The organism is Neorhizobium vignae (assembly GCF_000732195.1).
Lineage (GTDB): Bacteria > Pseudomonadota > Alphaproteobacteria > Rhizobiales > Rhizobiaceae > Neorhizobium > Neorhizobium vignae.
Genome location: NZ_JNNU01000013.1, coordinates 1 through 55,746 on the forward strand (window position 1 = coordinate 1; position 55,746 = coordinate 55,746).

At 61.2% G+C, this 55,746-nt stretch carries 58 protein-coding genes and 1 pseudogene (1 of these 59 only partly in view); 23 read left to right on the forward strand and 36 right to left on the reverse strand.

Annotated features, from left to right (window positions below; translation table 11 throughout):
* The 4 genes from GQ59_RS21290 to GQ59_RS21300 form a co-directional block, all read right to left on the reverse strand.
* The coding region (locus GQ59_RS21290) for a molecular chaperone Hsp20 (RefSeq protein WP_037084794.1) at positions 1-171 on the reverse strand (171 nt) is incomplete at its 3' end.
* A gap of 537 nt (positions 172-708) precedes the next feature.
* On the reverse strand, positions 709-1,128 hold the full coding sequence (locus GQ59_RS21295) for a carboxymuconolactone decarboxylase family protein (RefSeq protein ID WP_037084797.1): 420 nt from the start codon (positions 1,126-1,128) through the stop codon (positions 709-711).
* The gene (locus GQ59_RS31360; protein ID WP_084683246.1) at positions 1,058-1,492 is read right to left on the reverse strand and encodes a MerR family transcriptional regulator; all 435 of its coding nucleotides are present in this window, start codon (positions 1,490-1,492) and stop codon (positions 1,058-1,060) included. The genes GQ59_RS21295 and GQ59_RS31360 overlap by 71 nt, the downstream gene beginning before the upstream one ends.
* Before the next feature lie 316 nt (positions 1,493-1,808).
* Entirely contained in the window at positions 1,809-2,708 is a 900-nt protein-coding gene (locus GQ59_RS21300) for a LysR family transcriptional regulator (RefSeq protein WP_037084798.1), read from the reverse strand.
* Positions 2,709-2,861: 153 nt separating this feature from the next.
* Here GQ59_RS21300 and argH point away from each other — a divergent pair, with 153 nt between their 5' ends.
* The 6 genes from argH to GQ59_RS21330 all read left to right on the forward strand — a co-directional run bounded on the left by argH (position 2,862) and on the right by GQ59_RS21330 (position 9,270).
* The gene (gene argH, locus GQ59_RS21305; RefSeq protein ID WP_037084800.1) at positions 2,862-4,322 is read left to right on the forward strand and encodes an argininosuccinate lyase; all 1,461 of its coding nucleotides are present in this window, start codon (positions 2,862-2,864) and stop codon (positions 4,320-4,322) included.
* Complete coding sequence (locus GQ59_RS21310; RefSeq protein WP_037084802.1) at positions 4,319-5,191, forward strand: amino acid ABC transporter permease; 873 nt, start codon at positions 4,319-4,321, stop codon at positions 5,189-5,191. The genes argH and GQ59_RS21310 overlap by 4 nt, the downstream gene beginning before the upstream one ends.
* 8 nt (positions 5,192-5,199) lie before the next feature.
* A complete protein-coding gene (locus GQ59_RS21315; RefSeq protein WP_037084804.1) occupies positions 5,200-5,970 on the forward strand; it encodes an amino acid ABC transporter ATP-binding protein in 771 nt (256 codons plus the stop codon).
* An 81-nt stretch (positions 5,971-6,051) separates the two neighbouring features.
* Positions 6,052-6,879: an ABC transporter substrate-binding protein gene (locus GQ59_RS21320; RefSeq protein WP_037084805.1), complete on the forward strand. Its 828-nt coding sequence runs from the start codon at positions 6,052-6,054 to the stop codon at positions 6,877-6,879.
* 103 nt (positions 6,880-6,982) lie between these two features.
* A complete protein-coding gene (locus GQ59_RS21325; RefSeq protein WP_037084807.1) occupies positions 6,983-8,374 on the forward strand; it encodes an MmgE/PrpD family protein in 1,392 nt (463 codons plus the stop codon).
* An 11-nt stretch (positions 8,375-8,385) separates the two neighbouring features.
* Entirely contained in the window at positions 8,386-9,270 is an 885-nt protein-coding gene (locus GQ59_RS21330; protein WP_037084809.1) for a polysaccharide deacetylase family protein, read from the forward strand.
* Positions 9,271-9,411: 141 nt separating this feature from the next.
* Here the strand turns inward: GQ59_RS21330 and GQ59_RS21335 are convergent, their stop codons facing one another.
* The 8 genes from GQ59_RS21335 to GQ59_RS21370 all read right to left on the reverse strand — a co-directional run bounded on the left by GQ59_RS21335 (position 9,412) and on the right by GQ59_RS21370 (position 19,239).
* The gene (locus tag GQ59_RS21335) at positions 9,412-10,872 is read right to left on the reverse strand and encodes a M20 family metallopeptidase (protein ID WP_037084811.1); all 1,461 of its coding nucleotides are present in this window, start codon (positions 10,870-10,872) and stop codon (positions 9,412-9,414) included.
* A 16-nt stretch (positions 10,873-10,888) separates the two neighbouring features.
* On the reverse strand, positions 10,889-12,136 hold the full coding sequence (locus GQ59_RS21340) for a M20/M25/M40 family metallo-hydrolase (RefSeq protein ID WP_037084812.1): 1,248 nt from the start codon (positions 12,134-12,136) through the stop codon (positions 10,889-10,891).
* A gap of 2 nt (positions 12,137-12,138) precedes the next feature.
* The gene (locus tag GQ59_RS21345) at positions 12,139-13,155 is read right to left on the reverse strand and encodes an ABC transporter ATP-binding protein (protein ID WP_037084813.1); all 1,017 of its coding nucleotides are present in this window, start codon (positions 13,153-13,155) and stop codon (positions 12,139-12,141) included.
* 8 nt (positions 13,156-13,163) lie between these two features.
* A complete protein-coding gene (locus GQ59_RS21350; protein ID WP_037085095.1) occupies positions 13,164-14,150 on the reverse strand; it encodes an ABC transporter ATP-binding protein in 987 nt (328 codons plus the stop codon).
* Between the two features lie 14 nt (positions 14,151-14,164).
* Positions 14,165-15,079, reverse strand: coding sequence for an ABC transporter permease (locus GQ59_RS21355; protein ID WP_037084814.1), 915 nt, complete (start codon positions 15,077-15,079; stop codon positions 14,165-14,167).
* On the reverse strand, positions 15,079-16,053 hold the full coding sequence (locus GQ59_RS21360; protein WP_037084815.1) for an ABC transporter permease: 975 nt from the start codon (positions 16,051-16,053) through the stop codon (positions 15,079-15,081). The genes GQ59_RS21355 and GQ59_RS21360 overlap by 1 nt, the downstream gene beginning before the upstream one ends.
* A gap of 64 nt (positions 16,054-16,117) precedes the next feature.
* Positions 16,118-17,698, reverse strand: a complete 1,581-nt coding sequence (locus tag GQ59_RS21365; protein WP_037084816.1) for an ABC transporter substrate-binding protein — start codon at positions 17,696-17,698, stop codon at positions 16,118-16,120.
* An 80-nt stretch (positions 17,699-17,778) separates the two neighbouring features.
* Positions 17,779-19,239 (reverse strand): MmgE/PrpD family protein, encoded by a 1,461-nt coding sequence (locus tag GQ59_RS21370; protein WP_152564413.1) that lies wholly within the window; start codon positions 19,237-19,239, stop codon positions 17,779-17,781.
* Between the two features lie 193 nt (positions 19,240-19,432).
* On the opposite strand from GQ59_RS21370, the gene GQ59_RS21375 reads away from it, so the two are divergent.
* The 9 genes from GQ59_RS21375 (at position 19,433) to GQ59_RS21415 (ending at position 29,303) form a co-directional block, all read left to right on the forward strand.
* Complete coding sequence (locus GQ59_RS21375) at positions 19,433-20,335, forward strand: LysR family transcriptional regulator (protein WP_037084818.1); 903 nt, start codon at positions 19,433-19,435, stop codon at positions 20,333-20,335.
* A gap of 285 nt (positions 20,336-20,620) precedes the next feature.
* Entirely contained in the window at positions 20,621-21,772 is a 1,152-nt protein-coding gene (locus tag GQ59_RS21380; protein WP_037084820.1) for a transporter substrate-binding domain-containing protein, read from the forward strand.
* Between the two features lie 12 nt (positions 21,773-21,784).
* The gene (locus GQ59_RS21385) at positions 21,785-22,393 is read left to right on the forward strand and encodes an ANTAR domain-containing response regulator (protein ID WP_037084822.1); all 609 of its coding nucleotides are present in this window, start codon (positions 21,785-21,787) and stop codon (positions 22,391-22,393) included.
* Positions 22,394-22,641: 248 nt separating this feature from the next.
* Positions 22,642-23,892 (forward strand): transporter substrate-binding domain-containing protein, encoded by a 1,251-nt coding sequence (locus GQ59_RS21390; RefSeq protein WP_037084823.1) that lies wholly within the window; start codon positions 22,642-22,644, stop codon positions 23,890-23,892.
* Between the two features lie 150 nt (positions 23,893-24,042).
* Positions 24,043-24,936, forward strand: coding sequence for an urea ABC transporter permease subunit UrtB (urtB, locus tag GQ59_RS21395; RefSeq protein ID WP_037084825.1), 894 nt, complete (start codon positions 24,043-24,045; stop codon positions 24,934-24,936).
* 1 nt (position 24,937) lies between these two features.
* Positions 24,938-26,077, forward strand: a complete 1,140-nt coding sequence (gene urtC, locus GQ59_RS21400; RefSeq protein WP_037084826.1) for an urea ABC transporter permease subunit UrtC — start codon at positions 24,938-24,940, stop codon at positions 26,075-26,077.
* A gap of 1 nt (position 26,078) precedes the next feature.
* A complete protein-coding gene (gene urtD / locus GQ59_RS21405) occupies positions 26,079-26,828 on the forward strand; it encodes an urea ABC transporter ATP-binding protein UrtD (protein WP_037084828.1) in 750 nt (249 codons plus the stop codon).
* Complete coding sequence (urtE, locus tag GQ59_RS21410) at positions 26,828-27,523, forward strand: urea ABC transporter ATP-binding subunit UrtE (RefSeq protein WP_037084830.1); 696 nt, start codon at positions 26,828-26,830, stop codon at positions 27,521-27,523. The genes urtD and urtE overlap by 1 nt, the downstream gene beginning before the upstream one ends.
* A gap of 28 nt (positions 27,524-27,551) precedes the next feature.
* On the forward strand, positions 27,552-29,303 hold the full coding sequence (locus tag GQ59_RS21415; RefSeq protein WP_051904114.1) for a nitrilase-related carbon-nitrogen hydrolase: 1,752 nt from the start codon (positions 27,552-27,554) through the stop codon (positions 29,301-29,303).
* A gap of 402 nt (positions 29,304-29,705) precedes the next feature.
* On the opposite strand, the gene ggt is transcribed toward GQ59_RS21415, so the two are convergent.
* Complete coding sequence (ggt, locus tag GQ59_RS21420; protein ID WP_037085101.1) at positions 29,706-31,298, reverse strand: gamma-glutamyltransferase; 1,593 nt, start codon at positions 31,296-31,298, stop codon at positions 29,706-29,708.
* A gap of 659 nt (positions 31,299-31,957) precedes the next feature.
* On the opposite strand from ggt, the gene GQ59_RS21425 reads away from it, so the two are divergent.
* Positions 31,958-32,458, forward strand: a complete 501-nt coding sequence (locus GQ59_RS21425) for a MarR family winged helix-turn-helix transcriptional regulator (RefSeq protein ID WP_051904115.1) — start codon at positions 31,958-31,960, stop codon at positions 32,456-32,458.
* Positions 32,459-32,546: 88 nt separating this feature from the next.
* Here the strand turns inward: GQ59_RS21425 and GQ59_RS21430 are convergent, their stop codons facing one another.
* On the reverse strand, positions 32,547-33,362 hold the full coding sequence (locus GQ59_RS21430) for an FAD binding domain-containing protein (protein ID WP_037084833.1): 816 nt from the start codon (positions 33,360-33,362) through the stop codon (positions 32,547-32,549).
* An 18-nt stretch (positions 33,363-33,380) separates the two neighbouring features.
* On the reverse strand, positions 33,381-33,872 hold the full coding sequence (locus GQ59_RS21435; RefSeq protein WP_037084835.1) for a (2Fe-2S)-binding protein: 492 nt from the start codon (positions 33,870-33,872) through the stop codon (positions 33,381-33,383).
* 534 nt (positions 33,873-34,406) lie between these two features.
* Here GQ59_RS21435 and GQ59_RS21440 point away from each other — a divergent pair.
* Positions 34,407-35,015 carry a UbiX family flavin prenyltransferase gene (locus tag GQ59_RS21440; RefSeq protein WP_490396646.1) on the forward strand — a complete coding sequence of 203 codons (609 nt, stop codon included), beginning with the start codon at positions 34,407-34,409 and terminating at the stop codon, positions 35,013-35,015.
* Positions 35,016-35,036: 21 nt separating this feature from the next.
* Here GQ59_RS21440 and GQ59_RS21445 read toward each other — a convergent pair whose 3' ends face one another.
* From GQ59_RS21445 to pcaD, 7 genes are all read right to left on the reverse strand, one after another.
* Positions 35,037-35,543 (reverse strand): TIGR02444 family protein, encoded by a 507-nt coding sequence (locus tag GQ59_RS21445; protein ID WP_037084837.1) that lies wholly within the window; start codon positions 35,541-35,543, stop codon positions 35,037-35,039.
* A gap of 250 nt (positions 35,544-35,793) precedes the next feature.
* Entirely contained in the window at positions 35,794-36,045 is a 252-nt protein-coding gene (locus GQ59_RS21450) for a type II toxin-antitoxin system Phd/YefM family antitoxin (protein WP_174459630.1), read from the reverse strand.
* Between the two features lie 75 nt (positions 36,046-36,120).
* Positions 36,121-37,191: a 3-carboxy-cis,cis-muconate cycloisomerase gene (locus GQ59_RS21455; protein ID WP_037084838.1), complete on the reverse strand. Its 1,071-nt coding sequence runs from the start codon at positions 37,189-37,191 to the stop codon at positions 36,121-36,123.
* Positions 37,192-37,224: 33 nt separating this feature from the next.
* Positions 37,225-37,842 (reverse strand): protocatechuate 3,4-dioxygenase subunit alpha, encoded by a 618-nt coding sequence (pcaG, locus tag GQ59_RS21460; protein ID WP_037084840.1) that lies wholly within the window; start codon positions 37,840-37,842, stop codon positions 37,225-37,227.
* 1 nt (position 37,843) lies between these two features.
* Positions 37,844-38,584 carry a protocatechuate 3,4-dioxygenase subunit beta gene (pcaH, locus tag GQ59_RS21465; RefSeq protein ID WP_037084842.1) on the reverse strand — a complete coding sequence of 247 codons (741 nt, stop codon included), beginning with the start codon at positions 38,582-38,584 and terminating at the stop codon, positions 37,844-37,846.
* Positions 38,581-38,997, reverse strand: coding sequence for a 4-carboxymuconolactone decarboxylase (gene pcaC / locus GQ59_RS21470; protein ID WP_037084844.1), 417 nt, complete (start codon positions 38,995-38,997; stop codon positions 38,581-38,583). Before pcaC ends, pcaH begins: the two co-directional genes overlap by 4 nt.
* 2 nt (positions 38,998-38,999) lie before the next feature.
* The gene (gene pcaD, locus GQ59_RS21475; protein ID WP_037084848.1) at positions 39,000-39,794 is read right to left on the reverse strand and encodes a 3-oxoadipate enol-lactonase; all 795 of its coding nucleotides are present in this window, start codon (positions 39,792-39,794) and stop codon (positions 39,000-39,002) included.
* Between the two features lie 93 nt (positions 39,795-39,887).
* On the opposite strand from pcaD, the gene pcaQ reads away from it, so the two are divergent.
* Positions 39,888-40,814, forward strand: a complete 927-nt coding sequence (pcaQ, locus tag GQ59_RS21480) for a pca operon transcription factor PcaQ (protein WP_037085108.1) — start codon at positions 39,888-39,890, stop codon at positions 40,812-40,814.
* Here the strand turns inward: pcaQ and GQ59_RS21485 are convergent.
* Together GQ59_RS21485 and GQ59_RS21490 are read right to left on the reverse strand one after the other, a co-directional pair.
* The gene (locus GQ59_RS21485; protein WP_051904116.1) at positions 40,798-41,235 is read right to left on the reverse strand and encodes a hypothetical protein; all 438 of its coding nucleotides are present in this window, start codon (positions 41,233-41,235) and stop codon (positions 40,798-40,800) included. The two genes, pcaQ and GQ59_RS21485, sit on opposite strands and share 17 nt — an antisense overlap.
* Before the next feature lie 96 nt (positions 41,236-41,331).
* The gene (locus GQ59_RS21490) at positions 41,332-41,664 is read right to left on the reverse strand and encodes a hypothetical protein (protein ID WP_037084849.1); all 333 of its coding nucleotides are present in this window, start codon (positions 41,662-41,664) and stop codon (positions 41,332-41,334) included.
* Positions 41,665-41,816: 152 nt separating this feature from the next.
* Here GQ59_RS21490 and GQ59_RS21495 point away from each other — a divergent pair, with 152 nt between their 5' ends.
* On the forward strand, positions 41,817-43,073 hold the full coding sequence (locus GQ59_RS21495; protein ID WP_037084851.1) for a glycerate kinase type-2 family protein: 1,257 nt from the start codon (positions 41,817-41,819) through the stop codon (positions 43,071-43,073).
* Between the two features lie 47 nt (positions 43,074-43,120).
* Here the strand turns inward: GQ59_RS21495 and GQ59_RS21500 are convergent, their stop codons facing one another.
* Both GQ59_RS21500 and GQ59_RS21505 read right to left on the reverse strand, forming a co-directional pair.
* Positions 43,121-44,026, reverse strand: a complete 906-nt coding sequence (locus GQ59_RS21500; protein ID WP_037084853.1) for a S1C family serine protease — start codon at positions 44,024-44,026, stop codon at positions 43,121-43,123.
* A gap of 189 nt (positions 44,027-44,215) precedes the next feature.
* Complete coding sequence (locus GQ59_RS21505) at positions 44,216-44,749, reverse strand: DUF992 domain-containing protein (RefSeq protein ID WP_037084855.1); 534 nt, start codon at positions 44,747-44,749, stop codon at positions 44,216-44,218.
* A 269-nt stretch (positions 44,750-45,018) separates the two neighbouring features.
* Here GQ59_RS21505 and GQ59_RS21510 point away from each other — a divergent pair, with 269 nt between their 5' ends.
* Positions 45,019-45,846, forward strand: coding sequence for a DUF1206 domain-containing protein (locus GQ59_RS21510; protein ID WP_037084859.1), 828 nt, complete (start codon positions 45,019-45,021; stop codon positions 45,844-45,846).
* Positions 45,847-45,865: 19 nt separating this feature from the next.
* Complete coding sequence (locus GQ59_RS21515) at positions 45,866-46,573, forward strand: phosphatase PAP2 family protein (RefSeq protein ID WP_037084864.1); 708 nt, start codon at positions 45,866-45,868, stop codon at positions 46,571-46,573.
* A gap of 35 nt (positions 46,574-46,608) precedes the next feature.
* On the opposite strand, the gene GQ59_RS21520 is transcribed toward GQ59_RS21515, so the two are convergent.
* The 3 genes from GQ59_RS21520 to GQ59_RS21530 form a co-directional block, all read right to left on the reverse strand.
* Positions 46,609-47,019 (reverse strand): TIGR02588 family protein, encoded by a 411-nt coding sequence (locus GQ59_RS21520; protein WP_037084867.1) that lies wholly within the window; start codon positions 47,017-47,019, stop codon positions 46,609-46,611.
* A 10-nt stretch (positions 47,020-47,029) separates the two neighbouring features.
* On the reverse strand, positions 47,030-47,926 hold the full coding sequence (locus GQ59_RS21525; protein WP_037084868.1) for a TIGR02587 family membrane protein: 897 nt from the start codon (positions 47,924-47,926) through the stop codon (positions 47,030-47,032).
* Positions 47,927-48,015: 89 nt separating this feature from the next.
* Positions 48,016-48,801, reverse strand: a complete 786-nt coding sequence (locus GQ59_RS21530) for a DUF1194 domain-containing protein (protein ID WP_037084872.1) — start codon at positions 48,799-48,801, stop codon at positions 48,016-48,018.
* 195 nt (positions 48,802-48,996) lie between these two features.
* Between GQ59_RS21530 and GQ59_RS21535 the strand changes: the two are divergent.
* Positions 48,997-49,394 (forward strand): annotated as a pseudogene (locus GQ59_RS21535) (GFA family protein).
* A 3-nt stretch (positions 49,395-49,397) separates the two neighbouring features.
* Here GQ59_RS21535 and GQ59_RS21540 read toward each other — a convergent pair.
* Positions 49,398-49,799 carry a GNAT family N-acetyltransferase gene (locus tag GQ59_RS21540; RefSeq protein ID WP_084683257.1) on the reverse strand — a complete coding sequence of 134 codons (402 nt, stop codon included), beginning with the start codon at positions 49,797-49,799 and terminating at the stop codon, positions 49,398-49,400.
* A 197-nt stretch (positions 49,800-49,996) separates the two neighbouring features.
* Between GQ59_RS21540 and GQ59_RS21545 the strand changes: the two genes are divergently transcribed.
* The gene (locus tag GQ59_RS21545; RefSeq protein ID WP_037084876.1) at positions 49,997-50,233 is read left to right on the forward strand and encodes a hypothetical protein; all 237 of its coding nucleotides are present in this window, start codon (positions 49,997-49,999) and stop codon (positions 50,231-50,233) included.
* Between the two features lie 42 nt (positions 50,234-50,275).
* Here the strand turns inward: GQ59_RS21545 and GQ59_RS31365 are convergent, their stop codons facing one another.
* The 6 genes from GQ59_RS31365 to GQ59_RS21575 all read right to left on the reverse strand — a co-directional run.
* Complete coding sequence (locus GQ59_RS31365; RefSeq protein ID WP_007771448.1) at positions 50,276-50,434, reverse strand: YqaE/Pmp3 family membrane protein; 159 nt, start codon at positions 50,432-50,434, stop codon at positions 50,276-50,278.
* Between the two features lie 67 nt (positions 50,435-50,501).
* Positions 50,502-51,704, reverse strand: a complete 1,203-nt coding sequence (locus GQ59_RS21555; protein ID WP_037084878.1) for an acyl-CoA dehydrogenase family protein — start codon at positions 51,702-51,704, stop codon at positions 50,502-50,504.
* A 10-nt stretch (positions 51,705-51,714) separates the two neighbouring features.
* Positions 51,715-52,872, reverse strand: a complete 1,158-nt coding sequence (locus tag GQ59_RS21560) for an acyl-CoA dehydrogenase family protein (protein WP_037084880.1) — start codon at positions 52,870-52,872, stop codon at positions 51,715-51,717.
* 100 nt (positions 52,873-52,972) lie between these two features.
* Positions 52,973-53,815: a p-hydroxycinnamoyl CoA hydratase/lyase gene (locus tag GQ59_RS21565; protein WP_037084882.1), complete on the reverse strand. Its 843-nt coding sequence runs from the start codon at positions 53,813-53,815 to the stop codon at positions 52,973-52,975.
* A gap of 27 nt (positions 53,816-53,842) precedes the next feature.
* Complete coding sequence (locus GQ59_RS21570) at positions 53,843-55,312, reverse strand: NAD-dependent succinate-semialdehyde dehydrogenase (protein WP_037084883.1); 1,470 nt, start codon at positions 55,310-55,312, stop codon at positions 53,843-53,845.
* Between the two features lie 24 nt (positions 55,313-55,336).
* Positions 55,337-55,746, reverse strand: partial view of an acetate--CoA ligase family protein gene (locus tag GQ59_RS21575; RefSeq protein ID WP_201772431.1) — the 3' end only. The gene runs 1,732 nt beyond the window's last position; only the last 410 of its 2,142 coding nucleotides appear in the window; the start codon falls outside the window, past its right edge; it ends in the stop codon at positions 55,337-55,339.

Consider the following 55,746-nt stretch of genomic DNA (forward strand, 5'->3'; position numbering starts at 1 on the left):
GCCTGCCACCGCAATCGAAATCCGGTAGCTGTCATCGCCGATCTTGACGATGTCATATGGCGGCCAGTCGCTGATCGAGCGGGCACGCTGGGCATTTTCCAGAAGGTTGAAGACCCGGTCGAAGCCGACGCTCGAGCGGAACAGTGGTGCATAGTCATAAGATGTTGCCATAGCCATATCCTCCTTAAAGCAACATGGGTACGGAAGCGCCGAAAGCGACGCCCCGGCAAGGCCAGCCCTGTCATCAGCGGCCGACGTCAGTCGATTTGGTTTTCGAGATTTTCGATTTCAAGAGCCGCCACGGGAAAAAATTTGCACTACTTTCCGGCTGTACCCAGTTGGTTGGTGATCTTCGACATTGCGTTGACGCCGTGAGTCCAGAGGTGGTGTTTTCAGATGGGTTGGTCATGGCTCTGTCCTTCGGATCGTTGCTACGCGCCTCATGCCTTTTTCTCCAAAGGCCTAGCCAGCCTCTATCAGATCATCGATGCCTTGCTCTGGAAGTGGTCGATCAGAAAACGCGCAGCGGGCCCTGGAGGCATCTCCGTTCGGTGGATGGCTGAAGACGACATGGCAACCTTTACAGTCTGGAAGATCAAGTTGCATGAGGCGACCTGATTCGATGTCATCTCGCACCATCGGTTCAGACATGTTCTCCCAGACTGACACGGCTCTAGCTGCCACTGGCGATGGACCGGAGGAGACTCCTCATGCCGCGCGCTCCTGCTCTGTCGCTGACCTGTGCGCAAACACCTCCTTGGCGGCGAACAGCGCGTTGAGCGCGGCCGGGAAGCCGGCATAGACCGCCATCTGCATGATGATCTCGGTGATCTCGTCTTGGCTCAGCCCGACATTCATGCCGGCCTCGATATGCACTTTCAATTGCGGGGCCGCGTTGCCCATGGCCGTCAGCGCCGCGATGGTGGCTATTTCGCGGGCGCGCAGGTCGAGGCCGGGGCGGCTGTAGATATCGCCGAATGGAAACTCGATCAGATAGGTGGCAAAGTCCGGCGCGATATCCGCAAGAGAGGCGACAACCTTCTCTCCGGCCTGTCCGTCAATGTTCGCGAGCGCGCGCCGCCCGCGTTCCAGCCGGCTTTCGTCGACGTTCTGGTGGTGTTGCGTCATAGTCTTTCATCCTCTGTTCCTGGCCGGCGTAACCGGCGATCTTGGTGTCGAGGACAAGAAGACAGGCTTGGAGTTCAGCTGCATGGGTGCGGACGCGCTCGCGATGCTGTTCCAGCATGTCGCGTCGCTCCATCTCCGTGCCAACGCCGCGCTCCCGCAAAGCTGCATACCGCAGCATGTCCCGGATCGGCATCCCAGTCGTTCGCAAACGGCCGAGAAATTCGATCCAGATCAGCATTGATGCGTCGTAGTCCCGTTGGCTCGATTGGTCCCTGTCCGCATAAGGAAGCAGCCCGATCCGCTCATAGTAACGGATGGTATGGGCCGACAGCCCCGAACGCTTAGCCAGTTCACCGATCTTCATGCGCACTCGTTCTTGTCACGACGCAGAAACAGATACGAGTTGGAGTGCACTCTAAGTCAAGGGGAATTTCTGGGCAATAATGAAGGTCCGGGACTGCCGCATTCTTACGTTTAACCAAACGGCAGTGTCCGACTAGACGAGGTGAATTTCGGCACATGCGGCAGCGCATCGAGTATCGCGACCAATAACGGCCTGCGGTCGCCTGCTCCATAGACGGTGCGACCGTCTATTTCGGAAACCGGATGGAAGAAGAATATGCTTCGAGATGACATGACGTCCGAAGCGTATCGCCTCCTGACGTCGAGATGATCCTGACCTAATCTTTCGTCGAACGGGCTTCTTCGCGCAGCCATTGTTCAAAAAGACGCATCGACTGGCTGGTGGGAATGTTACCCGGCTTGGTGAACCAGTAGCCATGGTCGCTCCGGTAGCCCAGCCCTCCCGGATTGACGAGGCGGCCGGCAGCGAGTTCATCGACAATCAGCCCATGCGGGATAAGCGCCATGCCCTGCCCTGCCAGCGCCGCGCGGATAACCATCGTATAATAGCCGAAACGCATCGTGTGGCGAACCTCTAGCCCGAGCAATCCATTCGCCTGCACGAAGAATGGCCAATGGAACGGGGTCTGCGGATGCTCCAGCATGACACCCCGCGCTGCAGCTTCGATGGTCGCGGGATCTCCAAGCTTTTCCCAGTAGGATGCGGCGCTGACCAGACGAATGTCATTCCCGAAAAGATATGTGCCCTCCTCATCCGGGGCTGGGGCCACGAGAAAACGTACGCTTCCATCGGGAATTTCGGTCTGCGTCTTCGAGACGAATGTTGTAAACTGCACTTCGATTTCGGGATGGGCCTCGGTGAATTGAACGAAGCGCGGTAACAGCCAGCGATCACCGAAGATCGGCGGCACTTGAAGACGAAGAACGCGCGGCCCGGGCTTGAGGCGAGCGACCTTCAACGCTGCATCCTCCATAGCCTTGATCGCCGTGCGGGCGTGCTCGATGTAAATGGCGCCCAATTCGGTCGGAACCATACCGTTCGGCGTTCGCTGGAAAGCCGGTCCACCAATGAGTTCTTCCAGTCCGATCAATTGTTTGCTGACCGCGCTTTGTGACAGCGCGAGCGGCTCTGCAGCAGCACTCGTAGAGCCGCGCTCGCCCACAGCCAGCAGAACCTGTAGCGCAGTCATGGAGGGAAATTGCTTGCGGCCAGACATACGCGCACCTCGCCGGTTAGTCGATTTCAGACTAAGCCTCTGCGTCCTATCTGGCTAGTCGTTTTTGTCATAGGCCAACGAATTAACTTCGCTTGCCTTAATTCGCGGCGAATACGACCATTGCCTCAATATTAAACATAAAAGGGAACTATCATGTCGGAGCCGACCCAGCTCTGGGGTGGACGCTTCAAGTCCGGTCCCTCGGAAGCACTTGCGAATCTTTCACGCTCGCACCCCTCTTACTTTCGGCTTTACCGCGAAGATCTCGCCGGTTCGCGTGCCCATGCCTCCGAACTGAAGCGCGCCGGCGTGCTGGATGAGGCAGAATTCGCCACGATCCGCGAAACGCTCGATGATATCGAGACGGATGTCGCAACTGGGAACGAAAAGCCTATCGCCGCAGACGAAGACATTCACACCTTCCTTGAGCGCTTGCTGATGCAGCGTCTCGGCGTGCTGGGTGGCAAGTTGCGCGCCGGGCGCTCGCGCAACGACCAGACCTCCAACAATACCCGCCTTTACCTGCGCCGCATGGCGCGGGAGCTGTCGCGCGGTATTATCGAAATCGAACTGGCGCTCATCTCGCAAGCCTCCAGGCATACCGAAACGGTGATGCCCGGCTTCACACATCTGCAACCCGCACAGCCTGTCGTGCTCGGCCATCATCTCATGGCGCATGCACAGAGCCTGCTGCGCGACCTGGAGCGTTTCGAGGATTTCGACCGGCGCTTCGACCGTTCGCCGCTTGGTGCAGCCGCGCTGGCCGGTTCCGGTATCGCCTGCCGCCCGGATCTGTCGGCGGTCGAACTTGGCTACGCCGCGGCCTGCGAAAACTCCATTGACGCTGTTTCGGCCCGCGATCATGTGGCCGAATTCCTGTTCATCTGCTCGCTGGTCACCATCAGCCTGTCTCGCCTTGCGGAAGAAATCTGCATCTGGAGTTCCAAGCAGTTCAGCTGGGTCCGGCTGCATGATTCCTACTCGACCGGCTCCTCCATCATGCCGCAGAAGAAGAACCCCGACATTGCCGAACTGACCCGCGGTATGAGCGGCACGCTGATCGGCAACATTGCCGGGTTCCTGGCAACGATGAAGGCCATGCCGCTCGCTTATAACCGCGACCTCGCCGAAGACAAGCGCGCGCTGTTTGAAAGCATCGATGTTCTCGAACTCATCCTGCCCGCTTTTGCCGGCATGGTGGAAACGCTGGAATTCGATGTCGCGAAATTGCGCGAAGAAGCGCCGAGGGGCTTCACGTTGGCAACGGAAGTGGCGGACTGGCTGGTATCCCAGAACGTGCCGTTCGCGCAGGCCCATGACATTACCGGCGCTGTGGTCCGCTATTGCGAAGAACGCGGACATGATCTTGCCGGTCTGAGTGAGGAAGACCTGCCCCGTATCGACGCCCGCCTTGGGGCCGCCGTTCTCAAGGCCATCACACTAGAGGGCGCGCTTGCCAGCCGCACCGGCTTTGGCTCGACGTCACCGGCCAGGGTACGGGAACAGATCGAGCGTTTCACCGGCGCGCTGGAGGCAAGAAAGGTCTTCGCAGAGAGCACGCTGAATCTGCCGGGCAGAATTTCCACCTCCGAGAACGCACGAGGCGTCCGATGACCATGCCAGCACCCCAAGCGGCATCGCCCGACCAGAAATACGAGATTGCCCACCTGACGCTCGTTCCCAAGCGGCATATTGGGCGCGTGGTGACCGCCGCCTTGGTCCTGGCCGCGCTTGCCGCTCTCATCCGCGCCTTCAGCGTCGGCCAGATCGAGTGGAGCTATGTCCGCGATTTCCTCTTCGCGCCTGCCATCCTCCAGGGTCTGCAGAGCACGCTGTTGATGACCGTGGCCGCCATGACGCTCGGTATCGTTCTTGGCGTGGTCATCGCTCTGATGCGCGTTTCGGGCAATCCGGTCCTGTCGTCCATTGCGGTGGGCTATGTCTGGATCTTCCGCGGCGCGCCAGCGCTGCTGCAGCTGATGATCTGGTTCAACCTGGCGCTCATTTTCCCAACCATGGGCATTCCCGGCCTATTCGAATTCCGCACCGTGGACATCATGACGCCGTTTGTCGCGGCCATGCTAGGGCTTGGAATTTCTCAGGGCGCCTACACGTCAGAAGTCGTCCGCAGCGGCCTTCTGTCAGTGGATAGCGGGCAGTATGAAGCCGCCCGCTCGATCGGCATGACGCAGATGATGATGCTGCGCCGCATCGTGCTTCCGCAGGCCATGCGCGTCATGGTTCCGCCGATCGGCAACGAGGTGATCGGCATGGTCAAGCTCACCTCGCTTGCCAGCGTCATCCAGTATTCGGAAATCCTGCACAACGCGCAGATCATCTATTTCGCGAATACGCGCGTGCTGGAACTGCTCCTGGTTGCCAGCTTCTGGTATCTCGCGGTCGTCTCCGTCCTGTCGGTCGTCCAGCATTATATCGAGCAATATTTCGGCCGCGGCAGCAAAGCCGTCAGCGCATCGATGTGAGGGATGAGATGAGCAAGGAAATCGTTGTAAAGGCCGTTGACGTCACCAAGCTTTATGGGACTTTCACGGCTCTCGACAAGGTCAGCCTGGAAATCGCCAAAGGTGAGGTCTGCTGCATCATCGGGCCTTCCGGATCAGGCAAGAGCACATTCCTGCGCTGCATCAACCAGCTTGAGAAGATGAACTCTGGTGCGATCTGGGTGAATGACGAATTGATCGGTTATCGCCGCGAAGGCAACAATCTTCACGAGATAAGCGATGTGGAAATGTCGCGGCAGCGCCGCCACATCGGCATGGTTTTCCAGCGGTTCAATCTGTTTCCGCACAAGACAGCGCTGGAAAACATCATGGAAGGCCCGATTCAGGTTCTTCGCGAGCCGGTGGCCGAAGTCCGCAAGCGGTCGGAAGACCTGTTGGTCCGCGTGGGACTGGGCGACAAGGCCGGGCATTATCCCTCGCAACTGTCCGGCGGCCAGCAACAGCGCGTGGCGATTGCCCGTGCGATGTGCATGCGCCCCGAACTGATCTTGTTCGATGAGCCCACTTCAGCGCTCGACCCGGAACTCGTCTCCGAGGTTCTGGATGTGATGAAAGATCTCGCTGCCAGCGGCATGACCATGATCGTGGTGACACACGAGCTGGGCTTCGCCCGGAGTGTCGCCAATACCGTCGCCTTCATGGAAGCGGGCAAGATGGTCGAGGTCGGCCCTGCCTCCGAGGTTCTCACTTCGCCGAAAAGCCCTCGAACCATGGAGTTCATCAGGGCTGTTCACAGCTGAAATCAATCGGGTCGGTCACTCCGGCCGGCCCGCGCTTCAAGACTACACCCATCAAGTCAGCCTTAAAAAAGGGGAACTCGCATGAAAACAGCTCTCATCACCCTCGCCGCACTTCTTACCTCTACGGTGGTGCATGCCGAAGGCCTGCCGGACCGCATCAAGACTGCGGCCAAGGTCGTCGTCGCCAACCAGCCCAACTATCCGCCGATGGAATACAAGGATCCGGCCACCAACACGCTGATGGGGGTCGACATCGATCTCGGCGTGGCGCTTGCCAAGCAGCTTGGCACCAAGGTCGAATGGGCGGATATCGGCTTCGAACAGATGATTTCGTCTCTCGAGACGGGCCGCGTCGATCTCATCCACAGCGGCATGAGCGACCTTCCGAAGCGCCGCGATACGCTCGACTTCGTTGATTACATGAAATCCGGCGCACAGTTCTACACCTCCGCCGCCCGCAAGGAGGAATTCAAGACCCCGGCCGACTTCTGCGGCAAGACGGTGGGCATGAGCCGCCGCACATCCTTCCCGGACGAAACCGCGAAGTGGAGCGCGGCTAACTGCGAGGCCAAGGGTCTTGCCGCCATCAAGGTCGTTGGGACGGAGGGCTCGGCCGATGCGCGCGCCCAGCTGAAGCAGGGCCGCGTCGATGGCGCCGTGCAGGGCTCTGAAACGCTGCCCTACCTGATGGCTCTGGAGAAGAATACCTACGCCATCGTCGGTGAACCGATCACGGCCGTTTACCAGGGCATCGCCTTCTCCAAGAAGGATCCTGCCTTGCGCGATGCTTATGCCGGCGCGCTGAAGGCCATCATGGCATCCGGCGAGTATAAGGCGATCTTCGTAAAGCACGGCCTGGAAGGCACGATGCTGGACGGCATCTACATCAATGGCGAAGCCGCAAAGTAAGCAGCAAGACGTCCACGACACAAATCACCGGTCGCGACAGCCTCGCGGCCGGGATCTCTCCTGCGTTGATGTTGCGGGCCTTCCCCCTATTCCAGAGTTTCTCATGAACCGTTCTCTCGCTGACACGCCGATTGACAGGCTCGCCCGCTTCATTTCCGATCTTGACTACGGCTCCATACCGGAGAGTGTCGTCGCCAAGACAAAAGTCCATATTGCCGATACCCTCGGCGCGGCCATCGCGGGTGCCCGCTCTCAAGAGTTTGCAAGCGCGGTGCAAGCGATGCACTCGGCGGGCAGTACGCGGCTTTGGGGCACAGGTCTTACCGGTTCGCCGCGTGACAGCGCCTTCATCAATGGTGTCGCAGCCCATGCCTTCGAACTCGACGACGCTGGCGGCTGCGATCACTCCGGCGCAGTGATCATGCCTGCCGTCTTTTCAACCCTGCATGAAGTGGCACGGCCCGTGGATGGCAAGCGGATGATCGCCGCTGTTGTCGCCGGCTACGATGCGGGACGCCGCATCCTTGAAGCCGCTGGCGGCTATGATGCCCATAATGGCTTGGGCTGGCATTCAACCGGCACCTGCGGCACGTTTGCCGCCGCTGCCGCCGTTGCGAACCTGCTTGGCCTTGACGCATTGGCGACCCGCGATGCCATGACCCTGTCCACAAGCTTTTCCTCGGGTCTCTGGGCCTTCATCCATGATGGTTCCCAGGCAAAGAAGCTGCATGCCGGTCGCGCAGCCGAAGGCGGCCTGCTTGCAGCCTTGCTTGCCGCCAAGGGCTTTGCCGGCCCTTCCCGCGTGTTCGATGACGTCTGGGGCGGCTTCTTCACTTCGTTCAACAAGTCTCCCTGCCAGCCTGGCATCTTGTCGGAGGGGCTCGGCGATGTCTGGAAAGTCAACCGGGCGGTATTGAAACCCTATGCCTCCTGCCGTGGCGCGCATTCCGCCGTCGATGCGCTGGAGGACCTGCTCGGCGAAACCGGTAGACTCTCACAGGAGATCGCTCGTATCGACCTTCGCATGAGTGGCATGCTGGCGAACATGTGCGGCGCAAAGGTGGCGGGCGCGATGGCGCCAACCCAGATGAGCCTGCCTTTCGCACTTGCCGCCCGATGCGCCTTCGGCACCGCCGGCCTTCAGGCCTATACCGAGGAGCGACGCCAGCATCCAGACGTGCTCGCGATGATGGAGAGGATCGACATTTCCGTTGACGCATCGATGGACGCCATGGCCGAGCCGGTGGTGACCCTGACCTTCCGCGACGGCTTCATTGTCGAGCGTATGGTGCCACGCGCCACGGGCTCTACCGAGCGACCGATGCCTGCTTCCGCCATCGCGGCCAAATTCCGCGAACTTGCCACCATGAGCCTGCCCGAAGACCGGGTGGAGACACTCTGGCAAAGGCTCGACAGCCTTGAGGAGGTCAGGGACTGCGCCGAGTTCGAGGCGCTGATGTCCGGCCGCGCCGAAACGCTTCCCACCTTCCGCTGAAAGGCACTTTCATGACCTTCGATCTGACACCACGCCCCCTCAACCCGGCAGCGAAGACACCGGAAATCACCTGGCCGAACGGCGCCAGAAGCGCGCTGTTCATCGGCTTCGACGTGGACGCCGAAACCGCCTGGATCGGCAACAACCCATCCAATGTCGATCGCATGGTCACCACGTCGCATGGCGGTTATGATGCCCGCGTCGGCATTGCCCGGATTCTTGGCCTGATGGACGAGCTTGGCCTGAAGGCCACTTTCTTCACGCCCGGCTGGACGGCGCTCGCGCATCGGGCGGAATGCGAGGCCATGGTGGCAGCCGGCCACGAGATCGGTCATCACGGGTACCTGCATAAGCTGCCCGATCGCACCAGGCTCGATGAAGCCATGGAAGAGATCGACCGGGGCTTCGAGGCGCTGCAATCGGCACTCGGGGTCCGCCCGGTCGGCTACCGTGCGCCCTCGGGCGAAAATTTCCCTGAGCTGCTCGCTTACCTGAAAAAGTCCGGCATCCGCTATTCCAGCTCCTTCCGGGACGACATCCTGCCCTACCGGCACGCTGCAAGCGGTGGCGTGCCGGGCCCGGTCGAAATCCCCGTCAACTACGCCTTCGACGACTGGAATTTCGGCATGACGAGCCGCACCAGCCCGCGCGCGATCTTCGGGCGCGACATGATCCTGCCGCTTTGGATCGACGAGTTCGAGGCAACCCATGCCTGGGGCGGGGTGACCACGCTCGTGCTTCATCCTCAGGTTTCCGGCCGCCCGATGCGCTGGCACCTGCTGCGGGACTTCCTGAAGCACGTGGTCGCCAAAGGCGACGTGTGGATCGCGACCGGCAGCGAAATCACTGACCATTTCGAAGCCCTGGAAGCGGCCCTTCGGTGCCATCCAGCCTGACCTGGGTGAGCCAGGCGCTAACTCATCGCCGAGGCCGGTCGGCGGCCGGAACGCTCCTTGCGCTCAGCAAGGATCGACAGATCGTCCGAGAGATCGACGAGCTGCCGGCGACCACGTGAGCCACGGTCTTATTCGAACTGGCTATCGCCCGGCTCCAGTTGGAGGCTCGCTGCCTTCCGGGAGCGGGCTCTGATACACCCGGCCACCGCGCCGTGCATGCATTTCGTTCTTGGCGCGCGACAGCAATTCCGGATCGGCGATCGCCCTGGCACCGGTTGCCGCCATCACCTTGGCTGCCGTGACCATGGCCTTGTGGGCGGCAGGCAGCTTGCCTTGGGTCACGGTCTGCCAGGCATGGAACGGCGTGCCGATCGCCGCGGTCGCCGTTAGGCACTGCGCAGTCGGTACGACCCAGCTGACATCACCCACATCCGTCGAGCCTAAGAGCAGACCGGGCTGTTGCGGCAGCGGCAGAATCCCGTCATGCAGGGATTTCGGATAGTCGGCCGGCCCGCCAAAGGCTTCGGCGCTCGCGCGGACGTCGTCGTCCGTCAATGCGGCAGCGCGTAGCCTGTCGGCGAAATCGAAGTCTGCCGCATCAAAGCTGGGCGCGCCCAGTCTCTCGAACTGCTGATGCATCGCCTCCTCCAGAGCCCGGTTCGGGAGGATATTCGAAGTGGCGCGGTCAAAGACCATCTCGACCTTCGTCTCTGTCATCAGCGCAGCGCCCTCGGCGATCTTGCGCACCCGCTCGAAAAGACTGCGGACATCGCCGAGCTTCGGCGCACGGACCAGGTAGAGACCCTCCGCGGAAGCCTGCACGACATTGGGAGAAATGCCGCCGGTCTGGGTAATCGCATAATGCACACGGGCGTCCGAGGGCATGTGCTCGCGCATGTAGTTGATGCCGACATTCATCAGCTCGACGGCATCGAGAGCGCTGCGGCCGACCTGCGGGCTCATCGCGGCATGAGCCGCACGCCCGCTGAAGCGGAAATAGGCCTGGATATTGGCGAGCGTCGAGGAGGACATGACGGCGTTGTAGACGCAAGGGTGCCAGCAGAAGGCGGCATCAAGATCATCAAATGCGCCTGCGCTGACCATGTATGTCTTGCCCGATCCCCCTTCTTCGGCAGGGCATCCATAATACCGGACCCGCGCTTTCACACCGCTTTCGGCCAAGGCATCACGCAGCGCGACGGCCGCAAGAAGCGAAGCCGCGCCCAGGAGATTGTGATGGCATCCGTGGCCGTTGGCGCCCGGCTCGGCAGCCCGCTGTTCCGTGATGCCGGCTTCCTGGGAAAGCCCCGCCAGAGCGTCGAACTCCCCCAGGAACCCGATCGTGACGTCCCCCTCGCCTGCCTCGGCCATGAAAGCGGTCTTCATGCCCGCAATGCCGCGAGTGATACGGAAGCCTTCGGCTTCCATGGCGGCAATATGCTCCTCTACCGATCGGAATTCCTCGAAACGCAGCTCCGGCATACCCCAGATGCGATCGCTGAGATCGACGAAGGCCTGAGCCTTGGCGTCGGCGCAGCGTGAGATATGGTCGGCGTCGAGACCGTCATTGCGCCGTGTCGCTTCAGCCTTGTCGTCCCGCATATCGGTCATTCCTCGATCACTTGAAAATATCGGCGCCTGCGCAGGCGAGCAGTACGGCTAGGCCGACGGACATTTCCGGAAGGGTCGTCGCCGGATCCACGTCCGTCCACTCGTTCAGCGTATGGGCGTCGCCGCCCTTCCCGCCCCACGAAAGGGTAACGGTCGGAATACCGAGGCTCATGGCGACATTGGCATCCGTCGAAAACGAGCTGAACACCGGGGTCTGACCAATCGCTGCGATGGCAGCCGCCGCAGACCGCGTCAGCTCACCGTCGGCGGTGGCCCCGGCCGGCCGGTCGCCGATCAGCACGATCTCGACTGCAATCGAGCCCTTCTCGATCGAACGGCTGTCGTTCTCGACATGGCAGGACTGCAGCACGATCTCGCGAAAGCGGGTATCGAGATTCGCCAGCTCAGGCGCGGAATTGGAACGCAGGTCCACCATCAGCGAAACCTCCGCGGGGATGGCATTGACGGAACTGCCGCCCTTGATGACCGTGGAACTGCACGTGGTCTTCGGATCGTCCGGCAGGGAAAGACGCCCGAGTTCGACAACCGCACGGGCTGCGGCAATCATCGGATTGACGATTCCATGGTCTGCAAAGCTGTGGCCGCCCGGCCCTCGGAACGTCACCCGGTAGCGCTTCGACCCCGTTCCTGCGGAGACGATGGTATTGGCCGGCGTCGGTCCATCAAGGCATACGAGAGCGGCAATGCGATCACGATAGGCGCTGTTGGCAAAGAAGTGCCGCATGCCGCGCAGATCGCCCTCTCCTTCTTCGCCAACGCTCGCCAGAACAAGAATGTCGTCCCTGGTCTCCATTCCGGCAGCATCGAGTGCGCGGAAATAGGCGAGGATGGTGGCAAGGCCACGGGTGTTGTCGCCCACGCCCGGCGCGGAAAGACGGAAGCCCTCACGCCGGACGCCAACATCCGTCCCCTCGGGAAACACTGTGTCGAGGTGAGCGGAAACGGCGATCATGCGCCCGCCCGAAGCCTTGCCCCGGCGAACTCCCGTGACATTGCCGATGGAATCGATCGCCACGTCCTCCAGACCGACAGCCTCCAGCAGGTCCCGATATGCCAGCCCGCGGGCCTCTTCCCTGAAGGGAGGTGACGGAATTTCGGTGAGTGCCACAAGCTCGCTGATGAAATGCTCGTGCGTTTGCGCGAGAGAGTTCATCACAGCGCGAAAAGACGCGCTGGCTAGGAGCGCCGGGATCGTAGTGTCTCCGGCGGGCGGGGTGGTTTTGAAGGTTTGCATGGTTAGGCCGCTTCGTTGAGATGACAGGCTGAAAGGCGCCCAGGGCCGATCGCTTTGAGTTCGGGAATGTCTCGCTTGCAGCGATCCATTGCGCTCGGGCAGCGTGGGTGGAACGGACAACCCGACGGAGGATCGAGCGGCGATGGGAGCTCGCCCTGGATCGGCCTGTAGTCGCGCTCGCCGGCTTCGAGCATCGGCAACTGCTCCAGCAAGAGCCGCGTGTAGGGATGGTTGGGCGTGGAAAACAGCTCCTCCGTCGGCGCGATTTCCACCACGCGGCCGAGATACATGATGACCACCCGGTCGGAGATATGTTCGACGACGCCGAGATTGTGCGAAATGAACAGATAGGTCAGGTCCAGCTCGTCACGCAGGTCCATGAAGAGGTTCAGCACCTGCGCCTGGATCGAGACATCGAGCGCGGCGACCGCCTCATCGCAGATGATTAACGATGGCTTGACCGCAAGAGCACGGGCAATGCCGATGCGCTGCCGCTGACCGCCGGAAAACTGATGCGGATAGCGGTTGGCATAGGCGCCGGAAAGCCCAACCTTTTCCATGAGATCAACGACGTAGGCCCGCTGCTCGGCCTTGCGGATCATCCCGTGGGCGACAGGCGCCTCGCCGATGATATCGACCACGCGCATGCGTGGATTAAGCGAGGCAAATGGGTCCTGAAAAATCATCTGGACGCTGAGCGCAAAATCCCGGCGCTGCTCCGGCGTCATCGTCGCAGACGAAACTCCTTTGTAGCTGATGGTGCCGGCGCTGATACTGCTGATGCCGGCGATCATCCGGGCCACGGTGGACTTGCCGCAGCCGGACTCGCCCACGATCCCGACGACCTCTCCCCTTCTGACGGAAAGATCAATACCTGCGACGGCGCGCACGTCGATCCTCTTGACCCCGGCGCCAAAGAGGTTGGCAATATGCCCGGCCATGCCGACCGGCTTGGTGAACGTCTTGGTGAGGGAACGGAGTTCCAGCATAGGTTCCTGCTGGCCTTTTTCTGTCGTCATGTCCTGTCTCATAGGGCTGGATTCCAGCAGCGCGCCGATCTCCCGCCCGGCAACAGGGTAGGCTCGGGTGCGACCAGGCATTCGGGCGTGGCCCTTTCGCATCGTTCGCGAAAGGCGCAGCCCTGTGGCAGGTTGAGCAGCGATGGCGTCATGCCCTTGATCTGGTGAAGTCTGTGGCCACGCGTGGCATGCGAAGGAACGGAATTGATCAGCCCTTGTGTGTAGGGGTGCAGAGGCCGCTCGATCACGTCCGCGCTCGTACCCGTCTCGACGATGCGGCCGGCATACATGACCGAGATACGGTCGGCGAGACCGGCAACAACAGCGAGGTCGTGGGTGATCCAGATGAGCGCCGTGCCGGTCTTGCGGCAGAGTTGCTTCACCTCATAGATGATCTGGCCCTGGATCGACACGTCGAGCGCGGTCGTCGGCTCGTCCGCGATGATGAGCTTCGGCTTGTTGATAAGAGCAATGGCAATGGCGATACGCTGCCGCATGCCTCCGGAAAGTTCATAAGGATAGGCTTTCAGGCGCTCATCGGGAGATGGAATACCGACCTGCACGAGGGTATCCCTGGCCCGCTGCCGGGCTTCGGCCGCGCTGATCTCCGCATGCGCCTGGACCGTTTCGATCAACTGCGTGTCAATGCGTAGAACCGGATTGAGCGTCATCGACGGATCCTGGAAGATCATCGCGATGTCGTTGCCCCGCAATTGCCGGCGTGCCTCCTCGTCCATCGAAACGAGATCGAGGCCGTCATAGTCTATGCTGCCGTCCACGATACGGCCGGGCGGATCGATCAGACCCAGGATGGAGAAGCCGGTGATCGACTTGCCGGAACCGGACTCCCCGACAAGACCCAGGATCTCGCCGCGACCGAGTTCGATATCGACCCCGTCCACCGCTTTAACGACGCCCGCTCTGGTGGCGAAATGGGTTTTCAGCCCCTTGATCGAGAGCAGCGGCTCCTGTCTGGCCGTCGCTGTTGCTTGCATGCTGCTAACGTCCATCACAGGGCATTCCTCGGATTGAGAATGTCGCGAAGGTGATCGCCCACGAGATTGATGCCGACGATCGCGAGAGCGAGCGCGATACCCGGGAAGAACGAGATCCAGTACTGACCGGACAGCATGAATTCGAAACCGTTGGCGATCAGCATGCCGAGCGACGGTTGGGTGACCGGAACGCCGACGCCGAGGAAGGAAAGCGTCGCCTCCAACGCGATGGCGTTCGCAAGATCGATCGTCGCGATGACGATCAGCGGCGGAAGACAGTTCGGCAAGAGGTGGCGGGCGATGATGCGCCGCCAACCGAGCGAAAGACAGCGAGCCGCGAGAATATATTCGCGATTGCGCTCCACAAGGGCGGTGCCGCGGACGGTGCGGGCAAAATAAGCCCATTGCACGATGATCAGCGCGATGATCACCTTGTCCAGCCCCTGGCCGAGGACCGAGAGCATGACCAACGCCACGAGGATCGCCGGGAAGGAAAGCTGGATATCGACGATGCGCATCAACAGGGCGTCCAGCCAGCCGCCGAAATAGGCAGCGCAAAGGCCGACCGTTGCACCGATCAGGAGCGATACGGTTACGGACAGGAAGGCAACCAGCAGGCTCGTCCGCATGCCGTAGAGAACGGCGGAGAGGACGTCGCGGGCCTGGCTGTCCGTCCCGAGCCAGTGGGTGATGCCGCTGACCTCGGCGACGCTGCCCGGCGGCATCTGTGAATCAAGAATATCAAGCGCACCGATATCATAAGGGTTCTGCGGCGCGATCCACGGCGCGCCAAAGGCGGGAATTGCAAGCAGGATCATCAGGATCAGTCCGGCCATAGCCAGCCTGTTTTCCTTGAACTGGACCACAAAGCGGCGGAAGGGGGGTTCCTCGACGGTTGTCGTGGGTAAAACGGTGGTTGGCGTGCTCATCAGTCGCGCACCTTTTCGCGGGCACTCGGGTCAATCGCCATGTAGAGAATGTCGACGACGAGGTTCAGGATCACCAGGAAAAACACCATCATGATCAGGTAGGCGACGACCACGGGACGATCGAGGGTGATGATGGAATCGATCAGCAGCTTGCCCATTCCGGGCCAGGAGAAGACGCTCTCGGTGACGACTGCAAACGCGATGGCCTGGCCGAATTCCAAACCTGCGACAGTGATGATCGGGATCAGGATGTTTTTCAGCAGGTGGACGTTGAGAATGCGAGAGGGGCGCAGTCCTTTGGCGCGGGCAAATTTGATGTAATCCATCGGCAGGACTTCGCGGGTGGCAGCTCTGGTGACGCGGATCATCAGCGCGGCCTTGGCCAAGCCGAGCGTGAGCGCCGGCAACGCCAGATGCTGCCAGCCGTCGATCGTCAATATGCTGAGCGCGACCGGACCGACATTGACGGTTTCGCCGCGTGCCGAGGCCGGCAGGACGCCGAGATAGACCGCAAACAGCATGATCAGCATGAGGCCGATCCAGAAATTCGGCAGGCTGAAGCCAAGGATCGAGCCCGTCATGATCGCCTTGCTGGACGGCGCCTTCGGCCGCAACCCGGCCAGGATGCCCAGCGGAACGCCGACAAGGACGGAAAACGTCATGGCAACGATCACGAGTTCGACGGTCGCGGGCATGCGCTCGATGATCAGCTGCAGCGCCGGCTGACCGGTGAGAAAGCTGCGACCGAAGTCACCCTGCGCGGCATTTCCAAGAAACGTCAGGTATTGAACCCATATCGATTGATCGAGGCCGAGCGCCTTGCGAAGCGCCTGCCGTTCAATCTCCGTTGCCTCGGGGCTGACCAGCATCGAAGTCGGATCACCGATCAGGTAAAGGCCGACAAAGACCAGTACCGACATGACAAGGATCACGCCGAATGCCTGAAACAGTCGGTTGATAATAAAAACGGGCACTTGCCTGTCCTTCTTTCGCGAGTTCCGGCCCGCTGCGCATCGCCAAGCAGGCCGGAGGCTTGATTTACTTCGAGGACGCGACGTCCTGAGGCAGGGTATACTGATCGGCGCGGGCAGCGTAGGTCAGGCCCTTGCGCAGCGCCCAGACCGGCACTTCGAAATGTACCGGAATGATGCCGTAGTCGGACAGAACCATCTCGTCGGCCTTCTGCAGCAGCTCTTTCCGGGCTTTGTCGTCCATTGTGGCGGATGCCTTGTCGAGAAGCGCGTCGAGTTCCGGATTGGAATAACGCCCGCCATTCGATGTGCCCGACCCCTTGGACGGCTCGCGGGTTCCGACCAGCGACCGCAGCGTCGTGGACATCTCGCCTGTGGAATTGCCCCAGGCTGCGAGATAGGCGCTGTATTCGAAATTATCGCGGCTCTTGAAGAATACCGGCGGAGCGGCGGCGGCGACTTCGGCCTTGACGCCGGCACGCGTCCACATGGCGGCAATCGTCTGGGCGACGCGGGCGTCGTTGACGTAGCGGCCGTTCGGAGTGCCAAGCGTGATCTGGAAGCCGTTGGGATAGCCGGCTTCCGCAAGCAGGGCCTTGGCCTTGGCAGTGTCGACCGCCGGAGCGGCCTGGCGTGACTTGACCGCGCCGAACATCGGCTCGGGCAGCAAGTCTCCCGTGGCGACGGCGACGCCGCCCATCACCCGTTCGGCGATCGCCTTGCGATCGATGGCCAGCGAAAGCGCTTCGCGGACCCGCTTGTCCATCAGCGGGTTCTTGTTGCCCTGACCGGGAATGCCGGGGCTCGGTTCACCTTTCTGGTCCAGGGCGATGTAGACGATACGTGTACCGGGGGCTTCCGCGACCGACAGCTTGGGGTTCGTCTTGAACTGCTCCAGATCCGTTGTCGGCGGGTCTTCCATCATGTCGATATCGCCGGACAGGAGCGCAGCGGCGCGGGCCGCCGGATTGGTCATAGGACGATAGATCACCTTGTCCCATGCCGCCGGCTTGCCCCAATAGTTCGGATTGCGCTCCAGAACCAGATCTGCGCCCTTCTGCCAGGAAACGAACTTGAACGCGCCGGTGCCGACAAGTCCTTCACCACGGTTGAACTCGACGGTCGTCTTGCCTTCTGGAGCCGGGCCGGACGCTGCCGCCTTCGACAGGACCGGCAGGTTGGCAATATCAGTGACCAGCAGGGGATAGGGCTGCTTTGTGGTGATACGCACGGTGTGCGCATCCGCTGCCTCCACTTTGGCGATCTGACGGGTGAACAGCGTGAAAGCCGTCGGGCTGTTCGGAACCTTGGGAATGCGATCGAACGTGAAAACCACATCGTCTGCAGTCAGCGGCGAGCCGTCGGAGAACTTTGCGTCCTTCCGCAAGGCGAATTCCCAGACGGTGTCGCTGGTCGCCTTCCAGTTCTCTGCCAGCGCCGGCTTGGGCACCAGCTTCGGGTCCATCATCACAAGCGGATCGAACATGGCGAAGGTCACCTGCATGTTCGGCACGAGAACATGGAACTGAGGATCGAGTGAAGACGGTTCGGATTTGACGCCGATCTTCAGATCCGCGGCAGAAAGAGATAATGTGCCCATAAGAAGAAAAGCTGCCGAGGCGGCCAGCCTGGTTTTCACGAAATTCATAATTTCACTCCATTTTCTGTCTTCGTTTTTGTATTTCTTCGAAGACGTTCCCATTGTAGCGATTGGCCCGGATAGGCCGGTTATTGGATCCGCAGGGCTCTTTCGACCCCCGTCATGACTTCACCGACGTCGATTGCCGCTCCCAACGATCTTGCGAGTTGGAAAAGCGGTTCGGCCGCCGCCGCGTGGCCGCTCCAGGTGCAGCACGTCTGAAATTTCGCCAGCAGATCGTCCCCGTTCAGTGGGTTCTCCGGCGAACCTTTCGGATGGCTGACCGTCGCCTCCAGGACCCCGCCGTCCTTCAGATAGACCCGTGTGGTCGCCTCGAAATTCGCGCCGTCGACCATCAGAGCATTGTCGTAAGCGATCAGGCGGATGCGAGGCAGCCACGCGGCAATCCGCTCATCCCTAACGCTTTCCGGGGTGAAGTGCTTGAGTTCGAGTGCTCCGTCGACCAGCATTCGCGCCATGCAATAGGTGCCGCTGAACCGCGCATGCATTTCATCGGCCGGACAGTCGAAGCGTAGATTCCGTTTTGCCATCTCGGGCAGAAACGTCTCGATCCGGTCGATCGCCTCCGGCGAAAAGCCCGGCCTTCTCTGCAGGACTTCCAGGGCATCGACGCTACGATGTACCGCCCCGCAGCAGGGGAAACGCTTTGCGAGCAGTCCGCTCGCCTCGATTTCCAGCGCCTTACCGAGACCCTCGACCATGACTTCGGCACCAGTGTCGCCCGCCCCGGTCAGCGCCGCAAAACCCCAGTCGCCGGCAAGAGGGTCGTCGTTAGCACTGATACCGGCCATGGCGAACCGAGCCGCAAGAACGGCATTCTTCGCAGCGAGCCCGGCATGGATCGGCTTCATCATGGAACCGAATTGCAGCTTCGAACCGGCTGCCATGCTGGTTGCCGCGCTCATTGCAGCAAGCGCCTGGTCCGGGGTGGCGCCCAGTAGCCGGGCGCAAGCCCCGGCAGTGCCGATGGCTCCGATCGTCGAAGTGGAATGCCAGCCGCGCTCATAGTGAGCAGGCTGCATGAGACGGCCAATGCGCCCCTGGAGTTCCAGCCCGACGATGAATGCGTCGATAAGCGCGGCCCCATCGATCCTGCGGCCATTCACCAGAGATAGAAGCGCGGGAGCGAGCACTGCCGTCGCATGAGTAAAAGCGGGCGCGAAATTGTCGTCAAAATCAAGTGCATGCGCCGCAGTTCCATTGATCAGGGCCGCCCAGGGCGCGCTTACTCTGCCGGATGCTCCGAACGCGAAGCATTGCCCCAGGCCATCTTCGGCTATCGCGTTGACGACGAAACGGGTCGAAACGTCATTCATTCCGGCGATCATACACGCAGTGATATCCGAGAACGCGTCTTCACCGCGACGGTAGGCAAGCGGGCTGAAGTTGCATGCATAGGCCGCCCACTCGGATAATATCCGAAGTGGTTTTCGCTCCTCGCCCATTTGAGAGGCTCTTTGCGCCATCACCGCGTTCATCGTCGTTCCCATCCGGCATTCTTGCCAGTTATTGAGGCCGATGATGGCCAAAGGGATGGATATCGGCAAGAAACTAACTAGTCAGTCATGATGAATTTTAGTTATAATGGAATGACTATGGATGAGCTTTGAGCTTCTCAATGCCGGATCGATACCCTCTGGGAAAAGCCGCCTGGGAGAGCAGAGGCGCTGCCAAGCGCCACTTGGATAACCGTAAGTTATTGGACATGCGATCGGAGAGACCGTGGATCTGAGGCAGTTGAGAAATCTGGTTCTGGTGGCGCGTTATGCCAGCTTCGGGATCGCAGCCGAGAGATTGAATGTGACACAGCCCGCGCTCAGCAAGAGCATTCGCGCACTGGAAGCGTCGTTGGGCGTTCGTCTCCTGGATCGTGGCCCCTGGGGCGTCAAACCAACTGACTATGGTCTGCGGCTGATCGAATATGGCGAGCTCGTGCTCTCCCTGACGGACGAGGCGCGGAACGAATTGGACGCCATGCGCGGTGCCCGCCGAGGCCGGTTACGCATCGGTGCGGTCACAACGGCAATGCGGGAAATCGTACCGACCGCCATCAAGCGATTTCTCAAAGCCCAGCCGGAAGTCGACGTTTCACTCAACGAGGAACTCAGCTCGGCGCTTTATGATTCCCTGCTCAATGGCGCCATCGATATTGCCGTGATGGCCCGGCCAAAAGATATTTCCGAGGAGATCGAGTTTCTCAACTTGCTTGAAATTCCAGTCGACATCATTGCTGACCGCGATCATGAGCTCGTGAAGCTCCCCAAAGTGCACCTTGCCAACCTGATAGAATATCGTTGGGTGATCCCTGCTCGGCCTGAACCGGACCGGTTGGCGCTCGAGGCTCTGTTTGCTGCCGCGCAGCTTCCCCGCCCCCTTGCGATCTGCGAAACAACCTCATCAACTTTCCAGATGTCGATGATCGCCGGCTCAAAATGGCTCAGCTATCTCACCCGAACAAGCGTGTTCGTGCAGGGACGCGACGCGCAGTTCGTGGCCCTTAAACTCGACAGCCGGACGTGGACCCGCAATATCGGCATAGCCTACCGGCGCCGGAGCGTCTTGCGGCCCGTGGTGATGTCATTCGCCAAGGAACTGGAAGCACTATGCGCGAAATCACCAGGATAAGGCTATAGCCCGGCCTGGAACGGGTTCGAACTTCCATGCATGCAATTGCGACGACTGCCTCCGGCAACATCGAATACGCCGACGGCGATGATCGCGATGAAAGGTGCTGCGATGCTCGTTGAGGATGCACGCCGATAACCATCGACGGCCTTTCGTTCCGCTATTGTCACCGGACACGGAAACTGACATCATGGCCTGGCAGGCTTCAACGGGCCGCTGATATTCCATGAGCAGGGTAGCTCTCGACCGGAAACGGGCGGGAGCTTTTTTATTTTTTGGTGGGCGATGATGCATTCAGAAAGCTGGCGGGTCGGCGTGCTGTTCTCCGAAACGGGTGTAACCGGAGCCGTGGAAAAAACACAAAGGGCCGCCACCTTGCTGGCGATCGACGAAATCAATGCGTCCGGCGGTGTGCTCGGCCGAGTGATCGAACCCATCGCCTATGATCCGCAATCGACGCCCAATCGCTACAAGGAGCTTGCCGTCAAGCTTTGCGACGAAGACCGGGTCCGGATCGTTTTCGGTTGCCATATGTCGAGCACCCGCAAAGCCGTTCTGCCCGTCATCGAGGCCCGTGATGCACTGCTGTTCTACCCTACGCTCTACGAGGGATTCGAATACTCCCGGCACTGCATATATACGGGCGCCGCTCCCAATCAAAACTCCGTTCAACTCGTCGACTTCCTGACCAAGCACTATGGAAAGCGGGTTTTCCTTGTGGGTTCGAACTACGTCTATCCTTATGAATCCAACCGTACGATCAGCGACCTGTTTCTTCAGGTGGGCGGACAGGTCCTGGACGAGATGTATGTTCCCCTGAACCTCAAGACCGAGGACGTCGCCAAGATCATCCGGCATATTCGCACGGCACAGCCGGACGTCATCTATTCGACAATCGTCGGTGACGGTATCATTCCCTTCTACACAGCGTTCAAGGAGGCCGGATTCGATGCGGCGACGATGCCGATCGCGAGCCAATCGACAAGCGAGGCCGACGTGACCCGCATGCGACCGGACGTGGCCGAGGGGCATATCACCGCAGCCCCCTTCTTCGCGTCTCTGGATACACCCCGTGCCCGCGCCTTCGTCTCGGCTTATCAACATAGATACGGCCTGCAGATGCTGCCAACCGCTCCGGCCGAAGCGGCCTATTTCCAGGTTTATCTCTATGCGGCTGCTTTGCGGCGCGCCGGTGGCGACGGGCTTGAGCAGCTTCTGCCGGCACTCTACGATGTCGAATACGATGCACCGCAGGGGGCGGTGAAGATCGACCGGCTGACAAACCACACACATCTGTGGCCAAGAGTTGCAAGGGTGAATGCACAGGGCAGCTACGACATCGTCTACGATCCGTCGCTCCGGGTGGCGCCAGACCCGTTCATGCGCGAATATCGCCCGGACTTGACGCAGGCTTTCCCGCATCGTGTCCAGGTTTGAGAGGGAGCGACGATGTCTTTCGCCCTTCTCAGGGATTTGCGGGATCTTAAGGTTCTGGTTATCCATCCCCGGACATCCGAGGGAGATTTTCTCGTCGATCACCTGCGCCGTATCGGTTGTACGGTCAGTTGCCTCTGGCCGGTGCCATCCGAACTGCCGCACGGCACCGATGTCGTCTTCCTTGCCATGGAAGATGAGGCGCGACCGGAAATCGAACGCCTGCTGAAGTCTTTCCCCAATCCTGCTCCGACCATGCTTGCCATCGTCGGTTACGAAAACCCCTCGACGTTGCAGATCGTTCTGGAAAGCGGCGCACTCGCCATTGTCGAAAGACCGATCAAACCCTTTGGTCTGCTGACCAATCTCGCCATCGCTCGCAACCTCTGGCTGGAGCGCCAAAAGCTCGTCAAGGAAGCACGCAAATACAAGCGCAAGGTTCTGGGAGACCAGAAACTTGCCAGGGCCAAAGCCATTCTGATGGCCAATCGCGGCACCAGCGAGAATGAGGCGTATCGCGAAATGCGCGAGCAGGCGATGGCTCGGCGCGTGCCGATTGATGAAATTGCCAATTCGATTATCAACGCCGAACAGCTATTGCGCCCGTCCCAAAAACATGATTAATTTTTCCCGTGTTTAGAATTAAACACCTCCGGCCCATCCCTTCGTTTGACGAAGCCATGCGCCGCTGTTGCACGCGGCACAGCCGTGATGCGGTGATGGCAAGGGTGCCCGCAGGCTGTGACAGGCTTGGCGGGTTTTTTGTTGTCTGCTGACAGTGACGTCAGTTCTCTACTTATTTCCGGCATGAAAGCCTCGCCGTTCTGCGGGCCGTGCCGCCGTGTGCGCCAATCAAAAAAAGGGGAACCAAGATGGTGTTCAACAGACGTGAATTTCTCAAAACCGCAGCCACCGCTTCCGCCGCACTCGCCCTGCCGGCTCTCAGCAGCCGCGCCTTCGCCGCCGACCCCATCAAGGTCGGCGCGCTCTATTCACAGACGGGCGGGCTTTCGGTTGCCGAAAAGCTTCTGGCAAATGGCGTCATGATGGCCGTGGCCGAAATCAACGCGGGTGGCGGCGTTCTCGGTCGCCCGGTCGAGGTTGTCGTCGAAGATGGGGCTTCCGATCCGAAGACCTTCAGCGAAAAAGCCTCGAAACTGATCCTCAAGGACAAGATTTCGACCGTGTTCGGCTGCCACACATCGGCAAGCCGCAAGGCGGTGCTCCCGATCTTCGAGCGGCGCGGCGCGATGCTGTTCTACCAAACGCATTACGAAGGCTTCGAGTGCTCGCGCAACGTCGTCTATTCCGGCGCCGTGCCGAACCAGCAGCTCTCCAACTACATCCCCTGGATCGTCCAGAAACTGGGCAAGAAGAAATTCTTCATCGTCGGTTCGAACTATGTCTATCCGCGCGAGATGGCAAAGGTTTCCAAGAAGCTGATCGAAGCCGCCGGCGCAACGTGGGTAGCGGACGAGTATCTGGAGCTTGGCCATTCGGAATGGGCCGTCATGGTCAGCAAGATCAAGGAGTCGGGCGCAGACGTGGTTCTGTCCAACGTCGTCGGCGACTCGATCATCGCCTTCTACCGCGAGTTCAAGAACCAGGGGCTCTCGCAGGAGGTTCTGCCGATCTGCGCGACGGTCACCTCCGAAATCGAGATTGCAGCGATGGGAGCCGAATACGCCGCCGGCAGCTACACCTCATTCCCCTACTTCATGTCGATCGACACACCGGCGAACAAGAGCTTCATCGACCGCTTCAGGACCTTCGTCAACGATCCGAAAGCCGTGACCTACCATTCTCTCGAAGCCGCCTATTTCCAGGTCTTTCTGTGGAAGCAGGCCGTCGAGAAAGCCGGCGATCTTTCTGCCGAAGCGATCCGGGCCGGCATTCGCGGCCAGACATACGAAGCGCCCGGCGGGAAGGTGACCACCGACCCCGATAACCTGCATTGCTGGCTGACGCCGCGCATCGGACAATGGCAGGCGGACGGCCAGAGCAAGGTGGTGAACGCCTATCCGGCGCCGATCAAGCCACTGCCCTATTCCGCCTATGGCGAGACGGAGAGCAATCTGTTCTGCACCAGCAACGGCCTCGACGCCGCAAAGCTCAAGGGCTGATCCCTCCCCCCGTCGTCCCGCTATCCATGGATGGCGGGACTAAGTCTCGGCAAGGCGGGTTATCCTCTTCTTCCGCAAGCTGACATTCTGCCTTCAGGATGGAGATGGCGCAGAAGAGTTAAGCCCGCCCTTCTCACCAATGGGGGCATCATGCTCGACATTCTCTTTATCGGCCTCAGTCTGGGCTCGATCCTTCTTTTGGTGGCGCTTGGTCTTGCCATCACCTATGGCGCCATGGGCGTCATCAACATGGCCCATGGCGAGATGGTCATGATCGGCGCCTATGTCGCCGTCCTCTCCGGCATCTGGCTGAGGGCAAGCCTTCTGCTCGCGATCCCTCTGGCCTTCATCGTAACGGCCCTGCTCGGTCTGCTGATCGAGCGGGTGGTTGTGCGGCGGCTTTACGGCCGTCTGCTGGACACGCTCCTCGCCACCTGGGGGATCGCCATTCTCCTGCAGCAGGCTGTGCGGCTTGAGTTCGGTCTGTCCTTTTTAGGCATTCATGTCGAAGGTCTGGGGGCCGGCCTGCAGAACGTAGCAGTGCCGTCCTACCTGCAGGGCACCTTCAGGCTCGCCAGTGCTGACATCAACGCCTACCGCACCTTCATCATCGTCATTACCGCCGTGCTGACACTGGCGACATGGTTCATTCTCTACCGAACGGCGGCCGGCATGCAGGTTCGCGCCATCATCCGGAACCCCAAAATGGCGGCGGCCTGCGGCATTGACGTGAAACGCATCAACGCCATGACTTTTGCTTTCGGTTCCGGCCTTGCCGGCGTCGCCGGCGTCATGATGTCCGGCTTCAAAACTGTTTTTCCCGACATGGGTACGACGATGGTCGTCGACGGCTTCATGGTCGTCGTCACCGGCGGGGTTGGCAGCCTTTTCGGCACCATCCTGTCTTCAGGGCTTCTGGGCGAAATCAATGCGCTGGTGGCCATTGGCACGAACGACATCTTGGCGCGTGCCGTCGTTTTTGGCGTCGTCATTCTCGTCATTCTCGTCAAGCCCAGCGGGCTGTTCTCGTTCAAGGGGCGCTGACATGAGCATCGAACGGAAATTCCAGATCGCTGCCTATGTGCTTTTCATCGCGGTGATTTTCGCAGCGCCCGTTTTCGGCGACGAGTTCTGGCTGAACCGCATTTCGAAATATCTGGTCTACGGGATGCTGGGCGTCGCCATCGCGCTCACATGGGGCTATGCGGGCATTCTCAATCTCGGCCAGGGGCTGTTTTTCGGCCTGGGCGCCTACATGCTGGCCATGTCGCTGAAACTGTCGAGCCCGACCAGTCTCCAACAGGGCTCCGACAAGCCGGTTCCGGATTTCATGCTCTGGAATGCCGAGCCCGGCGCCCCGACGCAGCTTTGCTGCATCAACAAGGGCTCCTTCCTCTGGCTTCCCTTTCAAAGCCAGTCGGTGGGTCTCGTGCTCGGTATCGTGCTTCCAGTCGTGATTGCCGGCGCACTCGGCATGCTGGTTTTCCGCAAGCGCATTTCCGGCGTGTTCGTCTCGATCATCACGCTGGCGCTTGTTCTGCTCGTGCGTCTCATTATGGTTGATGCGCAACCGGTGACAAACGGCTTCAACGGCCTGACGGATCTTGGCTGGCTGACGATCGGCGGCATCGAGTTCGACCCCTACAGCCGGGCGACCTATTATCTGTGCGCCGTATGCCTGTCGCTGACACTCATCGGTGCCCGTCTTATCGTGGAAACCCGTGCGGGCATGATCCTGCAAGCGATCCGCGATGACCAGGTGCGCGCGCGGTATCTCGGCTTCGACGTCTCGCTCTACCAGGTGTTCTTCTTTGTCATTTCGGCAGGGATCGCCGGCGTGGCCGGCATGCTCTACGTGATCGTCGCGGAGTTCGCCTCTCCGACGTTCATGGATCTGTCATTCTCGGTGACGATGGTCGTCTGGGCTGCCGTCGGCGGCCGCTCCTCCCTGCTTGGCGCCTGCATCGGCGCGATCCTGATCAACATGATCGAGGCTGAGGTCAGCGAGACCGAAGCGCTGGTCGAGGCATGGAAAGCGATCATCGGCCTCATCTTCGTGCTCGTCGTTCTGTTCATGCCGCGTGGCCTTGGGGGCCTTGCACATGATGTGTTGCGGCAGTTTATCCGCCGGCTCAGACCAGGTTCGGTGTCTTCATCCTTGCAGCAACAAAGCGGGGCATTGTGATATGAGTGCTATCGCATTGACCATCGACGGTCTCAGTGTCGATTTCGGCGGTTTCAGAGCCGTCAACAATGTCAGCATCACCGTCTTCGACGGCGAGTTGCGTGTGTTGCTCGGCGCAAACGGAGCCGGCAAGACAACCTTGATGGATCTGGTCAGCGGTAAGACCCACAGTACGCAGGGCAAGGTCTTCGTCTACGACACCGAGATCACCAACTGGCCTGAACACAGAATCGCACGCGCCGGAATTGGCCGAAAATTCCAGGTCCCCAGCGTTTTTCGCGACCTGACGGTGCGTCAGAACCTGGAGGTCGCCAATTGCCGCAACCCTTCGGTGCTTGCCAATCTCCGGTTCGGCTTTTCGCGCGCCGAGGCAAGGCGCGTGGACGACGTTCTGGCACTAATAGGCCTCGAAGCCGAGCATAACATGATGGCCGCCTATCTCAGTCACGGCCAGACACAGTGGCTGGAGCTGGGCATGCTTATTGTCCAAGACCCCAAGGTGGTTCTGCTCGACGAACCCACGGCTGGCATGACCCAAGCGGAAACCCGCAAAACCGCGGAGATCATCAACAATCTCAAAGGTCGCCATACGATCCTCGTCGTCGAACACGACATGGGGTTCGTCCGCGAAATCGCCGAGCGCATCACCGTTCTCCATCTCGGAGAAGTCCTGGCGGAGGGTAGCGTCGAAGATATCGAGCGGAATCCGAAAGTCCGTGAAGCCTATCTCGGTACGAAAGGAATATCCTGATGCTGTCATTAAAAGACGTGCACAGCTATTACGGCCGCAGTCATATCCTGCACGGCGTCACGCTCAATATTCCGGCCGGCAAGGTCACGAGCATCCTCGGTCGCAATGGCACCGGCAAGACGACGCTGTTGAAAACCCTGATGGCACTGACCGACCGCATGACGGGCGAGATGCATCTGCTGGGAAAGGATATCGGCTCCTCCCCGACGCATATGAGGGCACGGGCCGGTATAGCCTATGTCCCCCAGGGGAGGGAGATCATTCCCGATTTCACCATCCGCGAGAATATCCTGATGGGCACTTTTGCGCGCACCGATCGCAAACGCGAAATCCCAGCGCTGGTGCCGGAGCTTTTTCCATACCTGATGGCCAACCTCGATCGACCGGGCGGCGTTCTTTCAGGGGGGCAACAACAGCAGCTTGCCATTGCCCGCGCGCTGGCCGCCGACCCCAAGGTACTTCTTCTCGATGAGCCGAACGAAGGCATTCAGCCATCCATCGTCGAGGAGATCGAAAAGATCATCGTTCAGCTCAACCGCGAGATCGGAATGACGATCGTCCTCGTCGAACAAAACGTCGCCTTTGCGCGGCACGCGGCTCACCAGTTCGCGATGCTGGAGAAGGGACGCGTGGTCGCGAGTGGCGCGATCGACGCGCTCTCCGACGCGCTTGTCCACCGGCATATGGCTGTCTGAAACAGACAGACATCCTTTCACAGAGACAATGGAAACCACCATGACATCGACACAAAGCTACACCGCGGCCACCATCCAGTTCGAGCCGACGATGTTCGAGAAAGCGCGCAATATCAGCCGGCTGGCAACCTATTGCGAGGAGGCGGCAACGGCAGGTGCGCGCCTGATCGTCATGCCCGAAATGGGCACGACTGGCTATTGCTGGTTCGACAGGGCCGAAGTCAAACCTTTCGTCGAGGTTATCCCCGGACCGACCACCAATGTTTTCCAGGCCATTGCCAGAAAACACCGCTGCTATATCGTCGTCGGCATGCCGGAAGTCGATCCGGCGAGCGATCTCTATTACAATACCGCCGTCCTGATTGGACCTGAGGGCGTCGTCGGTCGGCACCGCAAGTCGCATCCCTATATCGCCGAGCCGAAATGGGCCGCCAATGGCGATATCGTCCACGAGGTCTTCGAAACGGAGATCGGCCGGATCTCGATGCTGGTCTGCATGGATCTGCACTTCTTCGAGACGGCTCGGCTGGAGGCTCTGGCCGGTGCCGACATCATTTGCCACATCTCCAACTGGCTGCAGGAGCGCACGCCGGCACCCTACTGGATCAACCGAGCCTTCGAAAACGCCTGCTATGTCATCGAAAGCAACCGCTGGGGATTGGAAAGAACCGTACAGTTTTCTGGGGGAAGCTGCCTGATCGAGCCCGACGGAACGGTGGCCGCATCGATCGATACGGGCGACGGGATTGCCTATGGCACGGTCGATCTTGCCCGCGCCCGCCGCCGCGAGGTCTTGTGTGAACCGGTATTTAAGTCCCGCCGGCCCGAGCTCTACATGAACATGATGACCAACAGCTTCACCTGGAATCCGGGCGACTACTTCCGTCTCTATGGCTATCAGCCCATCCCGCGTGGACGCGCATCGCGCGCCGCCGTCGCTCAGTTCGCCCCATCCTCTGTCATCGAAGATAATCTTGCCCGCATCGCTAAGCTGGCAGCCGAAGCGAAAGCGACGACAGCACCGGACATTCTGGTTTTTCCGGAACTGTCGCTGACCGGACTGGAAACTCCGCAAAGCCGGGCAGAGCCGCTATCAGGCGCGACCGTATCCGCCTTCGTGCGTCTGGCCATGAAGCTCGGTCTCTATCTTGTTGCTGGATTTGCCGAGGCGGACGGAGACAAGGTTTACAACAGCGCGGTTCTCGCCGGCCCCGAGGGACTTGTAGGCAGCTATCGCAAAACGCATCTCGGCATTGCCGATAGCTGGGCGACGGCCGGCGACGAATGGAAAGTTTACGATCTTGCCATCGGCCGCGTCGGCCTGGCGATCGGCCACGACGCGCTCTATCCGGAAGCCATCCGTTCGCTCTCGCTGATGGGGTGCGATTTGGTCGCCTGCCCCTCAGCGATCGCCGGCACTTTTACCGGCGGCCACACCGGCACGAAGATTCCGCATAACTATCCGATTCCGAAAGGGGCCGACCCCTATCACTGGCATGCTTTGCGCGTGCGCGGTGGCGAGAACAACGTCTATTTCGCCTTCGCCAATGTGCTGGATGCGGAACGGGGATACCTGGGCAAGAGTGCGGTGTTCGGGCCGGATTCCTTTGCCTTTCCGCGTCAGGAATCAGTGATCCTCGACGAGGACGGTATCGCGGCTGCAACCGTCGACACCACGAATCTCGATACGCCCTACCCGACGAATATCGTCCGCCGAAAGGATCTTGTTGTCATGCGCCAGCCGCATCACTATCAGCCGCTCGTCAAGTGGCATCAGTGATGGGGTCGTCGAGGCAGGGCTGGTGCACCGGCCTGGCGAGCCTTTCGGCAGGTGGCGCCGAAAGATCGCTCTTTACAGGCCTTGTATAACAGAAAAAGGGCGTCGTACCGCCGGGCTCCTACCGGATATTGCGGTTCTCGACGCCGCACTGACCCTCGGCCTTTCTCCTGTCTGCAAGCGCAGGCGCGTTGGCAGTCATCACCTTGTGCTCGTCAGCTTCTATCGCGATCTGCTCAACAAGCCGCACGACTGGGAACCAGCATGATGTCCGCTGGCGCAAATTGCCGTCAGAAAACTGGTTGCGCCATTGTTCCGCATATTGAGCCCGGCCAAAGGCCGAGTTTCGCCGCTACGCAACATCAATACGCTGGGCAGCGTCCCACCGCAAATTGGACGGACAGCTCAAATGCCGAGGGCCATGCCGTCCTTGCGAGGGTCGGAACCGCCTTTCAGCACGCCTGTTTCCCAGTCGATCCAGATCGCCTGGGCGCCGCCCATGGCAGATTCCGGCGCCTTCACCTCGAAACCGCGCTTGATGAACTCCGGGCCGATCGTGGTGCGAAGCCGGGCCTCCATCTCGACCTGGTTGGTCCCGGGCAGCGGGAAGAGGCGCGGCAGGTCGATGGCGCTCTGCAGGTCCATGCCGTAATCGAAGACTTTTGAGAGGAAATGGGCGTGACCCATGGCCTGGTACTGGCCGCCCATCACACCGAAAGGCATCACGGCGCGGCCGTCTTTCGTCACCATGCCGGGAATGATCGTGTGCATCGGCCGCTTGCCCGGCGCGATTGCGTTCGGGTGATCCGGATCGAGCGAGAAGCTGAAGCCCCGGTTGTGGAACATCACTCCGCTCTTCGGGTCCATGTGGCCGCTGCCGTATACGAAGAAGATCGAGTTGATGAAGCTGATGGCATTGCGATCACCATCGACGACCGAGAGATAGATCGTGTCCTTGTGCGGCACTTCGCCGAAGGGCGGCAGGTTCTCGATCGCTTTTTCGGGGTCGATCATGGCGGCCAACTGCCTGGCAAGTTCGTCCGAGAGCAGGTAATCGACCGGGACCTCGACCTTGGCCGGATCGGCGAGGAAGCGGTTTCGTGCCGCGTAAGCCAGGCGCGTCGCCTCGACCTCGACATGCAGGCGCTCGGGCGCCAGCGGATCGCCCTTGCCCGGAAAATGCGACAGGATATTGAGGATCATCAGCGCGATGATGCCCTGGCCGTTGGGCGGGCATTCGTGGATTTCGTGGCCACGGAACGTCGTCTTGATCGGCGTCACATATTCGCCTGTGGCATTGGCAAAATCTTCGAGTGTGTGCAGCGCGCCTATACCGTTGAGATAGCTCACCATGCCTTCCGCGATTGGGCCGCGATAGAAGGCGTCCCTGCCCTCCCGGCCGATGGCTTCGAGCGTGTCGGCGAGTTGCTTCTGGTACTGGATCGTGCCTGCCGGCGGCGCTTCGCCGTCGACGAGGAAGATGCGGCTCGCAGCCGGATCGTCCTTCAGGACCCCCGCCTGGGCGGCAAGATCATGCGCCGTGCGCGGCGGCAGAACGTAGCCTTCGCGCGCCAGCTTGACGGCCGGCGCGAGAATATCGGCCATCTTCAAACGGCCGTGATCGCCAACCAGTCGCGTCCAGGCGTCCACCGCCCCCGGCACAGTGATCGTGTGCGGCGACGTGCGGGTGAGGCTGGTGACGCCCAGCGAGCGGAGGTGTTCGACGGTTGCGGCAGCCGGTGCCCGGCCTGACCCATTATAGGCCAGCACCTCGTCCGTGCCGCCGAGAGAGAGAAGTGCGAAACAATCGCCGCCGATGCCGGTCGAGCCGGCTTCGACAACGCATTGTACGGCGCAGGCGGCAACCGCTGCATCCACGGCATTTCCGCCGCTACGCAGGATGTCGACGGCGGCAAGTGTCGCCAAGGGCTGGGAGGTGGCGGCCATCGCGGTGCGGCCGACAGCGAGCGAACGGCCGGGTAATTCGAAATCTCTCATGTCACTCTCATCACTGAAAAAATCGGGTTCAAGGCCCTGTGGCGGCATAGCATTTTCCTCAACAGACCATGCCAAGCGCACGGCATCAAGCCACCGGACCGTGAATCCGCAATACCTAATATAAGGCAGGAAATCATTAACCTTTGCGGACCGTAAACCGGTTCAAAGGGATATTGCGGGCTTGCCGCGCGTTGAGGGGGGCTGGCATGGAAAGGATGTCATGAACAGTATTCCAGCCCTCCTGCTGGCCGCCGTCTGCCTGATCATCATAGGCTTTTATGCGGTCGCCTTCGTGACCGCCCTGATAGGGTGATCACGCATCAAACTTGACGCCCGCCTCCAACGTGCCATTTCGATGGCGGGAGGCGGGCCTGAAACACCGGTCAATACGTAGATAACCTCCCCGAAATCTTAGCCACCGTCATCGATAGCGGCCCGGTTCGGGTCCTGCTCTCTGCCCGCGCCACCACCCGGCGCAGGTTCCGTTTGGAAAGCTCGACCCAGCCGCGGATCGTCCGCTTGACAGCCGTATGCCCTTTGCCTTGCTTGCTGTCTGCCAGGTTTTGGCGGACAATCGGTCAAAGCAAGGTAATTTGATGTCAAACTATCTTGCCCCGCTCCCCCATTCCTACTAGTTTCCAGATTGGGAGGAATGCAAAATGCCAGCGGAACCATCGACGCAGCAGGACGGGTATACGGCATGCGCGGACGGCGAGATGCCTGTTCCGGCCATGTTCCGGAATCTGATCGGCTATCATCTGCGGGTGGCGCAGGAGACGTCCTTCCAGGCGTTTGCCAGGGCGGCCGGCAAGGCGGATCTGAAGCCCGGATGGTATTCGCTGCTGACGGTACTTGCCGAACGGAATAGCATGACGCCGTCAGAGCTCAGCCGCATCTGTGGCCGCGACCGCTCGACGCTCACGTCCAGCCTCAAGGCATTGTCTCATCGCGGACTGATAGAACGGCGGCCGAACCCCGACGACCAGCGCAGCTATAGCGTCAGGCTCACAGAAAATGGCCGCAGGATGCAAAAGCAGTTGCACGCGATCGCCGTCGTCTATGACCGCCGTCTTGACGAGATCGCCGGCAAGGACAAGGCCGTTCTGATCGCCGTGCTCGGCCGGATCGCTGCGACCTTCGGCATGCCCCAGGATTGTTGAAGATGCAGCAATGCGGTTGCTCGATCGGCCGCGATGGCTTCTGGCCGGCGAGTTGCCCCGCCGGCCTTTCTCGTGAGGGCATCTATCCTCAGAGGATATGCGTGCCGCCGAGGTTTTGCACCGCGCGGCGTGTCATGACGGCGACGAGATGAGCGCGGTAGTCGGCCGGCGCGTGCATGTCGCCCATCATCCGCGACGGGTCGATGGTGAGGCCTTCCAGCGCTTCGGCCGAAAAATTCACGGTCAGCAGTTCTTCGGCTTCGGTCCAGCGGAACACGCCCTCGTTGCCGGCGCCGGTGATCGCGACGCGGATATGGCCGTCACGATGTCTGGCCACGAAGGAAGCAGCCATCGAATAGCGCGAGGCCGGATTGCGGAATTTCGCATAACCGGCGATTTCCGGGGTCTTGAACTCGACGCGGACGAGAATTTCACCGGGTTCCAACGCGGTCGTGTAGAGGCCCTGGAAATAGTCCTCGGCAGGGATTTCGCGGCGGTCCGTATGAAGGGTCGCATCAAGCGACAGCACGGCGGCTGGATAGTCGGCGGCCGGGTCGTTATTGGCGGTCGAGCCGCCAATCGTGCCCATATGGCGCACCTGGACGTCGCCGATCGATCCGGCGAGGCCTGAAAGCGCGGGAATGGCAGCCTTGATCTCCCCGGACGCGGCGACGACGGCATGCTTGGTCGCCGAGCCGATGATCACCTTGTCAGCGGTGACTTCGATGCCGAAAAGCTCCGGAATGTTGCGCACGTCGATCAGATGCGCGGGTGCGGCAAGCCGGCTCTTCAGCGTCGGGATCAGCGTATGACCGCCCGAGAGGTAGGAGGGCTCGTCGGAATTCGTGTAGAGTTTGACGGCTTCGGCCAGCGTCTTCGGCTTGTGGTAGGTCGTGGCATACATGGCGTGAGCCTCTCCTGCTTATTCCGCCGCGACGGCATGTGCCGCGCGGTGCTTCTCCGCAGCGTCCAGCACCGCCTTGACGATGTTGTGGTAGCCGGTGCAACGGCAGATATTGCCTTCGAGCTCGTGGCGGACGGTATGCTCGTCGAGCATGCCGTCATGCCGGCGGATCATGTCGACCGAGGCCATGATCATGCCTGGCGTGCAATATCCGCATTGCAGGCCGTGATGCTCGCGGAAAGCCTGCTGCACGTCGTGCAGCTTGCCGCCTTCGGCCAGTCCCTCGATCGTCGTTACCTGGGAACCGTCGGCGGCGACGGCAAGCACGGTACAGCTCTTCACGGCCTCGCCGTCGAGATGGATCGTACAGGCGCCGCACTGGCTGGTGTCGCAGCCGACATGGGTGCCGGTGAGGCCGAGATGTTCGCGGATGAACTGCACGAGCATCGTCCGGTCTTCGACCTCGCGCGTCTGAGGCGCGCCGTTGACGGTGATGGTGATGCGGGACATGCGCCGCTCCTGTTAAAAACTCGGGCGGCGAGAGCCGCGATGACTATTATAGCGACGGCAGTGCCGACGGCGATACAAGACATACGGCTAAAAGGCTGCGCGGCCGTCGCCGCTGGCGCGACAGACGGTCCGGCAGCTTCGGGAGCCGCAGGGGGAATAGGTGCCGATGGTGCAGCTGACATGACTGACGCGGCAACCGCCGCCGTCGCAATAGCCTCCGCTACTCCGGCATCGGGCGCATGATCAACCATCACGGCTCGCATCGCAAGCTTTTCGAAGGACCCGTCGGTGAGTTTTTTTCGCAACGGAATCAAGCGGCCACGAGTCCGCGTTTCCGATCACGCATCGGCCGATCCGCTTGTCCATGGGCCGGCGCCCGGACGAAGCAAGATCACGAGTACCCTGCAGCGGTGATCGAAACGGGGCACCAGAGCCCGACACCGCGTCTGCTGGACGAGGCCGCGGCCGAACACATGCGCGCAATCCGACGATCGCCGCATTGCGCCCATCGGAAAGTGGCGCTAAGGCGTCGCAATAGATTGTTCACGGAAAAGTCCCATGCGCCGCATCATCATCGCCATCACCGGAGCATCCGGTGTTATCTATGGCGTTCGCGCCCTGCAGCTTTTGAGACAAGTCGAGGATGTCGAGACCCATGCGGTGATCTCGCCCTCCGCTTTTCGCACCGCGATCGACGAAATCGACATGAGTCCCGAAGAGATCAAGAGCCTGGCCGACGTGCTCTATAATCACAAGGATATCGGCGCGGCGCTCTCCTCCGGCTCGTTCCGCACCGCCGGCATGCTCGTCGCACCTTGCTCGGTAAAGACGCTGAGCGGCATCGCCAACTGCTACAATGACGAGCTGATCGTGCGCGCGGCCGACGTCTGCCTGAAGGAACGTCGGCGTGTCGTGCTATTGTTTCGTGAGACGCCGCTGCATGCCGGCCATATCGCGCTGATGGACCAGGCGACCCGCAATGGCGCGATCGTCATGCCGCCGGTGCCTGCCTTCTATTCGAAGCCCAGCTCACTCGACGAGATGGTGACCCAGACGGTCGGTCGGGCGCTTGATCTCTTCGATATCCACCTGCCGATGGTCAAGCGCTGGAAGGATGGCCCCGGTTCACCCGGCCAGCACTGATTTTGTGCTGCGATGTCAGCCCTAAAGGGCCGCGAGCGCGTTTTCGATTGCAGCAAGTGCCGTGACCGTCCGCTCGTCCGGCTCCGCTCGGCGGAAAAACATCACGACGCTTCTGAGATTGCCAGCTGCATCGCCAGTTGAACCATCGGCTGCGATCAGCGCCTGCCCTTCCACCTCCAGGACCGCCAGCTCGATCCTTTCGGAACTGAGTTCGACATCCTTCACGCCGGTGCGCAAGGTTTGCGTCTCTTTGGTGGGGGCCGGATGCGGCCCGTACTTCAATCGCCGGCGCACGGCGCGCAGCGGTTTGACCACTTCATTGCGCCAGTCGGCCACGAGATCGTCGATCCGGGCAATCTCTGTCGGCGAAAGCGCCACGGAATTCGTCGTGAGCCAGGCGGAGAACAGCAGCACCGGCACGTCGACGCCGCTTTCGTCCTGAAGCAGCAGGCAGGCTTCGCCGACACCGGGTGCACCATAAAGCCGCAATGCGAAATCCCAAAGTCCCTGCCCGGTATCCGCAGCCATGCAGCCTCTCCATCGCCTTTCCCCGGCTTAGCAGCTTGACTGCGAAACAGGCAAGCTTCGACAGGTTTTCCCCTGCGGCATCGCGGTCGACGCCGAGGACCCCCGCGCCGTTGGAGCACCTCCATGACAGTGACTGCCGAGATATACGCGCCGTCCAGGGGAAATGTTTCCATGAAATTCTGAAACTCGGATGCCTGCTTTTTCAAACGTCGTGCAGCCGAGACGACATTCGTGTCCAACAGGAATGCCATCAGACTTCAATCTCGCGGTTCTCGAAACTGAGCCACGGAGGATCGAAATCCAAATCCGATCCGTTGGGGTCGTAAAGGGCCTCAGCGATGCTCTTCGGCTTTTTCCAGTTGGCCTCGAATTCCTCGTAGCTGACAAGCACATGCGTCGGCTTGCCGTGATCGGTGATGACCAACGGATTCTCGTTCGCGGCCTGCCGGGCCTTGCTCGGGTTCTGATTGAAGGAGGCACTGGTCATGTAGGAAAGAAACACCGAGACCTCCGGGGCAAACCTAGTATCTTTCTTCGAAAATATACTAGAATTGCCCGCCCTTCAGTGCAGATGCCGTCAGCCCTTGCCCATCGACCTTACGTTGCCCGCAAGTTCCGCCGCGAGCCGTAGTGCAGCGCCGGTCGCGATCACCACGGGAGGCAGTATCAGCCATTCGAGCGTCCAGGCCGCCCCTGAGCGCTCCTGCTCATGCACCATCGATTGTTGCATGCCGGAAAGCTGTACAGCGTTGAAGCGCGCGAGCGACACCAGCACTTCGGCGGCAACCGGGTTCTGCTTGTGAGCCATGGCCGAGGAGCCGCCGCCGCCGGCAAGCTGCATTTCGCCGCCCATCAGCGCGAGCAGCGCCACGTCCTGGCCGAGCTTGCCGAGCGAGCCGGAAATCATCGTAAGGATGTTTGCAAATTCCGTCAGCCGGTCGCGCTGGCTATGCCATTGCGGTGCGTCGGTCAGGAATAGTTCCCAGGCCAGCGCCTTGCGCACCTCGGCGGCCTTGTCGCCGAATTTTTCAAGGCTACCGGCAGCTCCTCCGAACTGCACGGCAAAACCGGCTTCGGAAAACGTGTCCAGCCGCTGGCGGTGGCGAGTCAACGGTTCTTTCCAGGCGCGGATACGGTCAGAAACGGTGATCGGGATTGCCGCCTGCATGCGGGTGTGGCCCATTAGCGTTCGGCCGCCGAATGCCCGGTCGATCTCATCGAAAGCCGTCTCGAGGGCGGCGAGCCGTTCGACGAACAGAGAGCAGGCCTGCTTCAGGCGGATCATGAGCGCGGTGTCTATGACATCCTGGCTGGTCGCGCCGAAATGCACATGCTTGGCGGCCTCGCCGCCGCCCGCCTGCTGATTGACGGCAGCGCGAAGCTGCTTGACGAGTTCGGCGACAACGACGCCGTCGCGCGCGGTTCCGTTTCGCAGCCCGGCCATGTCCGGCTCAAATGTCTGCACGGCTGCGGTTATGCGCTCCGCAGCCTCGGCCGGGATGACGCCGCAGGAAGCCTGGGCCTTGGCGAGGCCCGTCTCGAACGCCAGCATGGCGTCGATCTCGGCTTTTGCCGAAAACAGCTGTTCGGTCTCGTCGTCACCGACGAGACCGGACAAAAATGGATGCTCGAAAGCCGAAACGCTCATATCTACCCCTGGGCGGACCCTGATTCTTCGACGTCAGATATCGAAGAATATGGTTTCGTTTTCGCCCTGAAGATAGATGTTGAAGGTGACGGTATTACCGTCACGCTTGCCGATCAGGGTGGGAACCCGAACCCGGTGCTCGATGCGCGACAGGATCGGATCCGCCGCATTGGCCTCTTCCTCGTCGGAGAAGTACATGCGGGTGTTGAGGCCGAGATTGATGCCGCGGGCCACGACCCAGAAGGTGACGTGCGGCGCCATCAGGCGGCCGTCGCGAAAGGGTACCTTGCCGGGCTTGATCGTTTCGAAGGCGAATTCGCCGGTCGCCATGTCGCCCGGCTGGCGGGCCCAGCCGAAGAAATTCGGATCGGCCTTGCCGCGGGTTTCCGACGGGCTGTTGTAATAGCCGTCCGCATCCGCCTGCCAGATCTCGATCATTGCGTCCTTGAGCGGCGTCATCGCGCCGTCATAGATGAAACCGCGGATGGTGATGCGCTCGCCGCGCGTCTGGTCGTTGACCATCGAGCCGGACCCGAGGTCGGTATCGTAGACGCCGGTGATGCCGGAGAAGTTCGGCGTACAGCCGATATGGACATACGGACCCGCGGTCTGCGAGGCGGATTCCTTGAAGTAGGTGAGCGGCTGGACCATCTCAGTTGCCCTCTTTACGGTTCTCGAAGAATGTCGAGCGACGGCCGCGCAGGACGATATCGAATTTATAGGCCCGCATGTCGTGCGGGATGGTGTTCTGCATGTCGAGCGCGGCGATCAGGCCCTTGATCGCATTCTCGTCCGGAATGGTCTTCACGATCGGACAAATCCAGATCATCGGATCGCCCTCGAAATACATCTGAGTGATCAGGCGCTGGGCAAAGCCATGGCCGAAAACCGAGAAGTGGATATGCGCCGGGCGCCAGTCGTTGACGCCGTTCGGCCACGGATAGGGACCGGGCTTGATGGTCTTGAAGGCGTAACCGCCGTCCTCGTCGGTGATCGTGCGTCCGAAGCCGCCGAAATTCGGGTCGAGCGGCGCGAGATAGGTTTCCTTTTTGTGCCGGTAGCGACCGCCGGCATTGGCCTGCCAGAATTCCACCAGCGCACCCGGAACGCCGCGGCCACGCTCATCGATGACGCGACCGTAGACGAGAATGCGTTCGCCGAGCGCCATCTCGCCGGGCTTCGCGTAATTGACGATCAGGTCGTTGTCGAATTCGCCGATGATGTTATGGCCGAAGACCGGGCCGGTGATCTCGCTCTTGGTACCTTCCAGCGAAATCAGGGCGCGCTGGGGCGAGCGCAGCACCGAGGTCTTGTAGCCCGGCGTGAATGCCGGCGGATGCCATTCCCTGTCACGGGCGAAAAAGGGTGTCGTTTCTGGGGGTGTGTTCTTCATTTTTGCTCTCCCGCGGCCTTGTCCGCGTCCATTTCGGCATAAGTGGCTTTGGCGATCTTGAAGGCATGGTTGGCAGCCGGAACGCCGGCATAGATTGCCACATGCATCAAGGCTTCGCAGATATCGTCCTTTGTCGCACCTGTATTGGCGGTTGCGCGGATATGCATGGCGACTTCGTCGTGATGGCCGAGCGCGGCCAGAAGCGCGATCGTCACCATCGAACGCTCGCGCTTGCTCCAGTTCGGCCGCGACCAGACCGTGCCCCAGGCGCCTTCGGTGATCATCTCCTGGAACGGCCCGTCGAACGGCGTCTGGTTTGCCTGGGCGCGGTCCACATGGGCGTCGCCCAGCACCGAGCGGCGGGTCTTCATACCCTGAACGTAACGTTCCGATGGCGCGGAAGAATCGGCCATGTCTAGTCCTCGAGTTGTTCGATGAAGCCGCGGATCAGCGCGGCATGGGCGGCGGGGGCCTCGACGCAGGGGATATGCGCCGCGCCCTCGATGATGTCGTAACGTGCGCCGGGGATCAGGTCAGCGAGCGATTTGACGACTTCGGGCGGCGTCGAACCGTCCTCGCGACCGACGATGCAGAGCACCGGCACGGCGATCTTTTTGGCCACCTCGGTGAAATCCGCGTCTCGGATCGCGGCGCAGGTGCCGCTGTATCCGGAGATCGGCTGGCGCACGAGCATGTTGCAATAGGCTTGGTAGGCGGCGTTGTCCGGCTTGCGGAACGGCGCAGTGAACCAGCGCTCCATGATCGCGTCGAGAATGCTGGCTATACCGTTCTGCTCGACGGCAGCGATGCGCGCCGCCCAGCTTTCGGCAGTGCCGATCTTGTGAGCGGTGTTAGACAGAACCAACGCTTTTACGAGATCAGGCCGGTTTGCATACAGGTTCTGGGCGATCAGCCCGCCGACCGAAAGGCCGCAGACGATGACGCGACTTAGCTGCAGATGGTCGAGCAGGCCGGCAAGATCGGCCGCATGGTCTGCGATCGAATAGGGCGGATTGCCAAGGCCGGACAGCCCGTGGCCACGCTTGTCATAGGTCAGGACCGTATAGTCCTCGGCAAACTTGGGCAGTTCGTGGTGCCAGATGCGGCTGTCGGTTCCGAGCGAATTGATGAACACGACGACCGGCTTTCCGTCGCCTGCGCGCTGGATGTCGTAATGGATCACAATGTTGTTGATGTGTACAAACTGCATCAGCGCCTCCTCCCGTTCTTATAGATTGCACTAGTTTCCGGTTAGGTAAAATGATATTTCAGCATGATCCCCTAACCCCAGGGTTATTTGATCTTGATCAATTCTCGAGTCAAGTTTCGGCACTTGCATACATTTGTCGAGGTCGCGCGCCAGAAAAGCGTGGTCAAGGCGGCCGAAATCCTGCATGTCAGCCAGCCGGCCGTCACCAAGACCATCCGCGAGCTCGAAGAGGCGCTGGGTGTCGCCATGTTCGAGCGCGACGGTCGCGGCATCCGTATCACCCGTTATGGCGAGGTGTTCCTGCGCCATGCGGGTGCGGCACTCACCGCACTGCGCCAAGGCGTGGATTCCGTCTCGCAGGAACTGTTCGATTCCGCGCCACCGGTCCGGATCGGCGCGCTTCCTACCGTTTCCACCCGCGTTATGCCACGTGCCATGACACTGTTCCTCGCCGAAAAGACCGGCAGCCGCGTCAAGATCGTGACGGGAGATAATGCCGTTTTGATGGAGCAGCTCCGGGTTGGCGAGCTCGACCTCGTGGTGGGCCGTCTGGCATTGCCTGAAAAGATGACCGGCCTGTCTTTCGAACATCTCTATTCGGAACAGGTCGTCTTCACCGTCCGCGCCGGCCACCCGCTGCTCGATGGCAAGCGATCAATATTCGAAGGCTTTGCCGACTATCCGGTGCTGATGCCGACGCGGGGCTCAATTATTCGGCCTTCGGTCGAACAGTTCCTGATCGCCAACGGCGTCGCCAGTCTGCCGACGCAGGTGGAAACCGTCTCGGATGCCTTCGGCCGCGCATTCGTGCGGTCGAGCGACGCGATCTGGATCATCTCTACGGGCGTGGTCGCCGCAGATATCGAGGACGGGGTTCTGGCGACGCTGCCGATCGATACCAGCGAGACCCGCGGCCCCGTCGGCCTCACCATCCGAGCCGACGCAAACCCCTCGACACCGCTGTCGATCCTGATGCAGACCATCCGCCAGGCCGCTGCGGAGATCATGCCGGCGCGTTGACGCCCGGCTCTATCTTCATCACGTCGTCGCCGCAAAACAGGATGAGATAGTGACCGCGTGCCTGTGCGGCTTCGGCCCAATTGTCGAGATCGGAAAGATACGGCGCCTGTTTCCAGGCATCCGGATGGGCCGGGTCGACCAGTATTGTCAGCTGCGGCCCCTGCTCATAGACGAGCATCTTCGATGTCAGCGGCCGCCAGGCCTCTGGCACAGTCGCATCCTTCATCCACAGACAGAGGAAATCGCGGCAGAGCTGAGGTCGGTCGGCATAGATTGCGCAACCCTGCCCTTCCGTACAGTGCCGGCACCAGGCGTCCGGCGGCTTGTCCAGCGCCGCAATTTCGGGAAGCCGGCAGCAGAGCGTGCAGGTGCCGCAGGATCGCGCTGTCTTTTCACGCGCTGTCTTTTCAACTGTCTCCAAGATCTCGCCGCCTCAACCGCAAATGCCCGGCCAAACGACCGGCCGGGCCTGCGATTATACGCTGCGGTTCTTCTGCGCAAACAGAGACTGACGATTTCAGGTCGTTCGCAACTCCGGAAACGTGCGGCGCAATTCGTCCATGGAGCCTATCACCGCATCGTCGGCGCGCAGCGTGACCGAAATATTGTCGGCGACATTGAGCGTTTCCTCAAAATGCACCGGCATTTCAGCGCCTCCCTGGCGCACCAGCGTGGCCTCCTTGCGAAAGCCATGCTTCAGCAGCCAGTCGCGCGGGGCACTGAGGCTCACCGCCACATGGAACGCGCCGTCATCTTCCTTGCTCGCCTTCAATTTGTAAGTCACGGGAGATCTGTCTCCGCCGATGTCGATCTGGCCTGGGTAACCCGCTTCTTTCAGATGTTCACCCATATTTCGCTCCTTCATTTTGGTGAGCCCGTGGGACAACAGACACTCGCTTGCTTTGTTCCGTTTGAAAGACCGGCGGGTGATCAAGCCCGGTTGACGGCCGTTGACGGCCGTGATCGAAAGAGCCCGGGTGACGGAGACGTGGAGGAAAAGCGATGACGGACCGGGAACTGCTGCAGGCGCTGTTTGATGCTGCCGTGAAGGCTGCCGATCCGCTGACCGGGATCGTCAAGCACCTGCCCGCCCCGCCGGCAAATGGGCGAACCGTCGTGATCGGCGCCGGCAAGGGTGCGGCCCAGATGGCCGCAGCGCTCGAAAGCGTGTGGACGGGACCGCTGACCGGCGTGGTCGTGACCCGCTACGGTTATGGCTGCGAAACGAAGTCGATCGAGATTCTCGAGGCGTCGCATCCGGTACCGGATGCCGCAGGCCTCGCCGGCGCAAAGCGATTGGTCGAGGCGATCCGCGGCCTCTCGGAAAACGACCTCGTCATCGCGCTCGTCTGCGGCGGTGGCTCCGCCCTGCTGCCCGCGCCCCCGGAAGGCCTGACGCTGGAGGACGAGATTGCGTTGAACGAGATGCTGCTTGACTCCGGCGCGCCGATCTCGGCCATGAACGTGGTTCGCAAACATCTGTCGACCATCAAGGGCGGCAGGCTTGCAGCAGCGACCAAGGCCCGTGTCGTCAGCCTGATCGTCTCGGATATTCCCGGCGATAACCCCGCCTTCGTCGCCTCCGGCCCGACGATCCCGGATGCGACGACGCGCCAGGATGCGCTCGCCATCGTCGAACAATACAAACTGAAGCTGCCGGCGGCGATGATCTCGCACCTGAACTCGCCAGCCGCCGACGCACCGGACGCGGACGATCCGGTCTTTGCCCGCCACGAGCATTTCGTCATCGCTTCTGCCGGCGTCTCGCTCGAGGCGGCCGCCGAGGTCGCCCGCACCCATGGCGTAACGCCTTATATCCTTTCCGACTCTGTCGAAGGCGAAGCGCGCGACGTGGCCCTGGTGCATGCAGCCATTGCGCGCGAAGTATCGCTCCGAGACCGGCCGTTCGCAAAGCCGGCGGTTCTGCTGTCCGGCGGGGAGACGACCGTGACGCTACGGGCGAAAGGCGGCAAGGGCGGTCGCAACAGCGAATTCGTGCTGGCCCTGGCGCTGGCGATCGACGGCCACGACATCACCGCCCTGGCCGCCGATACGGATGGTATCGACGGCTCGGAAACCAATGCCGGCGCCTTTGCGGACGGCACGACGGCGAGACGCCTGCGAGCCGCCGGGCTCGACGGACGGAAACTGCTTGACGGCAATAACAGCTTTTCAGGATTTGCCGCGATTGGCGACATATTCGAAACGGGGCCAACCGGCACCAATGTGAATGATTTCCGGGCGATTGTGTTGAGATAGCCGATTGAAGCGGGCCTCGCGGCCCTCTCCCCGCCAAATTGCGGCAATCACTGCAGCTGCGGCTTCCTCAAGAAATCATTCCGATCCGCCGACTTCACTCTGAGCCAGGCCTCCCGTCCGTCACGCAAAATCCGCATCGGGATTTCGGCGCCTGGAGGGCCGCTGTTCCAGATCTTGCGGTAGAAGTCCGCGAGCCCGTCGACCTCGCCGTCGCGGATTTCCGAAATCACGTCGCCGCGCTTGAGGCCCGCCTTTGCCGCCGGGCCGTTTTCGGTGACGCTCATGACCACGACTTCGCCGTTGCTTTCCGCCGACATGGCGCCAAGCCAGGGGCGTGGCGGGCGGTTGAACTCGCCGCGATTGAGGAGATCGTCAAGGATAGGCTTCAAAAGGTTGACCGGAACGACCATGTTGATGTCGGCGATCTCACCGCCGCGGCTCATCTGCAGGCGCAGCGATCCGATCCCAAGCAGCTTGCCTTCCGTATCGATCAGCGCCGCCCCGCCCCAGGAGGGGTGGGCGGGTGCGATGAAGATAGCCTCATCCAGCAGATATTCCCAATATCCTGCGAATTCCTGCTTGGCGACGATATTGCCCCGCACATATTCTCCCTCGCCATCGGCGAAGATGACCGGATCGCCGAGCGTCGCGGTTGCGGAATCGCCGATCTGAAGCGCCGGCAGATCCAGCGGCGCCATGGCCTGCACGAGGCCGAAGCCGCTTTCCTGATCATAGGCCAGCGCATGGGCCGGCACGACCCGGCCGTCCTGGCGTGTCAGCCAGACGTCTTCTGCTTCGGTGATCAGGTAACCGATCGTCAGCACCAGTCCGTTTTCGCGGATCACCACACCGCTACCTTCCCGGCGGGTGCCGAGAATATTGGCCGTAAAGGCGTTGTCCGGAATGGAAGCACGAACGGCCACGACCGACCGTAAACTTTTCTCGATATCCATGATGCAAATCCTGATGAGGCATTACGCGGTCCGGAACCCCGCAAGGGTCTGCAAAGGCCAACCATACCGTCTCTTTAAGGTATGAATGTGGACGGCGTGGAGCAAGAGGCTGGAGAGAACTCGTGCTTGCAAAAAGTCTACCTCATGTGAAGCCCCTCCCCGTTTCCGGGAAGGGGAAGCGCGAAATCCTTAGCCTGCTGGCGTCAGCGTGACCGACGTTCCTGTTGCGGCGACGTTGAGGCCGAGTTGGCCGGTAACGCTCACCGTCTGCAGGTGGATGGAACCAGCGGTTCCACCGACGAGGATATTGGCGCCGATGCCGGCACCGACGGTGGCCTCAGCGGTCGCACCCTGGTAGAGGCCGCCAAGCGAACCGTGGTGATAACCTGCGGTCGGCGCAAAGACGGCCCAGATCAGCCGCGAGCGGGTGGTGAAGCCGAGATCTACGCCCATCTTGCGCACCACGCCCGTATAGCGGTCGAGGGGCTCGCTGCCGATCGCCGTCGTGAAGACACAATCTGCTTCTTTGGCGGAACCGACAACGTAACCGACGCCGCCGCCGATCGAGCAATCGAGATAACCGATGCGAACGCCACCGCGCTGGTCCTGTTCTTCATAAACCGGGACACGATCCCGGCGGGCAATCACATCGGCGGAAAAGGCGGCTCCAGCGCTGGTTACGACCGGCAAAGCGGCGAGCGCCACGGCAACAATCTTCTTCATCCCTGTACTCCTATAATTATTCAGCCGCCCTTGTTGAGACTCATGCGAGCGGGTTTGGCAGCGTTGGGAAACGCATGTGGCGGAAGAATGATCCCACGCCCGTTGCACACGAATTATCACCGAATTGTTCCAAGCGTGAGTGGCTACAGTCCGCCGCCCCTGCGCCAGCGGTTCGCGGAATCGGCCTGGAAGAGAAACCAGGACATCGGCGACCTTCCGGAACCGCGGCCATCCAGACACGTTTCTGTCGATCTTTCGAGGAGATCAGGATGGACAAGGGCAGGAAACTGGAATGGCTGGCGAGGTCCGGGTATGCGGCCAGGGGGATCGTATACGTCCTGATCGCCGGCATGGCGTCGCTCTCGACCCTCGGCGGTGGAGAGCCCGATTCCAATTCCGCGCTGCAGATCGTACTGGAACAGCCTTTCGGGCAGATCTGGCTCGGCGTGATCGGCATGGGCCTGATCGGCTTCATCCTCTGGCGCGTGGCGCAATCGATCCTCAACACCGACCGACATCAGAACAATGCGAAAGGGTATCTGGTCAGGGCGGGTCTTCTCGTCAGCGCCGCCACCTATACCGGTCTCGCCTTCTACGCGGTCGGGCAGGCCATGCATCTCGGCTTCGGCGCCGGATCGTCCGGAGGCCGCGAAAGCTGGACCGCCTGGCTGATGCAGCAGCCGTTCGGTCGCTATCTTGTCGCAGCCGTCGGCCTTGCGATTATCGGTGCCGGCTGCGCCCAGGCGGCCAAGGGCATCAAACGTGGATATCTTCGCTTTTTCGAAAGCGGTTTCGAGCAGCGCGCCGTCCTCAATGGCATCTGTAGCTACGGCCTTTTGGCGCGGGGCGTCATATTCCTCATTATCGGCGGGTTCTTCATCTATGCCGCCTTCGCCGTCGATCCGAACCAGGCCGGCGGCCTGGCGGAGGCCCTCGCCTGGGTGCGCCAGCTTCCGTTCGGGGCTATCCTCTATGGGATGACGGCCATCGGGCTTTTCGCCTTCGGTCTTTATGGATTGATCGAGGCCCGATACAGGATCGTGCAGCCGCCTTCGATGGATCGGCCGCTTCGCGCGATGCGGTCGGTCGTGAACTGAAATTAAGCGAGGAGTTTGGATGGCATTCCATCAGCGCGTGGCACGCAGAGTGGTCGAAAGGGTCATGACTTTCGAGCCGATCGGCTTGATGATGATCGCCTTTCTGGCAGGCGGGCTTTTCGCCTTCTTCCGGTTGACCGACGAGGTTCTGGAAGGTGAGACCCATGCCTTCGACGAAAAGATCCTTCTGGCCCTGCGCAATGCCACAGATCTTGCAATGCCGCTCGGACCCTATTGGCTCAATCATGCCATGGGAGACATCACGGCGCTCGGCGGGATCACCGTTCTGACCCTCATGACCGTGATGGGGACCGGCTTCCTCCTACTGTCGCGGCAAAAGGCGATCGCGCTCTTCATGTTCCTGTCGATCGCCGGCGGCTGGCTTTTGAGTTCGCTGCTGAAGCTCGGCGTGGCGCGTCCGCGGCCGGATATCGTGCCGCACCTGGTCGAGGTGAACGACCTCAGTTTCCCGAGCGGCCACGCCATGCTGTCGGCCGTCACGTATCTGACGCTCGGCGCTCTGCTGTCGCGCGCCCAACCTTACCGTTCGACCCGCATCTTCCTGATCGGCGCGGCGATCTTCCTGACATTCATCATCGGTTTCAGCCGTGTCTATCTCGGCGTCCATTATCCGACCGACGTCCTTGGCGGCTGGTGCGCCGGCGCGACCTGGGCGCTGGCGTGCTGGATGATCGCCAGACGCTACATCTCGGTGGCACCGGAATAATCCGGCGGCCGGCGGGAGGCGGCGCTCGTAGTCCCCTAGGGATCGGTATAGCCGACGGCTCTTACCCTAACTTCCCGTGCGCCCGGATCCTGCGAGAACAGGATGGCGCCGGAGGACTGGGATTGCGCCGGGACGTAGTCGAAGGTGACGTCGGCATCCTCGACCATGTTGTCACCATCGACGATCTCGCCGCGCACGGCAACGGCAGCGGCCGTCACCGTCGCCTTGTTGACGATATCGAAGGCGACGCGGTAGCCGCCTTCCACTGGGCGCCTCTCGGTGATGGTGATGGTGAATTCCGGCTCCATATCCGCGTCCGTCCAGGCCTTGTAGCCGACCCACGCGATCATCGCGACAACGACGAGCGCCGAAACCATCCCGGTCGCCCATTCGATCCAATGCGGCTCCTTGGCTTCTCTGTGACGTTTGTTGGCCGTTATTGTCATCGATCACTCGTTACAGGATGAGGCGGGCGGCAGCCGCCCCGATTGCGCCGGGAAAGGCGAGAACGATGGCGGACATCAGCATCTGCGTTGGCGCCGTGTCGTCGAGCCGGCCGAAGGTCCAGAGCACATAGAAGCTGATCAGCATCGCGACCAGGTAGCCCGGCAGGGTGAAGCGGAAGAAGGCATGCCACCACGGCGTCTCCTTGGGAATTTCATGGGTACCCTTGAAGGCGACCGCATAGACGAACCCGTGCATGATGGCGATCGACACGCCGATCATGACAAGCGCATGCCAGGGCGTCATCTTGTAGGCGATCAGGATGATCTCCTCCGTGGGCGCAACGTTGAGGTTGAGAAAGAGCGCACCGACCGCCATCAGGAAGAGTTCGCGGCTGTAGCTGGTGGAAATTTCGTCGGGTACAGCGTCGCCGCCTTCGTCCTGATCCTTTTCCCCGTCACCATCGTCTTCATCTTTGCCGGCCTGCCCGCCGAGCTGGGAGCGGCCGAGCAGAGCGCCGATGCTGGCAGGCACGGACTGAATGGCGACCTTGCCGAGCATTTCGGAGAGCGGCATATGCGGCTTGATGTCCCCGAGCATGATGAGGATCGCGGCGCTTATGAGGACGCCGAGCCCGTAGGCGATTATGGCGTCGCGACAGGCCTCCGCCGCGGTGGACGTGCGTTCGAAACCGATCCGGTGGGCGAGCAATATCAGAAGCGGGATATTGACGATCAGCAACAGGAACAGGCGCCAGCGTTCGATGTAGAACCCGAGCTGCCAGAGCTCCATGGTCATCAGCATCGGTATGCCGAACAGCATGGCGCCGGCGGCGCCACGTCCGAGGCCGATCAGGAAATCCCGGCTTTCGCCTACGTCATTGCCCCGTTCCGCCCTGGCCCCGTTCAATCCCGGCTCCCTTCCCTCTTGCGATAAGCGGAAGGAAACTCTGAAATCGGATCAAATGTTCCGCCCGGACGAGAACGCGGGACAAGGCATCACCGATCGAACAAATCTTGCCATTGCTTCTCGCCGATCAGGCAGTCGCTGGATGGCTGGTTGCTGGCGACCTTCTGCACGGTGGGGGACGGCGTGAGCCCGCTGATCTCCAGGACCAGCTTGCGGCGCACGGCGACGGCGAAATCCTCGATCTTGTGAACCGGCAGCACGAAGGAGCCGGGCCCGCCGATGACGCAGTCGCCGTAATATTTGTCGAGCCCGCCCGGTGCGCCGGAGGGCCTCAGCATGATCGCCAGGCCGTTGATGATGATGCCGGCTTCCAGCGCCTTCCCACGGACCGGCACGACTGGATTGCCGGAATTGTTCGGCCCGTCGCCGGAAATGTCGATCACCTGCCGCATGCCACGATAGGAATTGGCGACGATCATCGTCGCGCCCTGGGTGATCGCGGCGGAAATCGAAGTGCGGCGCTGGGTATTGATGGGCCGGGCCTCGAGCTTGGCGGCAAAATTGATGGCGTCCTGCTCGTTTTCGATGATTGTCCAATCGATAATCGAATCCGGCACCACGTCACCTGCCCATTCGAAATAGCTGATGGCGATGCGGCCGGTCAGCCCTGTCTTCACCGCGTCGATGAATTCCTTGTGCTTGAGTGCCTCGACATAACCCTCGCGCTGGACGCGGACCTCCTCGTAGTCCATGGAGCGGGACGTATCGACCGCGAGGACCAGTTCCACATCGACTTCGCCTCCCTTTTGCTGCGCGACCATCGGGGTGGTGGCAGCAACGGAAAGGCTCGTGAGCATCGCGAGTGTTGTAAGCATTGGCAATCCAATCACTGCGTTATCGATTTCGTAAAACTGTAACACAGAGCGGACCGAGGGCGACTCCCCTCCGCGTGCCTCCCTTCAACTTTCAGTGATGGGACTATATTCCGGAGCCCCCGCACTTAGTCTGCGCGAGACAAGGGCGGCTTGGGCACCGCCAGTTTCAACCGGCATCTGCAGGAGATTGGCGGCATGCCGAGGTTAAACGGCAAATGTTACTGCGGCGCGGTCGCTTATGAAGTGGAGGACGCCTTCGTTTATGCCGCCATCTGCCATTGCTCGGATTGTCGCCGCACCACCGGCTCGGCCTTCAAGCCTTTCGCAGGCATCGAGCTGCAGAAGTTCGCGGTTGTGAAGGGCAAGGACGATTTGCTGATTTTCGGTGACGGCGAGAACCACGACGCCCATTGTAAGCTTTGCGGCTCGCTCCTTTATTCGCGAGTGCGCGACGCCGCCTGGGTGCATGTGGCGATGGGCACGCTGGTGGATGCCCAGACAATCCGGCCGCACACCATATCTTCGTCGGTTCGAAAGCGCCCTGGTACGAGATCACCGACGACATGCCGCAATACCGGGGCCATAAGCAGTAGCTATTACCGGCCGGCCAGCGCCTTCAGCTTCTCGCCTTCGAGCCGGTAGAAGACCCGGTCCTCCTTCCGGTCGCCGCCGAGCCCGTCATAGAATTTCAAAAGCTGCTGGTTGGCGCGCGCCGCCGTCCAGTCGATGCGGCCAAAACCCCGCTCGACTGCGAGTCCCGCCAGCCGCTTCATCAGTGCCTTGCCGGTATCCTTGCCGCGCTCGGATCCGGCCACATAAAGCTCCTTGAGGAAAAATCCGGGCTGCAGGCCCGGTCCGGGATAGATGGCGGCAAAGGCTGCAAAGGCGATGATCCGGTCGGTCGCGGCGACCAGGATTTCGGTCTCCGGCGGACGGTTGGCGAGGCCGGTCAGGATCGCCTCGCGCGGCGGGCAGAAGACGCCGTAATAGGCCTGCATCTCCTGAAAGAGTAAGGCCAGTTCCTCGCCATCGGCAGGTTGGAAAAAACGGATATCCACAAAATAAACCCAAGTGAAAACAGGGCCACTATTGCGGCGGCATAAAGGCCTGTCAATTGACGCACCGCTATTTCGGCCGACCGCGGTTGACTTCGTAGCGTGCATATCCACAGGGTGGCACAAAAGAAGGAAACGCCATGTCCCGGTCTGAAAAATTCATCGTGCTGCCGTTCAAGAAGGTCCGGGGCAACGTAACGCCCGGCGAGATGCGCGTGGCCTCGAATGCCGCTTCGGCGGAGAAGATCGCCCGCGCCATGGCCGACCGTTTCGTCGGGGTCGCGGCCTATTCGGTTCAGGTCGATCTGGAAAGCGGGGACATGTCCGATCCGCGCATCCTTTGGCAGACAGGTGAAATCGCCGATATCGCGGCTTAGTGGCTTTAGCCGTCATCCTCGTCGATACAAGCTCGACCCCCGCTACTTGCGGAGGATTACCCACAGCGCATGCACGATGCCGGGAAGCCAGCCGCAGAGGGTGAGCAGGATGTTCAGCCAGAAATGCAGGCCTAGCCCCACCTGCAGGAAGACGCCGAGCGGCGGCAGGATGAAGGCGAGCAGAATGCGGATGATATCCAATGGGCGTTCTCCGGTTGATCGGTTCGGCCGGTAACGCGCTGGACGACATATGGTTTCAGAAAACACCCTACCGCAGCAGGGTCTTTGCGATGATCTCCAGCTGAATCTCGTTGCTGCCGCCGAAAATGCTCTGGGAGCGGGAATTGAAATAGACGGCGGAGGCGACCTTGCGCTCTTCGTCGATCTCGCTTTCCTCCGGCAGTTCGTGCAGCGGCCGGTGCTCTTCCCAGCGCAGCGCATCCGGGCCAAGGATCGAGGCCGCGAGTTCGGCGATCGATTGACGAATGCGGCTGCGCTCGATCTTCATCGTCGAGGACGGCACCGACCCCGGATTGCCACCCGCCTGGACCTTGGACATGGCCGAAAGCTCCAGCATGTCGTTGGCGTCGACATCCGTGGCGATCTCGGCGAAGCGCGCCATGAACAGCGGATCGTCGATCATTCTTCGCCCGTCGGGCAGTGGTTCCGAGGCCCGCCGGTGGAGGCGCGCCAGCATGGCCCGCAGCATGCCGCCCGCGAAGGCGCCACCCCGCTCGAATTCGAGCAGGTACTTTGCGATGTCCCAGCCCTCGCCCTCCTCGCCGATGCGGTCGGAGACCGGCACCTTTACGTCGTCGAAGAAGACCTGGTTGAACTCGTGCGTGCCGCAGATCGAGCGGATCGGCCGGATGGTGATGCCGGGCGATTTCAGGTCGATCAGGATGAAGGTGATGCCTTCCTGCCTTTTGCCCGTATCGGCAGTGCGTACCAGCGCGAACATTCGCGTGGCGTGATGCGCCAGCGTCGACCAGATCTTTGAGCCGTTGACGATGTATTGGTCGCCGTCGAGCATCGCCCTGGTCTTCAGCGAGGCGAGGTCGGAGCCGGAACCGGGCTCGGAATACCCTTGCGCCCAGACATCCTCACCGTTCAGGATGCGGGGCAGGTAGAAGCTTTTCTGCGCCTCGTTGCCGTAGCGCATGATCACCGGAGCGATCATCTTGATCGAAGCGCCGCGGAAATGCGGCTCGCCGGCCCTTTCACATTCCTGGTCGAAAATGTAGCGTTCGGCGAGCGTCCAGCCGGTGCCGCCATATTGCTTCGGCCAGGATGGGGCGACCCAGCCCTTGTGGTTGAGCTTCGCCTGCCATTTGAGGCCGACGGCGGGGTCGGCGAGGAAGCTGGGATTCAGCCGCTCGGCACGCGTCAGCCCCTCGTCCAGATGAGTGCCCAGGAAGGCCCGTACCTCGTTCCGGAACCGGACCTCTTCTTCCGTCATCAACAGATCCATGGAAAATCTCCTAGACGGGTTCACGCAACAGGCTGCCGGAGAGCATGGCAGGATCGCGGACGATCTCGCCATAGCGCTTCAGGTGGTCTGCGGTGGTGCCAAACGTGTTTTCGATCGCGTAGAGCCGGCGGAACCAGGCGCCGATCGGCATCTCTTGCGAAAAGCCCATGGCGCCATGCAACTGGATCGCCTCCTGGGCGACGGAGCGGGAGACCTTGCCGATCTTGGCACGGGCGCCGGAAACGCCGCGGATGCGCGTAACGCGCGGCGCATCGACGGAAAGCGTCGCGAGTAGTGCGGAACCGCGGGCCTCCTGGCATTTCACCGCCATCTCAGCCATGCGGTGCTGAAGTGCCTGAAAGGCCGCGAGCGGCTTGCCGAACTGCACGCGCTCCTTGGTATAGGCGACGGTCGCATCCATCAATGCATCCATGATGCCGACCGCTTCAAAGGCGAGCGCCGCATTGGCGCGATCATGGGCGGCTTCGATTTCGTCCAGTGTATCGGCCGCGCCGTCGAGGAGCGCAGAAGCCGGCACGGGGACATTGTCAAGAACGAGATCGCTGGCGCGGCTGCCATCGACGAGTTTCACTTGGGTCGAGGTCAGGCCGACAGCATCCGCAGCTACGACGAACAATTTTACTGTCCCGTCGAACGTTGCCGAGACCAGAAAGATATCCGCGAACGACCCGCCGGGCACCAGCGGCTTCTTACCGGAGATGGTGTAGCCATCCGCACTCTTCATGGCGGTTGCGGTAATATTGCCGAGGTCGAAACCGGTCTGACGCTCCGCATGCGCCAGCGCCAGGCGCGATGTGCCGGCGATCAAGCCGCCGAGGATCTCGGCTTTTTGATCGGCACTCCCCAGCTTTTCGACTAGCCCGCCGGCGAGAATGATGGATGCAAGATAGGGTTCGACCACCAAAGCGCGGCCGATCGCTTCCATGATCAGCGAGATTTCCACCGCGCCGCCACCGAGACCGCCATTCTCTTCGGCAAATGGCAGCGCCAGCCAGCCGAGGTCGGCCATCTCGGACCAGATGCCGGCATCGAAGCCGGTCTCCGAGCCGATGATCGTGTTACGCTTCTCGAAATCGTAGCGACCCTTCAGGAACCGCTCGGCGCTTTCCTTCAGCAGAAGCTGCTCGTCCGAATAGTTCAGGTCCATGACTGGGTCTCGCGATCAACTCGGCTGTGCGTGGAGCCCCTCCCCACAAGGGGGAGGGTTGAGAATGACGTGCCGTTTCATCTGGAAGTAGAGTGCACCCTCAATCCTCGCGCTTGTAAGCCCCGTGCCCCGGACGATAGGTCTTCGTATCGAGGAACTGCGACAATCCCTTTTCGCGTCCCTTTTCCGGGTCGACGAACGTCGTCTGGTCGGCCTTGGCGGTGAGGTATTCGGCCGACTCTTCCCAGGTCATCTCGCGCACGTATTTATAGGCCATGCGGGCCTGGCGGAGCACGGTCGGGTTCTTTTCGAGGAGCACGCGGGCGATCTCGACGGTGCGTTCGCGAAGCTTGTCGGCCGGCACCGCCTCGTTCACTAGGCCGAGCTGTTCGGCCATCCTGCCGCCGAATTTTTCGCCGGTCATGACGTAATACATAGCCTTGCGGTCGTTCATCAGCGTCGAGATCGCCTTGGAGACGACGCCGCCGGGGATGACCCCCCAGTTGATTTCCGAAAGGCCGAACACCGCATCCTCGGAAGCGATCGCAAGATCGCAGCAGATCAGCGGCGTGAACGCCCCGCCAAAGCACCAGCCGTTGACCATGGCGATGGTCGGCTTGGCATAGTGCATCAAGAGGCGCCACTGCCAGGCGCGGGTCGAGCGGTAGGCGCGCATGCGCTTGACGTCAGACACACCGTCGGTGGCGCGGAAGAAGTCCTTGAGGTCCATGCCGGCGGAGAAGGCCTCGCCCTCCCCGGTGAGAATGATGACGCCGGCGCGGTCGTCGATTTCAAGCGCGTCGAGCACGCGGATCATGTCTTCGGCAAGGCCGACGCTCATGGCGTTGCGCTTGTCCGGGCGGTTCAGTTTCACCCAGGCAATGCCGTCCTCGAATTCGACCTTGACGTTCTCTCCGCCCAGATCACTTGCTTCAATGGTCATCATGTTCTCCTGAAAGGTCCCGGGCCCCTATGAAAGGCTGGTCATTTTGGTGACGAGATAAGCGTCCATGCCCTCGGTGCCGCCTTCCGAGCCGTAACCGCTCTGCTTGACGCCGCCGAACGGCGTTTCGGCCATCGAGATGAAGTTGTTGTTGATGCCGACCATGCCGGCCTCGAGCGCGTCGCTGACCATCGCCGCGGTCTGGCTTGAGCGGGTGAAGGCATAAGAAGCAAGGCCGTAGGGCAGCCGGTTCGCCTGTTCGATCACATCGTCGAAGGAGCTGAAGCGGGCGGTGACCGCGACCGGGCCGAACGGCTCGTCATTCATGATGATCGCGTCCTGCGGCACGTCGGAGAGAACCGTCGGCTGAAAGAAATAGCCGCGATTGCTGCCGCGCTCGCCGCCGGCCTTGATTTTGGCGCCGCGCTGCACGGCATCGGCGACCATGCGCTCCATCGCCGGCACGCGACGGCTGTTGGCAAGCGGTCCCATCTGGCTCGACGGATCGAGGCCGTCGCCAACCTTCAAAGCGGACGCCGCCTTGGCAAAGCCATCGACGAACTTGTCGTGGACGCTGTCATGGACGTAGAACCGGGTCGGCGAGATGCAGACCTGGCCGGCATTGCGGTATTTCGCGTGCACCATGACGCGGATCGCGTGGTCGATATCGGCGTCCTCGAAGATCAGCACGGGGGCATGGCCGCCGAGCTCCATCGTGGCGCGCTTGACGCCGGCTTTTGCGGCGAGGACGGCGAGATGCTGGCCGACGGCGGTGGAGCCGGTGAAGGTGATCTTGCGGATACCTTCCGAGGCGATCAGATGTTCGGAGACGTCCGCCGGCTTGCCGTGCACGACGTTGAGCACGCCGTTCGGCAGGCCCGCATCCTGCAGCGCCCGGGCAATTTCAAGCACGGTCGAAGGCGTCTCTTCCGAGGGCTTGATGACCATGGTGCAGCCGGTCGCAAGTGCGGCCGAGATCTTGCGAGCCGGGATGACGCCCGGGAAATTCCAGGGCGTGAAGCCGGCGACGGGTCCGACCGGTTCCCTCGTGACCATCCAGCGGGCGCCGGGCACACGCGAAGGCACGATGCGGCCATAGGTGCGGCGGCCCTCGTCGGCGGTCCAGTCGAGAATGTCGGCCGAGATATGGACTTCCGGGATCGCCTCGGCGAGCGGCTTGCCCTGGTCGAGCACCATGCGCCGGCCGATTTCGTTTGCCCGTTCGCGCAGGATGTCGGCTGCCTTGCGGATGATCTTGGCGCGGTCGAAGGCGGTCGTTGCCTTCCATGCCTTGAATTCACGGGTGGCGGCCGACACGGCTCGCTCGAGGTCGGCAGGTGTTGCGTGCGGCAGGGCACCGATTGCTTCGCCGGTCGCAGGATTGATGACGTCCTCGGTGACGCGGCCTTCCGCGCCGAGCCACTCGCCATCCACGAAAAGTTTCAACTCACCATAAGAATGGGTCTGCGTCACGGTTTCCTCCCTCGCGGCGACCATAAGAAACTGCAGGGGGCGAAGCCCTCAGCGCACCACGAATAGCGCGTCGAGAGCCAAAGCCCCGTCCCCCTCGCCATAGACAACGAGCGGGTTGATATCGACCTCGGCGATCTCGGGGGTCGAGCGCATCAGCGCGCCGAGTTTGACGACGACATCGGCGATCGCCTCGACATCGCGCGCCGGCTGGCCGCGGAACGGTCCCAGCAGTTTCGATGCCTTCAGCTTGTGGATTTCGGCAATCGCCCGCGCGCGGCTGATATCGGCCGGCAGCAGGCGGGCATCGGCGAGAGCCTCGATCCAGACGCCGCCGAGGCCGACGAGCACGACTGGACCCCATAACGGATCGCGCTTGGCGCCGACCACCATTTCGAGGCCCTGGCGCGCCATGCCCTCGATCAGCACGCCGTCGAGCTTAAGGCCCGGTTTGTGCCTGG

What these genes read in the sequence shown, in the direction of transcription:
- GQ59_RS21295 (WP_037084797.1), bottom strand. Translation starts at nt 1,128, where the DNA reads ATGACGCAACACCACCAGAACGTCGACGAAAGCCGGCTGGAACGCGGG.
- GQ59_RS31360 (WP_084683246.1), bottom strand. Translation starts at nt 1,492, where the DNA reads ATGAAGATCGGTGAACTGGCTAAGCGTTCGGGGCTGTCGGCCCATACC.
- GQ59_RS21300 (WP_037084798.1), bottom strand. Translation starts at nt 2,708, where the DNA reads ATGTCTGGCCGCAAGCAATTTCCCTCCATGACTGCGCTACAGGTTCTG.
- argH (WP_037084800.1), top strand. Translation starts at nt 2,862, where the DNA reads ATGTCGGAGCCGACCCAGCTCTGGGGTGGACGCTTCAAGTCCGGTCCC.
- GQ59_RS21310 (WP_037084802.1), top strand. Translation starts at nt 4,319, where the DNA reads ATGACCATGCCAGCACCCCAAGCGGCATCGCCCGACCAGAAATACGAG.
- GQ59_RS21315 (WP_037084804.1), top strand. Translation starts at nt 5,200, where the DNA reads ATGAGCAAGGAAATCGTTGTAAAGGCCGTTGACGTCACCAAGCTTTAT.
- GQ59_RS21320 (WP_037084805.1), top strand. Translation starts at nt 6,052, where the DNA reads ATGAAAACAGCTCTCATCACCCTCGCCGCACTTCTTACCTCTACGGTG.
- GQ59_RS21325 (WP_037084807.1), top strand. Translation starts at nt 6,983, where the DNA reads ATGAACCGTTCTCTCGCTGACACGCCGATTGACAGGCTCGCCCGCTTC.
- GQ59_RS21330 (WP_037084809.1), top strand. Translation starts at nt 8,386, where the DNA reads ATGACCTTCGATCTGACACCACGCCCCCTCAACCCGGCAGCGAAGACA.
- GQ59_RS21335 (WP_037084811.1), bottom strand. Translation starts at nt 10,872, where the DNA reads ATGCGGGACGACAAGGCTGAAGCGACACGGCGCAATGACGGTCTCGAC.
- GQ59_RS21340 (WP_037084812.1), bottom strand. Translation starts at nt 12,136, where the DNA reads ATGCAAACCTTCAAAACCACCCCGCCCGCCGGAGACACTACGATCCCG.
- GQ59_RS21345 (WP_037084813.1), bottom strand. Translation starts at nt 13,155, where the DNA reads ATGACGACAGAAAAAGGCCAGCAGGAACCTATGCTGGAACTCCGTTCC.
- GQ59_RS21350 (WP_037085095.1), bottom strand. Translation starts at nt 14,150, where the DNA reads ATGCAAGCAACAGCGACGGCCAGACAGGAGCCGCTGCTCTCGATCAAG.
- GQ59_RS21355 (WP_037084814.1), bottom strand. Translation starts at nt 15,079, where the DNA reads ATGAGCACGCCAACCACCGTTTTACCCACGACAACCGTCGAGGAACCC.
- GQ59_RS21365 (WP_037084816.1), bottom strand. Translation starts at nt 17,698, where the DNA reads ATGAATTTCGTGAAAACCAGGCTGGCCGCCTCGGCAGCTTTTCTTCTT.
- GQ59_RS21380 (WP_037084820.1), top strand. Translation starts at nt 20,621, where the DNA reads ATGATGCATTCAGAAAGCTGGCGGGTCGGCGTGCTGTTCTCCGAAACG.
- GQ59_RS21385 (WP_037084822.1), top strand. Translation starts at nt 21,785, where the DNA reads ATGTCTTTCGCCCTTCTCAGGGATTTGCGGGATCTTAAGGTTCTGGTT.
- GQ59_RS21390 (WP_037084823.1), top strand. Translation starts at nt 22,642, where the DNA reads ATGGTGTTCAACAGACGTGAATTTCTCAAAACCGCAGCCACCGCTTCC.
- urtB (WP_037084825.1), top strand. Translation starts at nt 24,043, where the DNA reads ATGCTCGACATTCTCTTTATCGGCCTCAGTCTGGGCTCGATCCTTCTT.
- urtC (WP_037084826.1), top strand. Translation starts at nt 24,938, where the DNA reads ATGAGCATCGAACGGAAATTCCAGATCGCTGCCTATGTGCTTTTCATC.
- urtD (WP_037084828.1), top strand. Translation starts at nt 26,079, where the DNA reads ATGAGTGCTATCGCATTGACCATCGACGGTCTCAGTGTCGATTTCGGC.
- urtE (WP_037084830.1), top strand. Translation starts at nt 26,828, where the DNA reads ATGCTGTCATTAAAAGACGTGCACAGCTATTACGGCCGCAGTCATATC.
- GQ59_RS21415 (WP_051904114.1), top strand. Translation starts at nt 27,552, where the DNA reads ATGGAAACCACCATGACATCGACACAAAGCTACACCGCGGCCACCATC.
- ggt (WP_037085101.1), bottom strand. Translation starts at nt 31,298, where the DNA reads ATGAGAGATTTCGAATTACCCGGCCGTTCGCTCGCTGTCGGCCGCACC.
- GQ59_RS21425 (WP_051904115.1), top strand. Translation starts at nt 31,958, where the DNA reads ATGCCAGCGGAACCATCGACGCAGCAGGACGGGTATACGGCATGCGCG.
- GQ59_RS21430 (WP_037084833.1), bottom strand. Translation starts at nt 33,362, where the DNA reads ATGTATGCCACGACCTACCACAAGCCGAAGACGCTGGCCGAAGCCGTC.
- GQ59_RS21435 (WP_037084835.1), bottom strand. Translation starts at nt 33,872, where the DNA reads ATGTCCCGCATCACCATCACCGTCAACGGCGCGCCTCAGACGCGCGAG.
- GQ59_RS21445 (WP_037084837.1), bottom strand. Translation starts at nt 35,543, where the DNA reads ATGGCTGCGGATACCGGGCAGGGACTTTGGGATTTCGCATTGCGGCTT.
- GQ59_RS21455 (WP_037084838.1), bottom strand. Translation starts at nt 37,191, where the DNA reads ATGAGCGTTTCGGCTTTCGAGCATCCATTTTTGTCCGGTCTCGTCGGT.
- pcaG (WP_037084840.1), bottom strand. Translation starts at nt 37,842, where the DNA reads ATGGTCCAGCCGCTCACCTACTTCAAGGAATCCGCCTCGCAGACCGCG.
- pcaH (WP_037084842.1), bottom strand. Translation starts at nt 38,584, where the DNA reads ATGAAGAACACACCCCCAGAAACGACACCCTTTTTCGCCCGTGACAGG.
- pcaC (WP_037084844.1), bottom strand. Translation starts at nt 38,997, where the DNA reads ATGGCCGATTCTTCCGCGCCATCGGAACGTTACGTTCAGGGTATGAAG.
- pcaD (WP_037084848.1), bottom strand. Translation starts at nt 39,794, where the DNA reads ATGCAGTTTGTACACATCAACAACATTGTGATCCATTACGACATCCAG.
- GQ59_RS21490 (WP_037084849.1), bottom strand. Translation starts at nt 41,664, where the DNA reads ATGGGTGAACATCTGAAAGAAGCGGGTTACCCAGGCCAGATCGACATC.
- GQ59_RS21495 (WP_037084851.1), top strand. Translation starts at nt 41,817, where the DNA reads ATGACGGACCGGGAACTGCTGCAGGCGCTGTTTGATGCTGCCGTGAAG.
- GQ59_RS21500 (WP_037084853.1), bottom strand. Translation starts at nt 44,026, where the DNA reads ATGGATATCGAGAAAAGTTTACGGTCGGTCGTGGCCGTTCGTGCTTCC.
- GQ59_RS21505 (WP_037084855.1), bottom strand. Translation starts at nt 44,749, where the DNA reads ATGAAGAAGATTGTTGCCGTGGCGCTCGCCGCTTTGCCGGTCGTAACC.
- GQ59_RS21510 (WP_037084859.1), top strand. Translation starts at nt 45,019, where the DNA reads ATGGACAAGGGCAGGAAACTGGAATGGCTGGCGAGGTCCGGGTATGCG.
- GQ59_RS21515 (WP_037084864.1), top strand. Translation starts at nt 45,866, where the DNA reads ATGGCATTCCATCAGCGCGTGGCACGCAGAGTGGTCGAAAGGGTCATG.
- GQ59_RS21520 (WP_037084867.1), bottom strand. Translation starts at nt 47,019, where the DNA reads ATGACAATAACGGCCAACAAACGTCACAGAGAAGCCAAGGAGCCGCAT.
- GQ59_RS21530 (WP_037084872.1), bottom strand. Translation starts at nt 48,801, where the DNA reads ATGCTTACAACACTCGCGATGCTCACGAGCCTTTCCGTTGCTGCCACC.
- GQ59_RS21540 (WP_084683257.1), bottom strand. Translation starts at nt 49,799, where the DNA reads ATGCAGGCCTATTACGGCGTCTTCTGCCCGCCGCGCGAGGCGATCCTG.
- GQ59_RS21545 (WP_037084876.1), top strand. Translation starts at nt 49,997, where the DNA reads ATGTCCCGGTCTGAAAAATTCATCGTGCTGCCGTTCAAGAAGGTCCGG.
- GQ59_RS21555 (WP_037084878.1), bottom strand. Translation starts at nt 51,704, where the DNA reads ATGGATCTGTTGATGACGGAAGAAGAGGTCCGGTTCCGGAACGAGGTA.
- GQ59_RS21560 (WP_037084880.1), bottom strand. Translation starts at nt 52,872, where the DNA reads ATGGACCTGAACTATTCGGACGAGCAGCTTCTGCTGAAGGAAAGCGCC.
- GQ59_RS21565 (WP_037084882.1), bottom strand. Translation starts at nt 53,815, where the DNA reads ATGACCATTGAAGCAAGTGATCTGGGCGGAGAGAACGTCAAGGTCGAA.
- GQ59_RS21570 (WP_037084883.1), bottom strand. Translation starts at nt 55,312, where the DNA reads ATGGTCGCCGCGAGGGAGGAAACCGTGACGCAGACCCATTCTTATGGT.